The 41,200-nt window shown below is 28.9% G+C and carries 41 protein-coding genes and 1 other annotated feature (1 of these 42 running past the window's edge); of the genes, 6 read left to right on the top strand and 35 right to left on the bottom strand.

Features of this window, described 5'->3' with window-relative positions; genetic code table 11:
* Nucleotides 1-214: 214 nt before the first annotated feature.
* From LQE93_RS13040 to yqeC, 8 genes are all read right to left on the bottom strand, one after another.
* Nucleotides 215-802 (bottom strand): nucleotidyltransferase family protein, encoded by a 588-nt coding sequence (locus LQE93_RS13040; RefSeq protein ID WP_231073964.1) that lies wholly within the window; start codon nt 800-802, stop codon nt 215-217.
* A complete protein-coding gene (locus LQE93_RS13035; RefSeq protein WP_231073962.1) occupies nt 792-3,074 on the bottom strand; it encodes a xanthine dehydrogenase family protein molybdopterin-binding subunit in 2,283 nt (760 codons plus the stop codon). The genes LQE93_RS13040 and LQE93_RS13035 overlap by 11 nt, the downstream gene beginning before the upstream one ends.
* 5 nt (nt 3,075-3,079) lie before the next feature.
* Complete coding sequence (locus tag LQE93_RS13030; RefSeq protein WP_055263481.1) at nt 3,080-3,535, bottom strand: (2Fe-2S)-binding protein; 456 nt, start codon at nt 3,533-3,535, stop codon at nt 3,080-3,082.
* Complete coding sequence (locus LQE93_RS13025; RefSeq protein ID WP_231073960.1) at nt 3,525-4,325, bottom strand: FAD binding domain-containing protein; 801 nt, start codon at nt 4,323-4,325, stop codon at nt 3,525-3,527. The genes LQE93_RS13030 and LQE93_RS13025 overlap by 11 nt, the downstream gene beginning before the upstream one ends.
* Before the next feature lie 166 nt (nt 4,326-4,491).
* Nucleotides 4,492-5,811 carry a uracil-xanthine permease family protein gene (locus LQE93_RS13020; RefSeq protein ID WP_231073959.1) on the bottom strand — a complete coding sequence of 440 codons (1,320 nt, stop codon included), beginning with the start codon at nt 5,809-5,811 and terminating at the stop codon, nt 4,492-4,494.
* Nucleotides 5,812-6,100: 289 nt separating this feature from the next.
* Nucleotides 6,101-7,135 (bottom strand): XdhC family protein, encoded by a 1,035-nt coding sequence (locus tag LQE93_RS13015; RefSeq protein WP_231073958.1) that lies wholly within the window; start codon nt 7,133-7,135, stop codon nt 6,101-6,103.
* A 20-nt stretch (nt 7,136-7,155) separates the two neighbouring features.
* Nucleotides 7,156-7,941, bottom strand: a complete 786-nt coding sequence (yqeB, locus tag LQE93_RS13010) for a selenium-dependent molybdenum cofactor biosynthesis protein YqeB (protein WP_231073956.1) — start codon at nt 7,939-7,941, stop codon at nt 7,156-7,158.
* Between the two features lie 16 nt (nt 7,942-7,957).
* On the bottom strand, nt 7,958-8,710 hold the full coding sequence (gene yqeC / locus LQE93_RS13005; RefSeq protein ID WP_231073955.1) for a selenium cofactor biosynthesis protein YqeC: 753 nt from the start codon (nt 8,708-8,710) through the stop codon (nt 7,958-7,960).
* Nucleotides 8,711-8,922: 212 nt separating this feature from the next.
* Between yqeC and LQE93_RS13000 the strand changes: the two genes are divergently transcribed.
* Nucleotides 8,923-9,567, top strand: coding sequence for an undecaprenyl diphosphate synthase family protein (locus LQE93_RS13000; RefSeq protein ID WP_055263468.1), 645 nt, complete (start codon nt 8,923-8,925; stop codon nt 9,565-9,567).
* 21 nt (nt 9,568-9,588) lie between these two features.
* Nucleotides 9,589-11,082, top strand: a complete 1,494-nt coding sequence (locus LQE93_RS12995) for a phytoene desaturase family protein (protein WP_231073953.1) — start codon at nt 9,589-9,591, stop codon at nt 11,080-11,082.
* A gap of 156 nt (nt 11,083-11,238) precedes the next feature.
* On the opposite strand, the gene gltA is transcribed toward LQE93_RS12995, so the two are convergent.
* The 4 genes from gltA to LQE93_RS12975 all read right to left on the bottom strand — a co-directional run bounded on the left by gltA (nt 11,239) and on the right by LQE93_RS12975 (nt 16,776).
* On the bottom strand, nt 11,239-12,633 hold the full coding sequence (gene gltA, locus LQE93_RS12990) for an NADPH-dependent glutamate synthase (protein WP_231073951.1): 1,395 nt from the start codon (nt 12,631-12,633) through the stop codon (nt 11,239-11,241).
* Nucleotides 12,630-13,523, bottom strand: coding sequence for a sulfide/dihydroorotate dehydrogenase-like FAD/NAD-binding protein (locus tag LQE93_RS12985; protein ID WP_231073950.1), 894 nt, complete (start codon nt 13,521-13,523; stop codon nt 12,630-12,632). Before LQE93_RS12985 ends, gltA begins: the two co-directional genes overlap by 4 nt.
* Nucleotides 13,524-13,542: 19 nt before the next feature.
* The gene (locus LQE93_RS12980; protein ID WP_231073948.1) at nt 13,543-14,709 is read right to left on the bottom strand and encodes an iron-containing alcohol dehydrogenase; all 1,167 of its coding nucleotides are present in this window, start codon (nt 14,707-14,709) and stop codon (nt 13,543-13,545) included.
* A gap of 189 nt (nt 14,710-14,898) precedes the next feature.
* The gene (locus tag LQE93_RS12975) at nt 14,899-16,776 is read right to left on the bottom strand and encodes a sigma-54-dependent Fis family transcriptional regulator (protein ID WP_231073946.1); all 1,878 of its coding nucleotides are present in this window, start codon (nt 16,774-16,776) and stop codon (nt 14,899-14,901) included.
* Nucleotides 16,777-16,944: 168 nt separating this feature from the next.
* On the opposite strand from LQE93_RS12975, the gene LQE93_RS12970 reads away from it, so the two are divergent.
* Nucleotides 16,945-17,124, top strand: a complete 180-nt coding sequence (locus tag LQE93_RS12970) for a (2Fe-2S)-binding protein (protein ID WP_055263452.1) — start codon at nt 16,945-16,947, stop codon at nt 17,122-17,124.
* A 50-nt stretch (nt 17,125-17,174) separates the two neighbouring features.
* Here LQE93_RS12970 and LQE93_RS12965 read toward each other — a convergent pair whose 3' ends face one another.
* Nucleotides 17,175-17,813, bottom strand: a complete 639-nt coding sequence (locus LQE93_RS12965; protein ID WP_055263450.1) for a nitroreductase family protein — start codon at nt 17,811-17,813, stop codon at nt 17,175-17,177.
* Between the two features lie 218 nt (nt 17,814-18,031).
* On the opposite strand from LQE93_RS12965, the gene LQE93_RS12960 reads away from it, so the two are divergent.
* On the top strand, nt 18,032-18,214 hold the full coding sequence (locus LQE93_RS12960) for a hypothetical protein (protein WP_055263448.1): 183 nt from the start codon (nt 18,032-18,034) through the stop codon (nt 18,212-18,214).
* A gap of 56 nt (nt 18,215-18,270) precedes the next feature.
* Here LQE93_RS12960 and LQE93_RS12955 read toward each other — a convergent pair whose 3' ends face one another.
* From LQE93_RS12955 to LQE93_RS12860, 20 genes are all read right to left on the bottom strand, one after another.
* Entirely contained in the window at nt 18,271-18,987 is a 717-nt protein-coding gene (locus tag LQE93_RS12955; protein WP_055263446.1) for an HAD family hydrolase, read from the bottom strand.
* Between the two features lie 56 nt (nt 18,988-19,043).
* Nucleotides 19,044-20,492, bottom strand: coding sequence for a sensor histidine kinase (locus LQE93_RS16900; protein WP_231073945.1), 1,449 nt, complete (start codon nt 20,490-20,492; stop codon nt 19,044-19,046).
* Nucleotides 20,493-20,574: 82 nt separating this feature from the next.
* The gene (locus tag LQE93_RS12945) at nt 20,575-21,549 is read right to left on the bottom strand and encodes a hypothetical protein (protein WP_231073943.1); all 975 of its coding nucleotides are present in this window, start codon (nt 21,547-21,549) and stop codon (nt 20,575-20,577) included.
* A 166-nt stretch (nt 21,550-21,715) separates the two neighbouring features.
* On the bottom strand, nt 21,716-22,270 hold the full coding sequence (locus LQE93_RS12940; protein WP_055263441.1) for a metal-dependent hydrolase: 555 nt from the start codon (nt 22,268-22,270) through the stop codon (nt 21,716-21,718).
* A 175-nt stretch (nt 22,271-22,445) separates the two neighbouring features.
* Nucleotides 22,446-23,237 (bottom strand): RnfABCDGE type electron transport complex subunit B, encoded by a 792-nt coding sequence (locus tag LQE93_RS12935; protein WP_231073942.1) that lies wholly within the window; start codon nt 23,235-23,237, stop codon nt 22,446-22,448.
* A gap of 22 nt (nt 23,238-23,259) precedes the next feature.
* Nucleotides 23,260-23,847 (bottom strand): electron transport complex protein RnfA, encoded by a 588-nt coding sequence (locus LQE93_RS12930; RefSeq protein WP_055263437.1) that lies wholly within the window; start codon nt 23,845-23,847, stop codon nt 23,260-23,262.
* Between the two features lie 3 nt (nt 23,848-23,850).
* Complete coding sequence (rsxE, locus tag LQE93_RS12925) at nt 23,851-24,525, bottom strand: electron transport complex subunit RsxE (RefSeq protein WP_055263435.1); 675 nt, start codon at nt 24,523-24,525, stop codon at nt 23,851-23,853.
* Nucleotides 24,525-25,550, bottom strand: a complete 1,026-nt coding sequence (locus tag LQE93_RS12920) for an FMN-binding protein (protein ID WP_186839082.1) — start codon at nt 25,548-25,550, stop codon at nt 24,525-24,527. The genes rsxE and LQE93_RS12920 overlap by 1 nt, the downstream gene beginning before the upstream one ends.
* Nucleotides 25,550-26,473 (bottom strand): RnfABCDGE type electron transport complex subunit D, encoded by a 924-nt coding sequence (locus LQE93_RS12915; protein WP_055263431.1) that lies wholly within the window; start codon nt 26,471-26,473, stop codon nt 25,550-25,552. The genes LQE93_RS12920 and LQE93_RS12915 overlap by 1 nt, the downstream gene beginning before the upstream one ends.
* A 35-nt stretch (nt 26,474-26,508) precedes the next feature.
* Entirely contained in the window at nt 26,509-27,825 is a 1,317-nt protein-coding gene (gene rsxC / locus LQE93_RS12910) for an electron transport complex subunit RsxC (RefSeq protein ID WP_148315728.1), read from the bottom strand.
* Between the two features lie 354 nt (nt 27,826-28,179).
* Nucleotides 28,180-29,403 carry a C39 family peptidase gene (locus LQE93_RS12905; protein ID WP_231073940.1) on the bottom strand — a complete coding sequence of 408 codons (1,224 nt, stop codon included), beginning with the start codon at nt 29,401-29,403 and terminating at the stop codon, nt 28,180-28,182.
* A gap of 193 nt (nt 29,404-29,596) precedes the next feature.
* Nucleotides 29,597-29,962: a hypothetical protein gene (locus LQE93_RS12900; protein WP_231073939.1), complete on the bottom strand. Its 366-nt coding sequence runs from the start codon at nt 29,960-29,962 to the stop codon at nt 29,597-29,599.
* A 202-nt stretch (nt 29,963-30,164) separates the two neighbouring features.
* On the bottom strand, nt 30,165-30,374 hold the full coding sequence (locus tag LQE93_RS12895; protein ID WP_231073937.1) for a hypothetical protein: 210 nt from the start codon (nt 30,372-30,374) through the stop codon (nt 30,165-30,167).
* 72 nt (nt 30,375-30,446) lie between these two features.
* Nucleotides 30,447-31,637 carry a pentapeptide repeat-containing protein gene (locus LQE93_RS12890; RefSeq protein WP_231073936.1) on the bottom strand — a complete coding sequence of 397 codons (1,191 nt, stop codon included), beginning with the start codon at nt 31,635-31,637 and terminating at the stop codon, nt 30,447-30,449.
* Nucleotides 31,638-31,738: 101 nt separating this feature from the next.
* Nucleotides 31,739-32,140 (bottom strand): hypothetical protein, encoded by a 402-nt coding sequence (locus LQE93_RS12885; protein WP_231073934.1) that lies wholly within the window; start codon nt 32,138-32,140, stop codon nt 31,739-31,741.
* A gap of 172 nt (nt 32,141-32,312) precedes the next feature.
* Complete coding sequence (gene hydA / locus LQE93_RS12880; protein ID WP_231073932.1) at nt 32,313-33,698, bottom strand: dihydropyrimidinase; 1,386 nt, start codon at nt 33,696-33,698, stop codon at nt 32,313-32,315.
* Nucleotides 33,699-33,847: 149 nt separating this feature from the next.
* On the bottom strand, nt 33,848-34,861 hold the full coding sequence (trpS, locus tag LQE93_RS12875) for a tryptophan--tRNA ligase (RefSeq protein WP_231073930.1): 1,014 nt from the start codon (nt 34,859-34,861) through the stop codon (nt 33,848-33,850).
* Nucleotides 34,862-34,971: 110 nt separating this feature from the next.
* Nucleotides 34,972-35,217: a binding site (T-box leader), on the bottom strand.
* 59 nt (nt 35,218-35,276) lie between these two features.
* Nucleotides 35,277-36,215 (bottom strand): L-lactate dehydrogenase, encoded by a 939-nt coding sequence (locus LQE93_RS12870; RefSeq protein ID WP_186839091.1) that lies wholly within the window; start codon nt 36,213-36,215, stop codon nt 35,277-35,279.
* Nucleotides 36,216-36,437: 222 nt separating this feature from the next.
* The gene (locus LQE93_RS12865) at nt 36,438-36,743 is read right to left on the bottom strand and encodes a PTS sugar transporter subunit IIB (RefSeq protein WP_055263413.1); all 306 of its coding nucleotides are present in this window, start codon (nt 36,741-36,743) and stop codon (nt 36,438-36,440) included.
* A 239-nt stretch (nt 36,744-36,982) separates the two neighbouring features.
* The gene (locus LQE93_RS12860; RefSeq protein ID WP_231073928.1) at nt 36,983-38,578 is read right to left on the bottom strand and encodes a hypothetical protein; all 1,596 of its coding nucleotides are present in this window, start codon (nt 38,576-38,578) and stop codon (nt 36,983-36,985) included.
* Nucleotides 38,579-38,862: 284 nt separating this feature from the next.
* On the opposite strand from LQE93_RS12860, the gene LQE93_RS12855 reads away from it, so the two are divergent.
* On the top strand, nt 38,863-39,276 hold the full coding sequence (locus LQE93_RS12855; protein ID WP_084758928.1) for a cytochrome b5 domain-containing protein: 414 nt from the start codon (nt 38,863-38,865) through the stop codon (nt 39,274-39,276).
* Between the two features lie 93 nt (nt 39,277-39,369).
* Nucleotides 39,370-39,516 (top strand): hypothetical protein, encoded by a 147-nt coding sequence (locus LQE93_RS12850; protein ID WP_172675728.1) that lies wholly within the window; start codon nt 39,370-39,372, stop codon nt 39,514-39,516.
* 68 nt (nt 39,517-39,584) lie between these two features.
* Here the strand turns inward: LQE93_RS12850 and ssnA are convergent, their stop codons facing one another.
* Nucleotides 39,585-40,919, bottom strand: coding sequence for a putative aminohydrolase SsnA (gene ssnA, locus LQE93_RS12845; RefSeq protein WP_231073927.1), 1,335 nt, complete (start codon nt 40,917-40,919; stop codon nt 39,585-39,587).
* A gap of 15 nt (nt 40,920-40,934) precedes the next feature.
* Nucleotides 40,935-41,200, bottom strand: the final stretch of a protein-coding gene (dpaL, locus tag LQE93_RS12840; protein ID WP_055263407.1) for a diaminopropionate ammonia-lyase. Its footprint extends 949 nt past the window's final position; the window shows 266 of its 1,215 coding nt (coding positions 950-1,215); its start codon lies beyond the right edge, outside the window — the gene reads right to left on this strand; the stop codon is at nt 40,935-40,937.

Below are 41,200 nucleotides of genomic sequence, written 5' to 3'. Positions count from 1 at the left end.
ACCTCCTATTTGTCGTGTCAAAAAACTTGTTCATTTAGAAATAATTTCATATAAATATATGAATAAAAAATAAAAAGACCGTCTACTGAAATGATTTTAAAAATCATTTCAGAGACAGCCCCTTCATATATACAAAAATAAATTTCTATTTTTAATTTGTTAATTATCTTCATGATTCGTTAATGATATCACCAAAATATTAATTTATCAATAATTAGGTGATTTTGTTTGTACTTTTTGAGTCTATATCATCTCTAGTATCAATATCCTTTAACTCTTCTTCATCTTCAATTTGAATTATCTTCAAATCATCTATATGTTTTTTTAGTATATGCTTACCACCAATATCACCTTTTAAACTTAATAGTTCTTCTAAATATTTTCTACTAAAAATATTAGGATTCCCTAATCTATCTTTAAACCCTATAGAGCATATTCCTTTACCCCCACTATTAAATTCCTCTATAAGTTTGTTTATACTTTTAGGCTTAATAAAAGGTTGATCGCAAACCATAAACATATATCCATCAGCACTCTTATCCCTACTTATTCCTAAAGCAATAGAATTAGATATCCCTAGTTCACTTTCAAAGTTTAAAACAACATCAAAACCTAAATCAATAGATTTTTGCTTTATATCTTCATATTGAGTAACCACAATAATTTGATTTAATCCTTTTATACTTTTTAGCTTCTCTAAAGTATACATATATAGTGGTTTGTCATGAAAGTTAGTTAATAATTTGTTTCCATTAAACCTCTTACTATTACCTGAAGCCAATAAAATTAAATTAATCTTCATTCTCCATCATTCCCATTGCTATTTTTTCAGCAGTAATTGGAAGTGTTCTTATATTAACTTTAGTAGCATTATAAACAGCATGTGCTAAAGCTGGAGATGGTGTATTTATTACTATTTCTCCAATAGATTTTGCCCCAAAAGGACCAGTTGGCTCATAACTGCTTTCAAACTCTACTCTTATATTTCCTACATCAAGTCTTGATGGAATTTTATATTGCATAAAAGAATCATTTCTCATTCTTCCTTTGAAATCATAAGATATATCTTCATATAAAGCCATTCCTATACCTTGAACTATTCCTCCCTCAGCTTGAATCTTAGCTAGATTTGGATTTATCATAGTACCGCAATCAACTACTGCTACATAATCTATTATATCAAGTTTACCAGTTAATTTATCAATTTCTATCTCAACTGCTCCAACCATAAATGGTGGTGGTGATGTCTTTGAATAATGTGATTCACTAGCACTGATTGTTTTACTACCTCCAACTAAACATCTATTAGCTAAATCTACTAAAGAAATTTCCTTATCATCTTCATATGAATGAATTGACTTTCCATCAAAATCTAAGTTTCCTATTGGACACTCTAGAATTTTAGAAGCTTCTTCTAAAATTCTAACTTTTAAAGTTTCACATGTTTTAATAACTGCTCCTCCAGTTACATATGTAGTACTTGATGCATACGACCCTGTATCATATGGACTTTGGTCAGTATCAACACCATGAACTACTATATTTTCAACTTCACAGTTTAAACAATCAGCAGCTATTTGAGCTAATATTGTATCACAACCTGTCCCCATATCTGATGCACCTATCATTAATGTATAGAATCCATCATCATTAAGCTTTATTTCTACTGCAGCCGTATCTATATTTGAAATACCAGACCCTTGCATAGCCATAGCTATACCAACTGACCTTATCTTACCATTTCCCATATCCCTAGCTGGATATTTATTATCCCAGTCTATCATATTCTTTGCTTTTTCTAAACATCTATCTAATGCACAACTATTAGCAATTTCTCCATAATAAGCTGGCATTACATCGCCTTCTTTAACCATATTAAGCTCTCTTAATTTAATAGGGTCTATATTTAGTTTTGCTGCTAATTCATTTACAGCAGATTCTAAAGCAAATATACCTTGAGTGGCTCCATATCCTCTATATGCTCCAGCTCCCATAGTGTTTGTATATACTACATCATAATTAAATTTATATGCTCTTGGAGTGCTATATAAAGGCATAGATTTATGAGCACTTAAGCCTACTGTTGTTGGTCCATGTTCTCCATAAGCTCCTGCATTAGATAAAGTATTAATCTCTATTGCTTTAATTATTCCATCTTTATTAGCGCCTAAACGTACAGTTATCTCCATTTCATGTCTTGGACTTCCATTTGTCATACTTTCTTTACGACTAAATATAAGCATTGCTGGTTTTCCAGTCTTCATAGTAACTATTGCTGGATAAACCTCACTAACTGCACTTTGCTTTGCTCCAAATCCACCCCCTATTCTAGGCTTTACAACTCTAACCTTTGATTTAGGTATTTCAAGCGCATTAGCAATTATACGTCTTACATGAAATGGAACTTGAGTTGCAGATGTTATATTTAATCTTCCATAAATATCGAGTTCAGTAAAAGTTCTAAAAGTCTCCATCATAGCTTGATTATTAGCTTTTGTATGATAAGTTTCTTCTATTATGATATCACAGTTTTTAAGTTCTTCTTCTAAATTACCATGTTCAAAGCCACCAGTTGAACAAAGATTCCTCTTGTTATCTGCCCCTACATCACATAGAGCTTTAAAATCTTTCTCTGGGTGAACTAATATATTGTTATCTTTAGCACTTCTGAAATCTAAAACAGCTTCTAAAACTTCATATTTAACTTTAATAAGCTTCATAGCCTTATTTACAGCTTTCTCATTTTCTCCTGCTACTATAGCAACAGGATCTCCAACACATCTTAATCTTCTATCTAATATTAATCTATCATATGGACTAGGTTCAGGATAGGATTGTCCTGCTGTAGTAAATCTAGATTTAGGCATATCTTCATATGTTAAAATACACTCAATTCCTGGCACCTTCATAGCTACTGTAGTATCTATGCTTTCTATTAGAGCATGAGCATGAGGGCTTCTAAGTAATTTAACAACTAGACAATTCTTTGGTGCTAAGTCTTCTGTATATACTGGTTTTCCTGTTAATAGTGACATAGAGTCGCTTTTTCTTATGCTTTTATTTACATATTTCATATTTACTACTCCTTAGTTAATCCTAAATAGTTTTTTATCGCTCTTAATTGTCCCATATACCCTGTACAACGGCATAGGTTTCCTGCTAAATACAATTTTATTTCTTCATCACTTGGATTTATTAATTCTTTCTTCATAGCTAAAACATTCATTACAAATCCTGGGCTACAAAAACCACATTGCTCTGCCCCTTGATCAGCCATAAATTGTGCAAATTCTTTTGCCTCTTCTTCTAATCCTTCAATTGTAGTAACTTTTAAACCATTTGCCCTCATAGCAAGAGTTGAACATGAAAGTACAGGTTTTCCCTCTAAATGAACTGTACACAGTCCACAGTTTGCTGTATCGCATCCTCTTTTTACACTTAAAAATCCTTTATTTCTAACAAAATCTATTAATAATGTATCTGGTTCAATATCATCCTCAAAAACTTTATTATTTATCCAAACCTTAATTTTCATATGAACCTCCAACTATTCCTTCTATTCCTCTTTTTATAAACGCTTTAGCAAGAAGTAATCTATATTCCTTACTTCCTCTCATATTACTTTCAAATTTAACTTCATCAATTACCTTGCTTATTACTTTTTCTATTTCTTCTTTAGTAGGTATTTCACTTAATAATTCACTAACCCCTGACACTTCCATAGCTCTCTGAGGTCTAGCCCCTAAAACTATTTTCCATTTACCTTCTAACTTAGATACTGCACAAGCTAATGTAGGTATATCTGTTGAACTATTTCTATGAGTCATGTATCTAACTTGTCTGTTATCTTTTCTAATTAATATTCTTACTAAAATATCATTATCATAAGGCATGTCCTTATATTCTGATAAAGGAATTATTCCACCTTTATATAATTCTACGTATGTATCTAAAGCTAATAATACTGTTAATATGTCTGAGAAACCAAATCTTGAATAAATACTTCCACCAATGGTTGCACAATTTCTAAATTGAACTCCTACTATGTATTTCAAACTTTCTTTTATAGATTCATCAAAATATCTATTAAGCTTATTGCTTACTTCCATATCTCTTAATGTGCACATACAACCAATTTTTATAAATTCATCATCTTCCTCTATTTTATTTAATCCTAATGCTGATAAATCTATAGCATTTTGAATATTTCTTTCACCCATTTTAAGCCAAGCTGTACCACCTAAGACTACATTATTCTTTTTCTGATTTAACTCATAAGCTTCCTCTAAACTTTGAACTACTATATAGTTTTTAATAGTAAACAAATCACAATTCCTCCTAAACTTGTATCTAAATTCACACTAGAATATTAATTTATAGAAATATTTTCTATAATGCTCTTTACATAATAAATTTGCATATCTCCTAGAAATATGCAAATTCTCATATCATAAAATTAATATCGCTCTTATTTTAAAAACAACATTTCTTCTAATTATTAATCATAACTTCATCTTCTTTTTTATCTTTAGGTAAGATTAAATTTAAAATAGTAGCAATAACAAATGTCATTATGATTCCATTTTGAGCAAAAATGTTTCCAACCCAAGTTGGCAAACCAGCTAAAGCTTCTGGAACATTTCCAAGTCCAACACCAATTCCAATAGCAAGTGCTACGATTAAACCATTTCTACCATTTAAATTTTCTCTAAATAATGATTGAAGACCACTTACAAAAATCATAGCAAACATTATAACAGCTGCTCCTCCAAGAACTGATTGAGGCATTACTGATAAAACTGCACTTAATTTTGGAAAAAACCCTGCTAAAATTAAGAATAATGCACCTATCATAATTACAAATCTATTGACTACTTTAGTAACAGCAACTAGTCCAACATTTTGACTAAAAGAAGTGTTTGGTGCTACACCAAATAATGCCGCTATAAAACTTGCAACACCATCAGCTATTACTCCACCTGATAATTCTTTATCTGTTGCTTCTCTTCCAAGTCCTCCAACAGCTATTGCAGAAATATCTCCTATTGTTTCAACTGCTGTTGCTATATACATAATTACCATTGATATAATTGCATCTAATCTAAATTCAAATCCCATAACAAAAGGTCTTGGCAAGCTAAACCATGCTGCTTCTTTAACTTGTGTAAAATCAATCATTCCCATAAATATAGCTACTATATATCCAATAATTATTCCTATTAAGATTGCAGAAGTTTTAATAAATCCTTTAGTATAATTTTGAACAATAATAATTACTAACATTACTATTGTTCCTACTAATAAGTGCTTAGGAGCTCCAAAGTCTGCTGCTCCAGCTCCACCAGCAAAATATTTAATTCCAACTGGAAGTAATGAAAGTCCAATAGAGATTACAACTAAACTAGTTACTATTGGTGGAAATAATTTTCTCAATGGCTTAATAAAGAATCCTAAAACAATCTCTAAAAGTGCTCCAACTAAAGATGCACCCATTATTGCTGCATATCCATAAGTTGCACCAATAACCTTTTCCGTTCCTATAAATCCAGAACTTGTTCCCATTACAACTGGTAATCCTGAACCTACTTTAAAGATTGGATATAATTGAATTAATGTTGCAACACCAGCTATAAACATAGAATTTTGAATTAACATACTTTTTGTATTTGCGTCTATATTTAATAACCCACAAACAATTATTAAAGGTGATACATTTCCTAAAAACATAGCTAGAACGTGTTGTATACCTAGTGGTACTGCTTTTTTTAACGACACCCTTCCATCTAATTCATAAACACTTCCATTTTTCATATAAATATCCCCCATTACTGAACATTAAGTTTATTTAAAACATTATTGTTCGTATTTTAAAGATATAGTATCATATTTTTCTTTATCTGTATATACTTTTTACCATACATTTAGTTAAATTGTCATATTAATGAAATATTTCAATTTTTATTTCTATACATTTTTACTTTTTCTGCGAAACACGAACATTAAACCTATAGCCCTCTATATAATGTGAAACATTTAAAAATTTTTATAAAAAAGCTATTTAATTACTCTAAAATAGATTAATTAAATAGCTCTAATACACTTATATATATTCAAAAACAACTTTTACTTTTCCACCACAAACCATCCCTAAAGTTGATGCATCTGAGTTTGATAGATTATACATTTCAACATCAGAACTTCTACTATCAATTAGTTCTAAACTTTTTAAATATACAGCATTTTCAACGCTGCCTCCTCCAACAGTCCCTTTAAAACTCTTATCTTCTTTAATAAGCATTTTAGTTCCTATCCCTCTTGGAGATGATCCTACTTTCTCTACTATTGTAGCCAATACCTTCGCTTGATTGTCTTCAATAATTTCTTTTAAAATTTCTTCAGAAATTTCTGTTTTCTGATTTATATTCTTCTCTTTAATAATTTCAGCTGCTATACTTACAGCTATTTCTGCTGGAGTTTGTCCACCTATTTTTAATCCAATCGGAGTATGAACCTTATCAATTAACTCTCTACTATAACCAGCTTCTAACAATGATTCAACAACAGTTGCTACTTTTGCTTTACTTCCTATCATCCCAACATAAGCATAGTCTTTATCAATAGCAAATTCTAAACATCTTCTATCATCCTTATGTCCTCTAGTCACAATAACAAAATAAGTATTTTTATTAAAAATATTTTCTTTTAGAACTTCTTCAAAATTTCCGCAAATAACTTCATCTGCAAGATTAAATCTATCACTATTAGCAAATTCTTTCCTGTCATCTATAACTGTTACCTTAAAATCTAAAAGTTTTCCTATATTACATAATGGTAAAGCTATATGCCCACCACCACAAATAACTAAGTTAGGTTTACTAGCCAAATATTCTATAAAAACTTCCTTCTTATCATAAGTAACACTACATGTATCTTTGTTAAGCTTAATATTCTTTAAAATATCTCCCCATACCTCTTCATAACGTTCATCTTCTATCACAATATTATCATCTGTTTTAAACAACTTTTTCCCAGCAATATTTTCCCCTTCATATTCCCCAGAAACAATTGTTATTAAATAAACATCTTTGCTCCTATTTAATACATTGTATAATTTCGTATAAAAGTCTTTTTTCATTCCTTCTCCCCCATTAACCCTTATTTATTTTTTAAAAACAATATTCCCTCTAAAACTCCACCACCAATAGATCGTGCTTTATCCGATATAGTAAAACAATGTTCTTTCTTACATCTTGGGTCTATATCTCCACTTTTCATACCTTCAAAAACCTCTATACCACCTTGTAGCATCCCTCTAACTATTCCACTTATGCTAGCATAAACTGGTGTTTTATCAATATAAGCAACAACTTGTCCCTCTTCAACATAATCTCCAATTTCAGAAACCGGATTAATTATTCCATCACTTGTTGCTCTAATAATTCTTCCCACAGTGTGTCCACCTATATTTCCTGGAACACCTGTATTCGGAATAGCCTTACCTTTTGTAATAACTCTTCCCAAATAATGCCCTCTTTTTGTTTCTATAACCAAATCGCAATCTACCCCAGCTTCAAATCCTGGTCCTAATGCAATTACTATAGGTGCATCATCTATAGATGTACCTGTATTTTTCTTAGCTACAATAGCATCAACGACAATATCTGGTTTAAGCACTTCAATAATATTTGCATCTTTATCAACTATTACCGAAATAATCCCATTATCTATGTTTTCCCTTATCATTTGAATATCTTTAACTAGAGTAGCTTTTACCCCTTCTACCTCTACTTTACAATCATAAACAGCTTGAGAAAAAGCCACTGTTCTTCTAACCGTAGTTGGCTCTTCTATCTCAGTCATAACTACATCAAATCCACATCTTTTTAATCTATGAGCTACACCAGTAGCTAAATCTCCAGCACCTTTTATTAATACAAGCATTTATAATTCTCCATCTCTATTCTAAGCAATATCTATACGATGTAATGATAACCTTTATACTTTTATTTTCAATTTTTTCCGCTATTCTAATAGCCTCTTTTAATAGCTTATTATTATCTACCTTATTGATTATTACTCTATATTCCATTTTCTCTTCATTTAAGGCTTTCATTGAACCATCTTTACTAGATAGTATATATGCAAAATCATTAATGTCAACTATATCCTCTTCCGATTTACTTAGAATCCTAGCCACTATATTAGGCCTATGACATGTCTCTTTTATTCTCTTACCTAATGCATCTATACCACAAACAGCAACAACCATATTGGTTATATCTAAAATTACAGGTTCATGACTATCTGGTGCTTTTAGTGGTAACATCTTAGCTCCATCAGCTTCAATAAGCAAAAAATCACATATTTCTCTAAGCTCATTAACTTTCTCTATAGGAATCGATATTATTTTATCTTCTTTTGACTTTAACCCTACCGTTATAAAGTTATTTTCATCTAACTTTTTTTTAATTTCATCTATATTATTATTTAAAATAACCTTATCTTTCGGCATTTGCATATGTGTAGTTGTTGTTACTATTACTCTTTTTCCTTTGCTTGATAATTCTTCTGCTAATTCATAAATAGATGTTGTTTTACCTCCACCACCAATAAATGAAATAACATACTTTTTATCTAAATCTACTTCTAAACCTTCGTATAAATATTCTTTATTTATATTTTTATCCTCTTCAAATTTCACTACTTTCATCAACTCTCACCACACTTTTATAACTAATATTAATACTACAATATTTAAGATATGTTTACTTTATACTATATATTAAATATAAAATCACTTCATTCTTATTTCAAGATATATTTTGCATCTATTGTATTATTTTAAAATTCAATTTATCAATAGAATATTTCTCCTTTCTAATGTACATAATTATAATTATCAAAACATATAGGAGAATATTTATGCGAATTCCAAATCATATAGGTATAATTCCTGACGGAAATAGACGTTGGGCAGAATCTAAAGGTTTTTCAAAAGAAAAAGGATATTCACTAGGAGGCATAACCCCTGGTCTATTATTATTTAAACTTTGTCAAAAAGCTGGAGTAAAAGAAATTACATACTACGGTTTTACAACTGACAATACAAAACGTCCATCTATTCAAAAGGCTGCTTTTATTAAAGCATGTGTAGATGCTGTTAAAATATTATCCAATGAAGATGCAGAATTATTAGTTGTCGGGAATACTGAATCTAAATCATTTCCAAAAGAACTTCTTCCTTATACAACAAGAAGAGTATTTGGTAAAGGTGGAATAAAAGTAAACTTTTTAGTCAACTATGGTTGGGAGTGGGATTTATATAGTTTAAAGTCCACTTCTAATAAAAGCAAAAGTATAATGCCAACAATTCACTCAAGCGAAATTTCTAGAATAGATTTAATTATTCGTTGGGGTGGTAGAAGAAGATTAAGTGGTTTCTTGCCAGTTCAATCTGTTTATTCAGACTTTTATGTAGTAAATGAATTTTGGCCTGATTTTAAACCTGAACATTTTTACAATGCTCTAGATTGGTATAATGATCAAGATATTACTTTAGGTGGATAATACATGTAAGGAGTTAGATCTATGAAAAAAGTATTTATTATTGGTGCTGGAATAGGTGGATTATCTGTTGCAGCAAGATTATTACAATATGGATTTGAAGTTGAAATTTTCGAAAAAAATAATACTATTGGAGGAAAAACTAACTTTATTGAATTTAAGGATTTTAAATTTGACTTAACTGCTTCAATAATGATGTTTCCTGAAAACTACATAGATCTTTTTAAATTTTGCAACGTAGACTACAAAAACTATTTTTCAATGATACCTTTGTATAATTTATATTCAGTTTTTTACTATGACAATAGTAAATATAACTTTAGTACTAATCTACCTAATTTAAATAAAACTATTTTAAATATAACAAATAATAATATTAAAGATACTTACGGTTATTCTAACTTTTTATCAAGTAACTATAAAAAATATTTATTAGCTGAAGATTCAATTTTAAATAGAAGTTTCTTAAAAACGTCTAATTTATTAACTTCTTTAACTTTGCCTAAAGCTTTAAATTTCAAAGCATTTACTTCTAGTTATGATGATGCTAAAAAATATATAAAGAATGAAAAACTACTAGATTATCTGATGTTCCAAAGTATGTATGTAGGTATTTCTCCTTATACTTCACCTTCAATATATAATATAATACCTACGATAACTCAATATTACGGTTTATATCATATTAAAGGAGGAATGTACTCCTATATTAAAGCTTTAGAACAACTTATAATCGATAAAGGTGGTATTATACATACATCTTCTCCAGTCCATAAAATATTATTTAAACATAATAAAGCCAATGGTATTGTAGTTAATGGACAAAATCGTTATAGCGATATAGTAGTTTGTAGTAGCGATTATTCTTATACTATTAAAAGTCTTATAAAAGATAAAGACATAAGGACTTTTATTAAACCAATAGACGATTTAGAATACTCTTGTTCAACCTTTATATTATATTTAGGCTTAAATAAAAAGTACCCAAATCTAAACATACACAATATATACATAAATAATAACTTCAAAAAAAATATAGAAGATACTTTTAATGGTTACCTTCCTAAAGATTTATCTATGTATATTTATTGCCCTAGCTCCGTAGATGATAGTATATGTCCGAAAAATTGCGAAGCTATTAACATTATAATCAGAGTCCCTAACACTTTAAGTAATAAAGTAACTTGGACATCTGAAACAATTTATTACTTAACTAAAAAGATTTTAAAAACTCTAAGTTCTATTAGTGGTCTTGAGGATATTACAGAACATATAGTATATATAAATCATTTAACTCCACTAGACTTTAAAAATAAATTTAACACTTACGGCGGTTGTGCTTTTGGTCTAAGTCATACATTAAAACAAAGTATAATTTTTAGACCTCAATGTCAAATTCCTAAGATTAAAAATTTATTTTTTACTGGTGCATCTATTCACCCTGGGAATGGAGTTGCTATGGTGTTAAAATCATCTAAAATATGTGCTACTAAAATAAATAAAATGTATATGCACTAAAGCTTTCCTAATTGCGCAAATACATTTCTACTCTTTAATGTTTTTATATGCAAATAAATTATATTTTTAAACTCAAATATCTTATTTTTCTTAAAAAATTAGACTTTAGAGAAAATTAATTTCTCTAAAGTCTAATGGTATTTATAAATTTATAAATTATATACTTTGTAAATATTCATCTATAGCTGTAGCTGCCTTTTTACCAGCACCCATAGCTAAAATTACTGTTGCTGCACCTGTTACTGCATCTCCCCCAGCATAAACACCCTCTTTTGATGTTAAACCAGTCTCTTCATCAGCAATTATACACTTCCACTTATTTATATCTAACCCTTTTGTAGTAGAAGCTATTAATGGATTTGGTGATGTTCCAAGTGACATAATTACTGTATCTACATCTAGAATAAACTCTGACCCCTCCACTACTACAGGTCTTCTTCTTCCAGAAGCATCAGGTTCACCAAGTTCCATTTTTACACACTTCATTCCTTTAACCCATCCATTTTCATCTGCAATAATTTCAGTTGGATTAGTTAATACATCAAAAATTACGCCTTCTTCCTTAGCATGATGAACTTCTTCTAATCTTGCTGGAAGTTCAGCTTCACTTCTTCTATACACTATATGGGTCTCTGCTCCTAATCTTAATGCTGTTCTTGCAGCATCCATAGCAACATTTCCGCCACCTACTACGGCAACTTTTTTACCTACTTTAACAGGTGTTTGATAATCATCTTTATAAGCCTTCATTAAATTTATCCTTGTTAAGAATTCATTTGCTGCGAAAACACCATTAGAATTTTCACCTGGTATTCCCATAAACTTAGGAAGTCCTGCACCAGATCCTATAAATACAGCATCGAATTTTTCTTCTTCCATAAGTTCATCAATAGTAACAGTTCTACCTATAACTACATCTGTTTCTATCTTAACTCCAAGCTTTTTAATATTGTCTATTTCAGCTTTAACTACTTCATCTTTTGGAAGTCTAAACTCAGGAATTCCATAAACTAAAACTCCTCCTGGTTCATGTAATGCTTCAAATACTGTTACATCATATCCTTTTTTAGCTAAATCTCCAGCACAAGTTAATCCTGCAGGTCCACTTCCAATTACAGCTACTTTCTTCCCTTTAGAAGGCTCTTTAAATGTTAAATCTACATTATTATTTCTAGACCAATCCGCAGTAAACTTTTCTAATTTACCTATAGCCACTGGTTCTCCTTTTATTCCTAAAACACATTTACCTTCACATTGAGTTTCCTGAGGACATACTCTTCCACATACTGCAGGTAAAGCACTATATTTTGCTATATCTTTAGCCGCAGCTTCAAAGTCCCCTTTTTTAACCTCTGCTATAAATCCTGGAATATCAATAGATACAGGACATCCTTCAACGCATTTAGGATTCTTACATCCTAAGCATCTATTAGCTTCTTTAATAGCTCTCTCTTCATCATATCCTAAACATACTTCATCGAAGTTTTTAGCTCTTACTTCTGGTGCTTGTTCTGTAACAGGAGTTCTTTTCATTCTATCTTTCATATTCATTGCTTATCACCTCCGCAACCACAACCAGCACGATGATGTGTGTCTCCTTCTTCCATCTTTAATATAGCTCTTCCTTCTTCAGTTTTATACATAGATTGTCTTCTCATTGATTCATCAAAATTAACTAAGTGTCCATCAAATTCAGGTCCATCAACACAAGCAAATTTCACTTCATTTCCAACAGTTACTCTACAAGCTCCACACATACCTGTTCCATCTACCATAATCGGATTTAAACTAACTGTTGTTGGAATATGCAATTCCTTAGTTAAAATAGACATAAACTTCATCATTATCATAGGCCCAATAACTACAGCATGATCATATTTCTTACCTTTATGATTAACTAAATCTAAAAGACAGTCAGTAACTCTTCCATTAAATCCATATGACCCATCATCTGTTGATATATATAGGTTACCTGCAACTTTTCTCATTTCATCTTCTAGTATTAAAAGTTCTTTATTTCTTGAACCTATTATCACATCAACATTAATACCATTTTCATGGAACCATTTAACCTGTGGATAAACTGGAGCTGCTCCAACTCCACCAGCTACAAAGATAAACTTTTTATTTCTTAATTCATTAATATCTTCATGAACAAATTCACTTGGCATCCCTAATGGGCCAACAAAATCTTGAACGCATTCACCAACTTCAAATTCTGCTAATTCTTTAGTTCCAGCTCCAACTGTTTGATAAACTATTGTAACTGTTCCTCTTTCTACATTATAATCTGCAATTGTTAAAGGAATTCTTTCTCCCTTTTCATCTGTCTTGACAATTACAAATTGTCCTGGTTTTGCTGATTTAGCAACTCTCCTTGCTTCTATCTCCATTAAATAAATATTATCTGTAAGAAGCCTTTTATCCACAATTTTAAACATTTTATCGTCTCCTTAACTTCTAGAACTCAACTTTATTCCCATAATAAGTACATTCAAATAATCTTGCCATTGTCTCAGCATCTATTTCTCTTGGATTTGATCCTGTACAAGCATCAGCTACAGCATTTTCAGAAATGAAAGCTAAATTAGCTTTGAAGTCTTCTTCTTTAACTCCATATTCCTTCATTGAATGTGGTATATTTAAATCATTATTAAACTTATTAATTCTTTCTATTAATGCATCTGTTAATTCAGCATTATTAGAACCTTCTAATCCAATTCTTCTTGCAATATCAGCATATCTATCTTCACAAACTGTTCTATTATATTGAATTACATATGGTAAGAAAATAGCATTAGCACAACCATGAGGGATATGGAATACTGCTCCTGTTTTATGTGCCATGGAGTGAACTATTCCTAATAAAGCATTTGAAAATGCCATACCTGCTAAACATTGAGCTTCATGCATTAAGTTTCTTGCCTCTTCATCTCCGTTATATGAATTTACTAAATGCTCGTCCACCATTTCAATAGCTTTTAATGCTAATGGATCTGAGAAGTTTGATCTTAATGATGCAGTATATGCTTCAATAGCATGAGTTAATGCATCCATTCCTGTGTGCGCTACAAGTTTAGCTGGCATTGTTTGTGCTAAATCTGGATCAACTATAGCTATATCAGGAGTTATGTTAAAATCAGCTAGAGGATATTTAATCTTAGCCTTATAATCTGTAATAACTGAGAATGCTGTAACTTCCGTTGCAGTTCCAGAAGTCGATGGTATCGCTATGAATTTAGCTTTTTTTCTTAATTCTGGTAATCCAAATGGAACTACAGCTTGTTCAAATGTAAACTCTGGGTATTCATAGAATATCCACATAGCTTTAGCAGCATCTATTGGAGAACCTCCACCCATTGCAACTATCCAATCTGGTTCGAAGTCTCTCATTGCTTCTGCACCCTTCATTACAGTTTCAACTGATGGGTCTGGTTCAACACCTTCAAATATTCTTACTTCCATTCCGGCTTCTTTTAAATAATTTTCTACTCTATCTAGGAAACCGAATCTCTTCATTGATCCGCCACCTACAACTACCATTGCTTTTTTACCCTTTATTGTTTTTAATGTTTCTAAAGATCCTTTTCCATGATATAAATCCCTTGGTAATGTAAATCTTGCCATATTTATCCCTCCATAAATTAAATAATTTATTTCTCTATTATTTATATAGCAATTACTGTGCCAAAATTACAAAAACCTTATTACCGTTATTTTTTTAACCATATTTTTATTTTTCAAACAAATTTACTGCTCAAAAATTTCACATTCCCCTATTTTTACTGTTTGCTTTTTGAACACTGTTCACTTTTATTACACTTTTAATTGATATTTTTTTATTTTATTGTATAAAGTATTTCTACTTACACCTAATGCATTGGCCGATTTATATATATTGCTTTTGTATTTTCTTAGAACTTTAATAATATGATTTTTTTCAATAAATTCTAAAGTAATTTCATCGCTGTTTATTTCTTCAACTTCTTTTATTTCACTCTTATATTTATTATCACAATTCACATCTAGTGAAAACGACATATCCCCATCTAAATTAACTATATTTTCAATAACATTTTCCAACTCTCTTATATTTCCTGGCCAACTATACTTAATTAAATCATTATATAATTTCTCACTTACCTCGGGCACAGATTTATTAAGCTTAAATGACTTCATTCTTAAAAAGTAATTTATTAACTCTTTAATATCTCCATTTCTCTCTCTAAGAGCAGGTAAATTTATAGGAATTACACAAAGTCTATAATATAAATCCTCTCTAAACTTTCCTAGTTCAATTTCCTTTTTGAGATTCTTATTAGTCGCTGCTATTATTCTTACATCAACATTTATCTCTTCAGTTCCACCTAACCTTGTGATTTTCCCTTCTTGTATTACCCTAAGTAAATTAACTTGATGTTCTAAAGGCATTTCTCCAATTTCATCTAAAAATAAAGTTCCTCCATTAGCCATTTCAAATTTACCTATCTTACCACCTTTTTTACCACCAGTAAAAGTTCCATCCTCATAGCCAAAAAGTTCACTTTCAACTAAATTAGAAGGAATAGCACCACAATTAATAGCTATAAACTTATTATTTTTTCTCATACTATAATTATGAATAGATTGAGCTAAAACTTCCTTCCCTGTCCCACTTTCACCTTCAATCAAAATTGTAGAAGGACTATTAGCAACTATTTTACAGTTAGTAATTACATTTTTCATAATAGAACTAGATCCTATAATATCTTCAAAGTCATAACGTGCAATCCCTTTAGCCGTTGATTCTTCCTCATCTTTTAACGTAATAACTAACCCAATTAACTTTTTACCATCTCTAACACCTTTAACGTTTAATAATGTTTTAAAGTTACTATTTTCACTAGTTTTTACTTCCCTCGTAATTGATTTTTCACCATTTTCTAATATTTCGTATATTTTGAACCAATCTGGTAATATGAAATCAATATCTCTATTAATAATATCTATTTTATTACTCTCTAATATCTTAGCTCCATGCTCATTAATATTTTTTATTTTTCCTGTAGAATCAACTATAATTACACCTTTATCAACATTTTTAATTATGCTATCCATATAATTATATGCTTCTTGAAGTATTTCTTGAGATTTAGCATTATGTATCTCATTTTCTATAGCCTTAACCCCAAAAATAACTAATCCCAAAGTATGAGAATGTTTTTTATCCCATTTTCCCGTTAAATTTAACGTTCCTATTATATCACCTTTAATATTGTGTATAGGAGCTGCAGAACAAGTTAAACCCTTGAACATATCTACATAATGCTCATCGGCAGTAACTTGAACTGGTCTATTTTCAGCAAGTGCTACTCCCATGGCATTAGTTCCTATATTTTTTTCATCCATAAATACTCCAATATCAAGATTAAGTTTTGCAAATTCACGGATTGCTCTTTCAGCGCCTTTAATATCTAATATACATCCATCTTTATCAGTCAATATTAATATGAAATCATTATCCTCTATAGTTTCACATACCATATTTATGTAAGGTAGCGATACTCTTATTAGCTCTTTATTTTTTTCTAATAAATCATAAATTTCATTCTTTTTAAGTTTCTTTTTAGAATTATTAGTTTTAGTTTGTACCCCAAATTCCTTTGATCTTTCATGAGATTTTTCTATTAAACTTTCTTTATTCACTAACTTCATCCCCTACCAAATAAATTTTTCTGCAAAACAGCTGCAACTCAAATCCCATAATTATTTATATTATACATTTTTTTCAAATTTATCTCCAGCAATTTATTATCTTTTTCTATAAATATTTGTATATCTCCCCCTTTGATGCTAATACTAAATCTATTAGGAGGTGTTATTATGAGTGATAAAATAATCTGTTTATGTAAAGGTATCTCTGAAGATACTATAATAGATGCCATAAAAAATGGTGCCGATACAATTGAGAAAGTTAAAGAAGCCACTGGTGCTACAACTGGACATTGTCATGGTTCAAGATGCAAAGGCCCAATAGAAGAGCTTATAGCTAAATATAAATAACAAAAAGCTCTAAAGCTTATACATATGCTTTAGAGCCTTACTTATAAATATTAATCTATAAATGTTACTACTTCGTCTAATGGTTTTCGTGGCGGAGCCTTTGGAGTTTCTTCTTCAGGAATTCCTAAAGATATCATTGCCATTAGCTCATATCCTTCTTTATTAAAATTAATTAACTCTTCAATCTCTCTTTTAGAATGAGCTGGTCCTGTCATATAACAAGCACCATACCCCATTGCAGTAGCTGCAAGTAGAAAATTCTCTACTGCTGCACCTATTCCTTGTACTTCAGAATGTGTTGATTTTAAAATTTCAATTACTTCTTCGTTAGCATTATTAGCTTTTAAAATATCCTCTTCTATCATCTTATATTCTTTTGAGTATACTATTACAACAACTGGTGCATCCTTAAAACAAATATAATAAGGAAGAGTATTCATCATAAGCTTCCTTTGCTTTTCTTCTTTAGCTATTTCGGCTAAATATATATGTTTATTAGTTACTATCTCTGCCATCTTATTTATAATATCTCTATTTTGCAAAACAACAAAATGCCATGTTTGCTGATTCTTCGGAGATGGTGCTTGTGTAGCTGCATCTAGAAGCTTTAAAATATCCTCTTTAGGAATTTCTCCTTCTTTGAACTTTCTTATACTTTTTCTTTTATAAATAAACTCTAAATTATCCATTAGTTTTCCTTTCATTATTCTTAAAGTATTTTTAATTATATTATTTAAACTATAAGCTTAAAAGTAATTTATTATATCTTTTCCATTATATCATAAAAGTAATTATTATTAATTATTAGCTCTCTATACTCCTATTTAATAAAAAACATTGAATATATATATAGCTTTATTTAAATACTATTCTTGAATACATATTTTTTATTTGGAGGAAATTACATATGAAAAAATTAATAATATTAGGTTTAATTACTCTTTCATTATTTGTTAGCTGTGGTAACAATACTACTCCTAATGATAATAAAGATAATAAAGCAACCGATACTACTGATTATGGTAAAGAAGCACCATCTACTAACAGTAATGAAACAGATTCAAATACAAATACAAACCAAACACATTAATTAAACAAAATAAGGAAGCTAATTAATATAGCTTCCTTGTTTATACTTAATAAGTATTATTTTATAGTTAATTGGGCTATTTTTTCAATATCTATATCCATAATACTATATTTACTAGATAATTCACCTTTAATTTCTGGTGAAAGATTTGAATGCAAATAAAGAGAATCTAAACCAACCTCATTTGCTCCACCAATATCACATATATAATCATTTCCTATCATTATACTCTCATTAATATTTAAATTATGTTTATCTAATAATAACCTATAAAATTTACTATCTGGCTTACAAACTTTATAATCAGCTGAAAAAAATATATCATCAAAATATTTTTCTATTCCTAGCATTTTCATTTCATAAAATGTAAATACTCTTTGTGCATTTGATAGTAAATATATTTTCTTACCTTTAGCCTTCAATAATTCTAAAAGCTCTATTACACCATCGTATAATCTAATATATTTTATCGATAACACTCTAAAGAATTGAGCTGTATCCTTTATTGTATCATTTGAAGGCGTTATTCCCTTATCTTCATACAATGAAAAAAATACTTTTTCTAAAGAAAAATCTGGATATTTTGTATCATTAATTAACTCTAGTTCTTTTTTAACCTTCTCGGAATACAAATCTTTAAGTTCTTTAGCTTTATATTTTGCTCCTTTTAATGAGTAAAATAGCGAAAGCTTGTCCCATAATTCGCTTTTATCTTCATCAGTATTTATATCAACTAATGTGCCATATAAATCAAAAATATAATTTTTATACATATAAATTCCCCTTTTATATAAGTAAATATTTTTTAGGTTTATTGTTTTTAAATTCATTAATTATATATATCAGAAAATTCAACTTTTATTTTTTCTATATTAGCATCTACAGCAGATTGAGGTAGAATATTTTCACTTTCTTCTACTCTCGCTATTGGAAGTTTTACTGTAAATGTACTCCCCTTATTTATTTCACTATCAATATTAATACTGCCCCCTTGAAGTTCAACTAATGATTTAACTAAAGAAAGACCTATTCCACTTCCTTCTTTTTTTCTATAAGTTGACTTATCAACTTGAGCAAACCTTTCAAATATCTTTTCTTTCATTTCTTTAGGTATCCCAATACCTGTATCTTTAACTGAAATCAATACTTCTTTCATTGTTGATTTTATATCAACAAAAATATCTCCACCTCTTTCAGTAAACTTTATAGCATTTGATAGTAAATTCAATATTATTCTCTCTATACTATCTGGATCACAAGCTATAACTAACTCCTCTACATCAGTATCAAAGGTTAATGACATCCCTTGTGATTCTATATAACATGCAGCTGATAAAGTTATATCTTCAACTATTTTAACTATATCAACATTTATTTCTTTAATTTTAAAACTTGCAGAATCTATTTTGGTTATATCAATTAAATTAGAAATTAATCTATGTAATCTATTAGTGTTTTGCTTACTCATTTGCATATATTTTATAAAGTTTTCATTTCTATAGTTATCATTCTTAGTTGTAACTTCTATCATTTGCTGAGCAGTATAAATAATATTTAAAGGCGTTTTCAATTCATGAGAAACATTTGCAAAGAATTCAGTCCTAATCTTTTCAGCTTCTTCTATCTTCTTATTCGCTTTTTTTACTTTGATATCTTTTATAAATTCACTTAAAAAATGTTTATACATTAAATTAGAAATTAAAATACTAAAGATTACTGTAAACACAATATTAACTATATTATCCATCATGCTCGTTGTATCTTTCGCAAATAATATTATATATGTCAACATCGTTAATGCCGGTATCACAGTTTTGATTATGCTAACAATCAACGGAATATAAATCAACGTTGCATAGCAAAACATAATTATTATATATGATGAAATTTGATTTGTACTTTGAAATAAATCCAAAGACATAAATATTCCCCACCAAATTACACAATCAGCAAATACTGCATATATAGCTTTATTAGTTTTATATGATAGCTTTTTTGATATAATTTTATAATATATTACCCATATTATCGAAACTATTATCATGCTTACATGCGCTAAGTAAAGGTAATAATAAGATAAATTATCTTTTGATATTGCTTTGTAATAGAATATATCTACTAGAATAAGAATAATATTTAAAAAAATTAATAATAAAAACGGAAGATTCATCTTATTCATATTAGTTTCTATTCTTAATCTTTCAAATTGATGATATTCATTAATATTCTCAAAATATGTTTCTGCCGAAATAAAACATTTTTTTCTTTTGGTAGTCACAAAATTTCCCCCTAATCAACATCTTATTACATATTATACCAAGTTTCTATTTTTGGGTCAATTTATATCATAAGTATAAATATTACAAATTTTCTTTCTTAATACAGTCTTCAGGGTTAATCTTTATCCTTTCCCATTCTCCTACTTCATTCTTTCTAAATTGTGCAATTTCTATATCATAATTATTAGTTAATATATAAAACTCAATTCTATATTCATTACCATCATTTCCTTTAAAATATATATTTTTCACATATCCATCGATAGTTATTTTATCTATTTCTTTAAGGAGATTACACCAATCTCCATATCTTATTAATACCGATAACTTCCCATCATAGTCCCATCGATGATAAGGTGCACACAAATACTCTTCAGGTATAATAGTCATATTAGAAATCTTATAAATACCATCTATTCTTTCTAAATCTATATATCCATAATAATAGATAAAAGCTCCTGCACCAAACTCAGTACCTTGAATAGTCTCAATCTCATAAAAATATTTTAAATCTTCTATATTCTCATCTATTGGAATCTCTTTCAATTTGATTAGATTTATATGAAGAGTATTTTTGAATGAATCTTCATATTTATTATAGCTAATATTGCTTTTATATTCTTTAGCTAGAAAATTATAGGCTATTGGATATGGCTCTTTTGCTCTACCTAGAGTTCCACAGCCTGTATATTTATCCTTTACTGGATTTGCTGCCTCTCTCAATACTGAAAAGTAATTTATTACTGTATACTCTGGTGAAATAAGATAATTTATAGGTATCTCTATACTATCTGCTTCCATTCCACTATATAGATTAATAAGATTATTAGTCTCATCATTACCATTTAATATATCTAAGTTTGATGGCCTAAAAAACTTTTCACTATCTTCAATCAATTCATTACTTACACTATTATCTTCATAATCTAAATAAAGTAAATTAGCTCCTAAAGCTATTTCTTCTTTATTCTTATTTATATTTATTGTTAATATAATTATAAAACTTAATATTATTAAATAAAAAATAATTATTCTCTTATTTACATATAGCTTCATTACATTTTCCTTTTTAAATATTAATCAAACATTTCTTATATTAAGTCTATTATTTTATGCATTATAATATAACAAATAATTTGTTATAACATCATATTTAATTCATTATTAAATAAAAAAAAGAGAAAACATCATCTTGATGCCTTCTCTCTTAAATTTAAAAGTTTTACCAACAGATAGTTATCTTATTTTTTGTGTTTCTGCAAGGTAACTTAAATTCAAAAAACTTTAATTTTTTCCCCTTTGGTGAAAATCTATCACATACTATATGTAAAATATATCCCATGGAAAAACCTAAAGTTAAATAAATATTACCAATTAAATATACACTAAAACAAAATAGTATTGTTCCAAACCATTTATGTGTAAACATCCTGTGAGGTGAAAGTTTCCCTAAAATAACTAATGCAAAAAATAATATATATGGAAAATATTCATCCCAATGTTTATTTAAAAACGAAATAATATTATCTATACTTAACGCCATCCCTAACATATAACCTATAACTAAAGCTATTATCAATATAACAATAAATTTATTAAAAAACTGTCTCGCTTTTGAATTATGTGAATCTATATCTGGCATATATGATCCAATAAATCCACCTAAAATTAATGGGACTAAATATATCACACTACTTATAGTATTAGTTAATAAAAAACCGATACCCATAGTAGCTGTAGCTGTAGTTCCAACTATCATATGTTCTTTTCCTTTCATTTAAACTTCTCCATCCTTAGTAAAATATATTACTATTCTACTACATTTGTCTAATATGAGAAAGTATGTTCTGAATAATATTTTTTATATCTTTCAAGAAATTTAAAATTATCTTTCGTATAAGCTATTTTTAAGCAAAAAAAGAGTACCTACATAAGTAAGTACCCTTTCATTATTAATCTAAGTGAATACATTTTACTGGACAAACTTCAACACAAGCCTTACAGTTTGTACATTTTGAATGATCGATTGATGCAACATTATTTGTAACAGTAATTGCTCCAAATTCACATGTCTTTTGACATTTCATACATCCAATACATCCATTTGTACATGCTTTTCTTGTGATTCCACCTTTGTCTTTGTTGTTACAAAGAACTTTAACTTCTTTGCTTATTGGTCTTAAAGCTATTATAGACTTAGGACAAGTCTTTATACAAGCTCCACAAGCTGTACATTTTTCTGGATCAACCTTAGCTACTCCATCAACTATATGTATAGCATCAAATTCACATGAAACTGTACAATCTCCGAAACCTAAACATCCAAATGCACATGAACCTTTACCTGAGAATAAAAGGTTATTTGCTGCACAAGTTTGAGTTCCTTTATATTCATATTTAGCATTAGTAGCTGAAGGAACACCGTTACATTTAACGAAAGCAACTTCTCTTTCTGCTACTTCTGCTTCTGTTCCTAATATTTCACCAATTTGAGCTGTAGCTGCAGCTCCACCTGGTTTACAAAGTGTTATTTTTTCATTTTTTTCTATTAATGCTACTGCATATTCATCGCAACCAGCATATCCACAAGCTCCACAGTTAGCTCCTGGTAAGCATTCTCTTACCTTACCAACTCTTTCATCTACTTCAACAGCTAACTTCTTAGATGCTATTGATAATAGAAGTCCTGCAATTAATCCTAGTACTATAAATATTGCAATAGGTACTAAATAAGCTTCTAACATACTTTTTATACCTCACTTTATCTTATTTAAATAGACCGTCAACTACTCCTGAGAATCCAACGAATGAAACTGCTAATATAGCTGCAGCTATTAATGTTATTGGTAATCCCTTAAATGCTTTTGGAATATCTGTATTTTCCATCTTTTGTCTTACTCCTGAGAATAAGATTAATGCTAATGTAAATCCAAGACCAGCTCCTAAAGCATTAACAATTGATTGTAAGAAGTTATATCCGTTATCTATGTTTAAAACAGTAACTCCAAGTACAGCACAGTTAGTAGTTATTAATGGTAAATAAACACCTAATGCCTTGTATAGTGGTGGCATAAACTTCTTTAAAACTATTTCAAGTAATTGAACGAATGTTGCTATTACTAGGATAAATGCAACAGTTTTTAAATATCCTAATTCATATTTATTTAATATTTGATATATTGGGAAAGTAACTGCTGAAGCCATAACCATTACGAAAGTAACAGCTGCACTCATACCTAAAGCTGAGTCAATCTTCTTAGATACTCCTAAGAAAGGACAAATTCCCATGAACTTAGCTAAAACAAAGTTATCAACTAAAATAGCGCTAACTAATATAATCATCATTTCTTTCATCGATTAGCACCCTCCTTCTGAACCATGGCAAGCATCCTTACCTGGACATGCAGAACATCCTGCTTTTTTCTTTGATATACTGTAATTTGTAAGCTTATTAACTAATGCTATTAAGCATCCAAATACGAAGAATCCACCAGCTGGAGTAACAAATATACCCATTGGTTCGATTATATCTTTAGTTAAAGTGATACCCATCCAAGTACCTGAACCTAATATTTCTCTTATAGAACCTATAGCAAATAATGCTAAAGTAAATCCTATCCCCATTCCTATAGCATCTAAAATAGAAGCAAATACTTTATTTTTACAAGCAAACATTTCTGCTCTTGCAAGAATAATACAGTTAACTGTTATAAGTGATAAGAATACACCTAAAGACTTATAAAGTGATGGAAGGTAACTTTGCATTAAGAAACCTACAACTGTAACGAAACCTGCAATAATAACGATAAAGCTTGGAAGTCTAACTTCCTTAGGAATAAAGTTTTTAAGTAATGATATAACGATGTTTGAACCTATTAAAACGAAAGTTGTTGCTAGTCCCATTCCTAGACCATTCATAGCCATAGAAGTTACTGCAAGTGTTGGACACGTACCTAATAATAATACAAGTACTGGATTTTCCTTGATTATACCTTTAGTTAGAATTGATAAGTTACTTACTTTTTCCTTCATTATGCATCCACTCCTTTCACTGCTTCTATTGCAGCTCTAACTGCTTCATTTAATCCATTTGATGAGAAACTAGCTCCTGATACTACTATATCTTCTGCTAATTCAGCCTTTCCAACGAATTGACTTAAGAACTCTGCATCTGCAACTTGAGTTCCTAAACCTGGTGTATCATTTATTCCTAAAACTTTCACACCAGTAATGTTCTTATCAGCATCGAATCCAACTACTACGTTAATAGTATCTTCGAAACCTTCACCTGTTGCATCTATAACATATCCAGCTCCGTTTACAGCCTTAAGCGCAAATTTCACGTTGCTTCCTTCTACTGTAATTTCTTCGAAGCTATCTCCTTCAGCTAATACTTCTGGAGCTGCATTCATTACATCATCAATAGTAACTGCACTTGCAGATTTAAACTCTTCAGCTGGAGCTGCTGGTTTTTCTTCTGCTACTGGCTTGTCTTCAGATGGTGCAGCTGATGCACTTCCACCTTCTAATTGTCCACCTGATTTTATTATGTTAAATGCATCAAATGCATTTGTTATTGCTTCATTTAATCCCTTAGATGAGAATGTAGCTCCTGATACAGCATCACTACCATCTACTGAAGTCTTTCCTATAAATGTTGCTAAGAAATCAGCATCCTCAGTTACTTTTGTTCCGATACCTGGTGTTTCAGACATTTCATATACTTTAACTCCAGTAATCTTACCATCGTTATCTAATCCAACTAAAACACTCATATCTCCACCGTAACCTTTTCCGATGGCATTTATTACGTAACCTGCATCATTAGATGTTCCTATAACAGCTGGAACAGTTGCACTTGAACCTACACCTGCATCATCAAATCCTTCTCCACCTGGTAAAACATCTACTGCCATTGCTAACATTTCATCACTTATAGCTGGTCCAGCTACACCTACACCTGTTAAGTTGTAAGTTAAAACTAATACAGCTGATACTACTAAAGTTATTAATCCAAGAACTAGCGTTGGTCTTAATATTGAACTTTGTTTGCTCATTATCTCTTACCTCCTAACGCTTTTAATCTAGTTGCCTTATCAATATATGGAACTAAAATGTTCATAAGTAATATAGCAAAAGATACACCTTCTGGATATGAACCAAATACTCTGATAAGAACTGTGATAAATCCACAACCTATACCGAATATTAATTTACCCATATTAGTAACTGGTGATGTTGAATAATCAGTTGCCATAAATATTGCCCCTAAGAATAATCCTCCACCTAAAATTTGAGCTAAAGGATTTACTCCTAAAACAGCAGTGAAAACAAATACTGTTCCGATAAATGCTACTGGAATTATTGGGTTTATAACTTTTCTATATACTAAGTATATTCCACCAATTAATAATGCTAACGCACTAGTTTCACCTAATGATCCACCTGTAGTTCCTAAGAACATGTTTAAAAGGTTTGGTGTTTCACCTGCAGCTATTTGAGCCATTGGTGTTGCACCTGAAACTGCATCTGCTACAGCAGCAATTTTTGGAGCTGCCCAGTTAGTCATTTGTGTTCCAAATGAAACTAAAAGTACTATTCTAGCTGTTATAGCTGGATTAGCAAAGTTTTGTCCAATTCCACCAAATAATTGTTTAACTATAACTATTGCTACAAATGAACCTATAACGCACATCCATAGTGGCATAGTTGATGGTAAGTTAAACGCTAAAATTATACCTGTTACAACAGCACTTAAATCGCTGATTGTATTCTTTTTATTCATTATTCTTCTACTTAAATATTCAAAACCAACACATGAAGCTACACATACAGCTGTAACTAATCCTGCTCTTAATCCAAATATAATATTTGAAGCTATTAAAGCTGGTATTAAAGCTATTATTACATCTCTCATTATTGTAGATGTAGTTGTGCTACTTTTAACGTGTGGTGATGATGTTACTATTAGTTTTTCCAAAACAAATCACCCTTCAAATTAAATTTTATATGATATTATTTTTGCATAGCTTGTCTTACAAACATTTTAGCTAATTGATTCTTTTGAGCTAAATTACGTTTTGCTGGACAAACATATGAACAACATCCACAGTTCATACATAAGTTAACATCGTGAGCTACTAAGCTTTCTGCATTTCTTGCATCATATGCCTTTTCTAATGCAGCAGGCATTAAGTTTAATGGACATGCATATACACATTTTCCACATCTGATACAATCAGTTTCTTCTGCTGGAGTAGCATCCTTTTCATTTAAAGCGATAATTGCATTGTTATTTTTAACTATTGGTTGTTCTAAATCTGGTACTGCTATTCCCATCATTGGTCCACCCATTAATATTTTCTTGCAATCTGCTTTTAATCCACCACAGAATTCAAATACGTCCTTTATAGGAGTTCCTAATGGTACTATTACGTTCATTCCTTTATTTGCTCCAGTACCATCAACTGTTAATCTCTTAGAAACTAATGGCATACCTGTTTTTAAGTACTTAGCTATAAAGCTTACAGTTGTTACATTAAGTACAATTACACCTGCATCTGCTGGTAATTGTCCATCATTAACTATTCTACCTGTAGTTGAGTAGATTATTACTTTTTCTGCTCCTTGAGGATATTGAGCTTTAAGTTCTACAACATCAATTCCTTCATGTTTTTCACTTAATTCGCCTAATAATTTAATTGAAGCTGGTTTATTGCTTTCAATTCCTATGTAAGCATTTTTAATATTAAGCCACTTCTTAACTACATTGATACCTTCAATGATATCTTCTGGGCTTTCCATACATTCTCTGTAGTCAGATGTTATATATGGTTCACATTCTGCCGCATTGATAACTAATGTATCAATTTGGTCTAAATTTTTAGGATTTAACTTGATGTGAGTTGGGAATCCAGCTCCCCCTAATCCTACTACTCCTGATTCCTTAACAGCAGCAATAAATTCTTCTCTAGAATTTACTACTGGAACCTTAACTTCTTCACTGATAGCTTGTTCACCATCAGACTCAATTACTACAGCTTTTGAAACCATTCCTAGTGCATTTCTGAATTCAGTAACTTGTTTAACTTTTCCTGATACAGATGCATGTATAGGAGCACTAAATGGAGCATTGCTCTCTCCTATCTTTTGTCCAACCTTTACTAAGTCACCCATCTTTACTAATGGCTCACATGGCGCACCAATGTGCATGCTCATCGGTATTGTTACAGTGCTTGGTACAGGCATAGAAACAGTTTTTTCTTCTGCAGTATTTTTTAAATGTTTTACAAAAATACCACGTAGACTTTTTGTACTTTTAATCCTTCCCACTAAAATCACCTTTTCCTGTAATTTCTTTTTTTGAATTAAATATTGTTAAAAACATATCTAATTTCAACTTGCAATAAATACAACCTTCCAGAGAGGTAAAATACTTCCAAAAGCTCATATTTATTAGCTTTAGTAAAAAATTTATTACTATATATTGTTTAATAACTCTTATATTATAGCATAAAAATTTAAACTTTCAATTTACTTGTTATAAAAAACACATTTTTTTAAAATTTTTTAAATGAAAGTTTTATTTAATTTGTAATTTTTTCTAAACACCTCTTTCATATTTCAACATAAAAATACATACCAGATTACATTTTCATAATATGGTATGTATTTATCCATTTTTAACTATACTTTTTTATTTATTACATACATAGCATTGTTAGATTTACTCCAAGCTAATAAAAACTCTTCTAATTTATATTTTCTTCTTACACTCTCATTATTTTTTCCAGCTGGATCATTTACTACTACATAAGTTTGACCATCACTATCCGATGTTATTCCACAAACTACTATTAAATGCCCTGATGTTGTTACTGGTGAATTTTCTATATATGGATAGTCCTTATTATTTTCATCATTAGTATATTTAACACTAACTATTACTGGATATCCTTTTAAAATTTCTCTTTGTAATGCTTCTAATGATCCATATTCAATATAAGATTCATATCCAAGACTTCCTGCAAAAGCAACATTAAAAGTCCAATTTCCAAATCCTTTATACATATAGTCATAACAATTCCAGGCGACATCCTCAACCATTAAATTTTCTCCCATCCCATTTAACACCATAGTTAAACTTGTAGGACTACATATCCTAGATGCTATAGACTCTTCTCTTTCATACTGAGAGAAACACGGTGTTTCTATAGTATTTTCACAATATATTTCATCAACTTCTTTTGAAAAAACCTCTTTAGCTCCTACTGTATCTATGAACGTTGCAGTTATTTGACTAATAGTAGGCGTGTTATTTGAATCTGCACTATATAGTTTAACTTTTATTTGAAGCTTTTTAGCTACATTATTACTTTTATCATTTAACACAAACACATCAGTATCAACTTTTGCTATTTCACATTTAGAATTAGCCGAACTACTATTTATTGTTGAACCCCATATTCCCCACGAAAGATACTCTGACCATTTTCCTATTGCTTTATTTCTTTCTACTACATAAGCCCTTGCCAAAACTTCAATATAAGTATTCTCTGGAGTTTTACTATTCCATGATAGTATTAAATTGGTAAAATCTTCTGTATCTATTTCTTCTGATATATATGTTCCTAACTCACTATAAGTATCACCTTCTTTTAAAAGAGTTAGTACATCCTCTCCCTCTTCTTTACTAATCTCTATATCTTGTAGCTCTCCTTTATTAAATGTATCCTCTCCTTTTAACTTAATTAACCTTTTTGATTTCAACTCATCATTATTTTTACTTTTCGTACTCACAAACTCTTCTCCTTTAAAATTACTATTCTTTACAAACATAAAATACTTAAAACTTACTATAATAACTATAATACATAAAGCACCATAAACTATTGACCACTTTTTTCTCATTAATATATTATTCCTCTCAAACTCAACTCACTTCTTGCTCCATATCATTAAATTTATCATAAAGTATAACTATTATCATAAAGTATAACTATATTAATAGCAGAATGTATTTCTTTTTTATTCATAAAAAATACACCTCTAAAATTTAGCCGTAAATACTTAAACTAAAAAGGTGTATTATAATTCTATTTTCTTACATTCTATAAGTCATCATATCATCTATCTCTGTAACTCTTACTGAGTCTAAGCTTTCAATAATATCCATTATTTCACTAATTTCTTCTTTGTATATTTTAGCTATATTTCTTTTAATATAATTATATATTATATATTTTAATTCTTTATTAACATCTAAACTTAACTCTATCTCTATAGTAGATATATCTTCATTCTCAAAAGCATCTTCAATCTTATTAAAAAACAAATTATATTTTATTAATCTGTCTTTGTCTATATCTAAAAAATACTTTACAAACTCATGGTTAATCATAGAATCTCCTATAACTTCTAAAAATGTATTTACCTCTTTCCTTGACAATAATAATTTATTTATAATCATAATATCCTCCATCTAATAATTACTTAAACTGTTAAAACTATTTATAAAATTACAAATTTAAATATCACTTTCCTTAGATTATATTAAGTAATTCTACAAATTATACCTATACATATTAATATTAAAATAATAAAAAAGTTGTTGATAACTCTCTTAAATAAGATCTTTACCAACAACTTCTTAATCTGTTATTCGTGTTTTATTATTCTTTTATTTCTTCTTTTTCTTCATCTTTATCCACTTTATCATCTTCTGAAGTTTCTAAACTACTATCAACTTCAGAATCTTCAATGTTATTACATGAGAATTTTTCAAAAGAAACTATCTTTTTTACTGGTGCAAGTAAAAAACCTACTGCTGCTCCTGCTAAGAAAGAAACTGCTCCAATTAAAACTTTTTCCTTGTTATCCACTTTTCTACCTCTATATATAAAATACTTCATACTTCTATACTATTCAAAACCTTAATTTATTTTACAAAAATTTTATCTTACTATTTTTCTAGTTACTGTACCTACTCCTATTCCTATTATTATTAATCCAACTAACATTTCTACATTTCCTAGAAATTCTGAAACCCTAACTGGTTCTATGCTACTAGATCCAACTCCTGAGAACATACCACAACTAAGGGTAATTGCTTTATGTATATTTAATAGATGGTAAGTTAAATCATTACTGTATATTTTATAATTTAAATAACTTATTATATTATCATCTATTTTTATTCCAAATATTAAATATAAAATTGCAAAAATTAATATAGTTGCTAATGCAAAGATAATTGAATATATAGGTCTTTCTCCATAACCACAAATTGACCAATATAAAAATGAGTTTATTCTTGGAAAAATTTTTAAAGTCTTTCTTTGCGTCAACTTACACAAATAATAGTACTCACCAAAGTTATTATTCAGATTATTTTCCTTAAATTTATCTCCTATTGTTTCATAGGTCATATATACCCCTTCATATTCATTTCTGTCTTTTTCTCTAAGCTTTATTTTATCAAAAAATGTTTTTTCATCTAACTTACTCTTTATTTTATCAGTAAAATCTAAATCTATAATATATGTACTCATTATTTTTGCTCCAGATAGATCACAATCTTCTATTCTAATACGTTTTAATTCTGAGTCTATTATAATCAAACTAGTCATATCACTTAATAAAAAGTAAGTATTACTAATAAAACAACTACTAAATATACAGTAAGCTATCGTGCTTCCATCAAACTTAGCATATATTTCACAATTACTAAATTCACATGAAAAATTATCTCTTCTATTTAATGAAGGTTTCTTTTCACTTTCCTCCTTATAGAAGCTACAGTTTTTAAATATAACTCCTCCACTTTCAAATTTGCAATTTTTAAATATACACCCTATAAAATTACAATTTTCAAATTTTATATTACCAAAAGTGCAATTTTCAAATATAGTACAAACTATATCTTTATCATTGATTTTCTCATAATCTTCTTCATCTTTAATTCTTCCTATTCCAAAATGTTTATCTTCAAATTTTTTATAGCTATATTCATTATCAGGAATATAAATTTTGGGCAAATCTTTTGTTTCAATTAGTTTATTAAATATTTCTTCATTATTCTTTCTTCTTTTTTTTAACTGTTCTCTTGTTACTTGTCTTTCCTCTTTAAAATTTACATATGACACTATACATTCAACCCCTTATATAGCTATTATGTTATTTATACAAGTACTTTATTCTTCTAAGTAAAACTAAAAGTACTTGCGCTTACACAAGTACTTTTTCCTTAATTAACTTCATTTGAATTATTTGAATTATTTGTATCATTTTTATTACTACTATCTTCTATACTTTTGTCATCTATATTATTATTTGTATCTTTAGGCTGAATATTAGTTACTGAATATATTTTATCTATTATAATATCATATCCACCACATAACATAACTGTTACTATTAATGAATTAATAAAAACACCATAATAATATATTACTGTTTGCGTTGCTGTCTTTGTTACAAGTCCCATTATTATAATATGACTTATAGCTAGAAGAAAAGTATAAAATCTAGTTCTAATCTTTTTAATTATAGGTAAATTCTTTGTAACAAAAACGATTAACTCTACAACAAAAAGTGTTCCTGTAAAACTTGCTAAAAAGTCTGTAGTAACGAAATTATTTATTTCCATAAATTACTCCATTTAAATCTTTATAATTATTATATTTTAAAAATATTATTGTGTTCTTAAGTTAAATTATTATATTTTATTAAATATTTAAAGTTATATCTAAGTAGTATAATTAAACTTTACTTTTCTTATATGATGATGGTAGTAATATTATGATTTATTTATATTTAAACTAAATTAAATTTACTTTATCTCTTTTAATAAACTTTCCTCTACCTTTTTTACCAATAAATTTTCCTTTATCATATATAATTTCACCATTACTTATAGTCATTATTGGATATCCCTTTACTTTAATTCCTTCATAAGCAGTATAATCCACATTTGAGTGTAAATTATTTGCACTAAGCACCTCTTCTCTATTAGGATCTATTATTACTAAGTCACCATCACTTCCAACTTGAATAGTACCTTTCTTAGGATATAATCCAAAAATCTTTGCTGGATTTGTTGCACAAACCTCTACAAATTTATTTATACTAATCTTCTCTTTCATTACACCTTCTGAAAATATTAATGGTATCCTCTCCTCAACACCAGGAGCTCCATTTGGACATTTAGTAAAATCATCTTTACCTAACTGCTTGTCTTTTGAAAATGAAAAAGGACAGTGATCTGTAGCTATAGTTTGAATATACCCTTCATTTATTCCCCTCCATAACTCATTACAATTATAACTTTTCCTAAGAGGAGGACTCATTATATATTTTAAACCTTCATTATTATCTAATTCATATTTCTCTTCATTCAATATTAAATATTGAGGGCATGTTTCTGCATAAACCTTTTCCCCTCTTTCTCTTGCCATCTTAATATAATCTAGCCCTAACTTAGTAGATAAATGTACCACATATAGAGGTGCATCTCCAGCTATTTTTGCAATATTTATCATTCTATTAACAGCTTCCCCCTCTGCCTCTTCAGGTCTACTCAAACAATGGTACTTTGGAGACTTTAATCCTTCTTTAGTAAATTTCTCTCTTAAATATTTTATACTTCCATGATTCTCACAATGTACAGTAGTAATACTGTCTAACTCATTTAATCTTTTAAATATTTTTACCATATCTTCATCTTCAATTTTATAGTCATATGTTAAATAAGCTTTAAAACTACTTATTCCTTCATCTTCAACTATGCTCTTCATCTCTTCTAGTATATTTTCATCTATATGTTGTATTACTCCATGAAAACTATAATCGATTACAGCATTATTATCAGCATATTTATGATATACATCTACTTGATGCTTCAAATTACAATTCTTAGGTCCAAATCCCATATGATCAACTATAGTTGTTGTTCCTCCACAAGCTGCTGCTATAGTCCCTGTATAAAAATCATCATTAGCTCTTGCTATACCTACATCAAGGTTAAAATGAGTATGTACATCTACTCCTCCTGGAATTATATACATACCTTTTGCATCTACTATCTTATCAGCATCTTTTAAAAGTTCTAATCCTATTTCACTTATTCTACCTTTTTCTATATAAATATCTCCATTATAAATATCACTAGCTGTTACTATAATTCCATTTTTAATCAATAAAGACATAATCATCAACCTCACTTTATATACTCTCTCACAATAATTTACGATATTATTCCATGAAGCTTATATAAAAAAAGACTGAATTTTATCAGTCTTTCTAAATAATAAACTCTTTACCCTATAGCATTTATATTTTCTTCTTTATACATTTATTACTTAAAATATTCAATTCCTATTGCTTCTCTTACTTCTTTTGTTGTTTTACTTGCTACTTCTCTAGCTTTAATGCTTCCTTCTCTTAATATCTTATATACATAATCTAAATCTTTCTCATATTCACTTCTTCTTTTTCTTATTGGCTCTAATTCTGCCTGTAGCACTTCATTTAAATAACGCTTTACTTTTACATCTCCTAAGCCACCTTGTTTGTACTGCTCTTTCATACTACAAACTTCCTCTTTATCTTTACCAAAAGCATCTAAATAAGTAAATACAGTGTTTCCTTCAACTTTACCTGGATCTGATACTTTGATATGGTTAGGATCTGTATACATGCTCATAATTTTTTTCTTAACCACATCAGCTTCATCTGATATATAAATAGCATTCCCTAATGACTTACTCATTTTTGCTTTACCATCAATTCCTGGTAATCTTCCTAAAGTATCTTCAGGAACCATTGCCTTAGGCTCCACTAATATATCTCCATATATAGAATTAAAGGTTCTAACTATTTCTCTAGTTTGCTCAATCATAGGCAATTGATCTTCTCCAACTGGCACTAAATTAGCTTTGAATGCTGTTATATCAGCAGCTTGACTTACAGGATATATAAAAAATCCAGCAGGTATACTGTTTTTAAAATTTCTTAATTTAATTTCCTCTTTTACTGTAGGATTTCTATTTAATCTAGCTACCGTAACAAGATTTAGATAATGCATAGTTAATTCATTTAACTCTTGTATTTGTGATTGTACAAATATAGTAGCTTTACTTGGTTCTATTCCAACTGCTAAATAATCTAAAGCAACTTCTATTAAGCTATTTCTTATCTTTTCAGGATTTCTTGCATTATCTGTTAATGCTTGCTGATCAGCTATCATAATAAAACTTTCATACTTTCCAGTGTTCTGTAATTTAACCCTGTTTTTTAATGAACCTATATAATGTCCTAAATGTAATTTGCCAGTTGGTCTATCCCCTGTTAAAATAATTTCTTTATTCATACTTTTTAACACCTCCAATAATTAAACTCAATTTGTAATCAAAGTAATACTCTGAATACTATTTTCTAATTTCTATACCATAAAAAAACAAAAACTCCATCCTATAAATATTATAGGACGGAGTTAATCCGCGGTACCACCTAAATTGTATAATTTAAAATTATACCTCTTAAATTCAAGTACTAACATACTTTACCTGCTATAAGGTGCATGTCACCATATCACATACTCTTATAAAAATTTCTGCTAATTCCTCTAAGGTCCATTCACTAAATTTTTTCTTGCTAAGATTTCACCATCCTTAACTCTCTTAATTGAATCTAAATTTAGTTACTTCTCCTTTTCATAGGATTAATATAATTCATTTACATATATTGTATAATGCTTTTATCATATATTCAATATTTTTATAATTTTATTTTCCATTTATTCTATCAATATATTCTCTCATTATTCTTGCAGATGAAGTAAACTTTTCTTTTTCTTCATCTGAAAAATCTACTTTAAGCACTTTTTCTACTCCATTTTTTCCTACAATTGTTGGAACACTTAAATAAGTGTCACTTACACCACAATAATCATTAAGAAGCGTTGATACTGTTAAAATAGTTTTTTCATCCCTTAAAAGAGCCTCCACTATTCTAACTAAAGCAACAGCAACTGCAAATGCTGTAGCTCCTTTACGATTTATTACTTCATAAGCACAATTCTTAACATCCTCTGCTATAACTTTTTCTGTTTCACAATCCCATTCTATTGAATTTTGTTCTGAAAAGCTTTTAACAGGAATAGTTCCAACTCTTAATGATGACCAAGGAACAAATTCACTATCTCCATGCTCACCCATTACAAAACCATCAATTGTTCTTCCATCTATCTCAAAATATTTTCCAAGTAAACTTCTAAGTCTAGCTGTATCTAAAACTGTTCCTGATCCTATAACTCTTTCTTTTGGGAATCCTGATAACTTATATGTCATATAAGCTAAAATATCTACTGGATTTGATACTACTAGTAATATTGCATTAGGACTTGCCTTAGCTATCTTAGGAATAAAATCTTTAAATATACCATAGTTTTTATCTACTAAATCTAATCTTGTTTCTCCTGGTTTTTGATTTAATCCAGCAGTTATAATAACAACATCAGAATCTTTAGTATCTTCTATTGTTCCTAAAGTAACATTACATGGTTTGCATAATGAACTTCCATGCATTAAATCCATTACTTCTCCTAAAGCCTTTTCTTGATTTATGTCATTTATCACTATTTCCCTTGCTATACCTTTTTGCAATAATGCAAAAGCTGTTGTTGCTCCAATTGATCCTGCTCCTATAATTGATATTTTACTCATAGCTTTCACCCCTTGATTTTATATTGTTAATAAGTGCTATTGTTTAATAATTGTTATTTTAGTATATTATACCATATATTTTTTGTAATAAAAAATAAATTCATTCATATTATTAACTTTATTAAATCTAATATTCATACTATTAAATAACTTTTATATTATTAACCTCTTTAAAAAAAATAAAGCCAAGAGATATCTTATTAATCTCATGGCTTTTATTCTTTATTTCTTTGCTATATTAAGAGCTAGATCTATTACTTTATCAGCATTTCTCATTCCATATGTTATATGATCTATAATTTGTACCGGTATTTCTTTAGGCTCTGCCATTTCTCTTACCTTTCTTATGTAGTGCTTAACTTGCGGTCCAAGTAAAATTACACTAGCTCCATCTATCTCTTTAACTATATCCGTATATCCAACTCCTGTAATATCTAAATCAAGATTTTTTTCAATAGATATTTTATTCATCTTATTTACTAAGTCTCCTGTAGACATACCGTTTAAACAAACAAGAACTATCTTCATCTTACTTCTTTCTCCTCCCACCTTAAAATATTATACGAATTCAAAATATCTTTCGTTTCCATATCCCTCTCCTTTGATAACCTTTTCATTAATGGTGTTATTATAATTCTTTAAATTTATACTTCCACCTATAATATACTTATTTACATATCTCTAAATATATTCATCAATTTTATTTACATATTAAAAACCTCAAGCAATTCCACAACTTGAGGTTTTAGAATTTTTTAAAACTATCTTTACTCACACCTTGTTATAAGACTATATGAATCTTGTCTAATACTTATATCATTTATCTTTTTAATTGATATTTTTATTTTCCCTCCTACAACAGTATTAATATCTAAAAACTTATCAGTTTCTTTCTTTTCCTTTTCGATTTCTTTTTCCCAAATAAAAATTTTCTTATTTAATATTGCAGAGGATATTCTAACGATATTAACTTTATTCTCAATCTCTTTTTGTTCTACTTTAAGTCTTTTATATTCATTCCACATAATCTCCATAGAATCTTCCTCATTATCATTAAATAAACTTCTATAATCTTCCGCAATATCTAACTCAACTTTTTTCTTAGGATATTTTTCTACCTTCCATTCAAAAACTTTAGCTAAATATATTTGAAAATCACTTGATACATTATTTTTTTCTACTCCAATGGGATGATACAAACCTTTTTCATCAACTCTGTATTTTTTAATTATCTCTGATGTACCATCCACTATATATTTATTTTTATTAACTTTATCATTTTTATATCTATCTTTAATTATATTAGATATTATTCCCTGTCTTATCTTCAGCTCCTCTATTTTCCAAAGATATTCTGCTATACATTCTGCATCTAACAATCTCAACATTTTATTATTTGTTATATCTAACTTAGTTAAGTCCAGTGTAATAATTTCTTCCCCAAATACATTATTTATTGATTTAATTAATTTTCTTTTTTTATATTTTGCTTTAAGTTTATTGGAAAGCTTACACCACATAACTCCCATATTCAATTTACCATTTAGCACCAACGTATACTCTCTAAATATATAAGAATCTAACTTTAATTTATTTTCTTTATTTTTTACTTCTCCGTCTATTTTAACCTTAGCGAAGATATTTAATTTCTTACTTCCTATAACTATATCTTTTATCTCTCCATAACCAATTTTAGGTCTTATAAAAATGTAATTATCTTCTATCATATAGTTTTTTTGAGTTGTTCTTTTATAATCATAGCTATAATCCCAAAGTAATTTTGATTCTTTATCTTCCATTATTTCATTTAGTATTTGAATCAAACATTCACCCTCTTCATTTTTTGAATTTGCTTTTATCTTTAACTTTCCCTCTTTAAATCTATTGCTTCTTTCATCAATACATAACGTTAATATATTCATTACTTTTATTTTTTCTTCAATATTAAAGTCTTTTTCTAATAAATTATATATATAAATATCACCCATTTGAGCTACTATTTCTTGTCCACTTTCTATATTTTCATTTTTAATATAATATAATGCTAAAGAGTATAAAAAATCTTCTTTTATTGCTTCATCGATTTTATTTTTCTTTATAGCTTTAAACTTTTCTTCATTTATAATTAAATCATCTTCAAAAACAACTATTTCACATTTATCATAGGATATACTTCTATGTCCTCTCATTCTTCTAGATTCTTTTGTAATAAAATAATCATTACTTTCAATACTATAATCTTCACCTTTATCTGAAACTTTTTTTATTAAATAAAAATTACACATCTTATTTTCATATTCAGATATTTGAAGCTTTTCCCCTCCTAAATATTCCACTTCTAAAGACTCTTTACTTTTTAACATATTTTTCTCCTAAATATATCACTATGTAATAGTATATTTAGGAAAATAAAAACTTATGAACTCTAGTTCTAATATAAAATGTTTTTATAACAAAAATCTAGCTAAGTAATATTTAGCTAGAATAATATACTTTTTATTTACCACCCTACACCTAGATTATCAACTAATATCTAATAAATATTTTTATTAACAAGTTTAGAATAAATATCTTCCACTGAACAAATAATACTTATATCAAAGAATTATTTGTTTCAAAAATATATAAACTAAAAGGAGTAATCAATATGAAAAAACATTTCTCAAAATCTATTAACTTTTTATTAATAACTTTACTAGTAGTAGGGCTTTTTGTTGGTTGTGGTAATAAAACTACTAATGATACTACAAACAATAAACCGCAAACAGAAAACTCTACTAACAATACTACTAACAATTCTACTACAGATAATAAGGAATCAAGCAATTCAGGAAATGAAAAGACCTTTACTCTTGATGAACTATCTAAATACGACGGTACAAATGGTCAGCCTGCATATATAGCTGTTGATGGTGTTGTTTATGATGTAACTAGTAATTTTCCAAATGGTGAACATCATGGCTGTAAAGCTGGTACAGATTCAACTGAATCAATCAAAAAGATTTCTCATGGTTCTGCAATATTAAGTAACTCACCTGTAGTTGGAAAATTAGCACAATAGTAAAAGCTCGGCAATTAGCCGAGTTTTTTTTGCTAATACCGTTAATTGACTATATAATATTTATAAAATATTATATTAAGGAGGTTATCTTAAATGAATTCTAAGAACAATGAAGAAGTTATATGTCCAATTTGTGGAGAAATAATGGATAAATATCCTTATGCATATGATAATAATCAGTATGGTAAACTTTATTACAAATGTGATGTATGCGGCCATAAAGAAGTAAAAATTATATAGCTTATCATAATAAAAAAGTGCCTAGATAATCTATCTAAGCACTTCTTATTTTTAACTACTTTCTTTTATTAACTATTCAATCTATCCCAAAGCTTAGCTGATACCTCTCTTGATTTAGTTAATATTTCTTCTTCATCAACAGTTAATATTTTTCTATCTTTCATTACTACCTTACCATTAATTATTGTTGTATCTACTGACCTACCTGTCATTCCAAAGAATATATGTCCAAATAAATTATTTTCATTCATAACTGTAAGCGGATTATAATCTACTACTATTAAGTCAGCGTAAGCACCTTCTTTTAAAATTCCAACTTCATTTTTAAAGTACTTTGAAGCAATTTTACTATTATTCTTAAAGGCCATAGTTCCAGTTTCCATAAAACCTATATTTGGATTACAAAGATTGGCTTTATGAATTATATTTTCAACCTTAATAGATTCAAAAATATCACTTGTATAACCATCTGTTCCTAAGCCTACTGTTAATCCTTTTTCAAAAAATCTAATAACAGGTGCACATCCCACTGCATTTCCCATATTAGATTCTGGGTTATTAATTACAGTAGTATTAGTTTCTTTTAGAATATCCATCTCTCTATCATTTACATGAATACAATGAACTGCTAATGTCTTTTCACCTAAAATTCCATAATCATTTAGCCTTTCTACAACTCTCTTACCACTTCTATTTAAACTATCATATACATCTTCAATACCTTCTGCTACATGTACATGATACCCTACATCAAGTCCCTCCATAGCATCAACGCATTTTAAAAGGCTTTCATGACTTAAAGTAAAGGATGCATGCATTCCAAACATACCTTTTACCATATCATCAGTTCTACTATTGGCATATTTTGTAAAATCTATATTCTCCTTTATTCCAGCTTCTAATATATCTTTACCATCTCTATCAGATACTTCATAACAGAAACTTCCTCTTACCCCTAAATCTTCAGCAGCTTTTGCTAAAGTAAAAAGACTTCCTTCTACTGACATAGGACTTGCATGATGGTCGAAAACAGTTGTTACTCCATCTTTGATACACTCAATTAAAGTAGTATATGCACTATACTTGTTATCCTCTTCTGTAAGCTTTTTATCTATTTTCCACCAAACATTTTTTAATATATCTGTAAAAGACTTAGCTGGAGGATTATTTAGGTTTAATCCTCTTGCAAAAGCACTATAAATATGATGATGAGTATTTATAAGTCCAGGCATTATAACCTTTCCAGAAACATCTATTACTTCAGCTTGTCCGTATTTAACCCTTAATTCTTTGGTCGTACCAATTTCCTTTATAATATTTCCATCTATTAGAACAGCTCCATTTTCTATAAAAGGATTGTTTTCATCATGAGTAATTACTCTTCCATTACATACTAATATCATAACTATCTCCTAACTTTATTCTTTTCCGTATTCGCCTTCCCAAACAATCTTCTTATACTTATCTGGGTCTGTATCTCCTTCTGTACTAAACAATAATATTTTTGAGTTTTCGTCTAACCCTAAAGTATCTTTTAATTCTTTGTATTCAGTATTAGTCATGATTTCATATATAAGCCCTAAAGTTACTGCTCCTGATTCTCCAGAAACTACTTTAGTATCACCTTTCATTGGATTACCAAGAATTCTCATTCCATTTGCTGCAACATAGTCAGGACAAGAAA

The organism is Clostridium sp. NSJ-145 (assembly GCF_021044725.1).
GTDB classification, from domain to species: Bacteria; Bacillota; Clostridia; order Clostridiales; family Clostridiaceae; genus Clostridium; species Clostridium disporicum_B.
Note: the sequence above shows the minus strand (reverse complement) of the source record. Positions and strands in the feature narration are given on the sequence as shown.

Coding starts and splice junctions, on each gene's coding strand:
- LQE93_RS13040 (WP_231073964.1), bottom strand. CDS start 802: ATGAAGATTAATTTAATTTTATTGGCTTCAGGTAATAGTAAGAGGTTT.
- LQE93_RS13035 (WP_231073962.1), bottom strand. CDS start 3,074: ATGAAATATGTAAATAAAAGCATAAGAAAAAGCGACTCTATGTCACTA.
- LQE93_RS13030 (WP_055263481.1), bottom strand. CDS start 3,535: ATGAAAATTAAGGTTTGGATAAATAATAAAGTTTTTGAGGATGATATT.
- LQE93_RS13020 (WP_231073959.1), bottom strand. CDS start 5,811: ATGAAAAATGGAAGTGTTTATGAATTAGATGGAAGGGTGTCGTTAAAA.
- LQE93_RS13015 (WP_231073958.1), bottom strand. CDS start 7,135: ATGAAAAAAGACTTTTATACGAAATTATACAATGTATTAAATAGGAGC.
- yqeB (WP_231073956.1), bottom strand. CDS start 7,941: ATGCTTGTATTAATAAAAGGTGCTGGAGATTTAGCTACTGGTGTAGCT.
- yqeC (WP_231073955.1), bottom strand. CDS start 8,710: ATGAAAGTAGTGAAATTTGAAGAGGATAAAAATATAAATAAAGAATAT.
- LQE93_RS13000 (WP_055263468.1), top strand. CDS start 8,923: ATGCGAATTCCAAATCATATAGGTATAATTCCTGACGGAAATAGACGT.
- LQE93_RS12995 (WP_231073953.1), top strand. CDS start 9,589: ATGAAAAAAGTATTTATTATTGGTGCTGGAATAGGTGGATTATCTGTT.
- gltA (WP_231073951.1), bottom strand. CDS start 12,633: ATGAATATGAAAGATAGAATGAAAAGAACTCCTGTTACAGAACAAGCA.
- LQE93_RS12985 (WP_231073950.1), bottom strand. CDS start 13,523: ATGTTTAAAATTGTGGATAAAAGGCTTCTTACAGATAATATTTATTTA.
- LQE93_RS12980 (WP_231073948.1), bottom strand. CDS start 14,709: ATGGCAAGATTTACATTACCAAGGGATTTATATCATGGAAAAGGATCT.
- LQE93_RS12975 (WP_231073946.1), bottom strand. CDS start 16,776: ATGAAGTTAGTGAATAAAGAAAGTTTAATAGAAAAATCTCATGAAAGA.
- LQE93_RS12970 (WP_055263452.1), top strand. CDS start 16,945: ATGAGTGATAAAATAATCTGTTTATGTAAAGGTATCTCTGAAGATACT.
- LQE93_RS12965 (WP_055263450.1), bottom strand. CDS start 17,813: ATGGATAATTTAGAGTTTATTTATAAAAGAAAAAGTATAAGAAAGTTC.
- LQE93_RS12960 (WP_055263448.1), top strand. CDS start 18,032: ATGAAAAAATTAATAATATTAGGTTTAATTACTCTTTCATTATTTGTT.
- LQE93_RS12955 (WP_055263446.1), bottom strand. CDS start 18,987: ATGTATAAAAATTATATTTTTGATTTATATGGCACATTAGTTGATATA.
- LQE93_RS12945 (WP_231073943.1), bottom strand. CDS start 21,549: ATGAAGCTATATGTAAATAAGAGAATAATTATTTTTTATTTAATAATA.
- LQE93_RS12940 (WP_055263441.1), bottom strand. CDS start 22,270: ATGAAAGGAAAAGAACATATGATAGTTGGAACTACAGCTACAGCTACT.
- LQE93_RS12935 (WP_231073942.1), bottom strand. CDS start 23,237: ATGTTAGAAGCTTATTTAGTACCTATTGCAATATTTATAGTACTAGGA.
- LQE93_RS12930 (WP_055263437.1), bottom strand. CDS start 23,847: ATGAAAGAAATGATGATTATATTAGTTAGCGCTATTTTAGTTGATAAC.
- rsxE (WP_055263435.1), bottom strand. CDS start 24,525: ATGAAGGAAAAAGTAAGTAACTTATCAATTCTAACTAAAGGTATAATC.
- LQE93_RS12920 (WP_186839082.1), bottom strand. CDS start 25,550: ATGAGCAAACAAAGTTCAATATTAAGACCAACGCTAGTTCTTGGATTA.
- LQE93_RS12905 (WP_231073940.1), bottom strand. CDS start 29,403: ATGAGAAAAAAGTGGTCAATAGTTTATGGTGCTTTATGTATTATAGTT.
- LQE93_RS12900 (WP_231073939.1), bottom strand. CDS start 29,962: ATGATTATAAATAAATTATTATTGTCAAGGAAAGAGGTAAATACATTT.
- LQE93_RS12885 (WP_231073934.1), bottom strand. CDS start 32,140: ATGGAAATAAATAATTTCGTTACTACAGACTTTTTAGCAAGTTTTACA.
- hydA (WP_231073932.1), bottom strand. CDS start 33,698: ATGTCTTTATTGATTAAAAATGGAATTATAGTAACAGCTAGTGATATT.
- trpS (WP_231073930.1), bottom strand. CDS start 34,861: ATGAATAAAGAAATTATTTTAACAGGGGATAGACCAACTGGCAAATTA.
- LQE93_RS12870 (WP_186839091.1), bottom strand. CDS start 36,215: ATGAGTAAAATATCAATTATAGGAGCAGGATCAATTGGAGCAACAACA.
- LQE93_RS12865 (WP_055263413.1), bottom strand. CDS start 36,743: ATGAAGATAGTTCTTGTTTGTTTAAACGGTATGTCTACAGGAGACTTA.
- LQE93_RS12860 (WP_231073928.1), bottom strand. CDS start 38,578: ATGTTAAAAAGTAAAGAGTCTTTAGAAGTGGAATATTTAGGAGGGGAA.
- LQE93_RS12855 (WP_084758928.1), top strand. CDS start 38,863: ATGAAAAAACATTTCTCAAAATCTATTAACTTTTTATTAATAACTTTA.
- LQE93_RS12850 (WP_172675728.1), top strand. CDS start 39,370: ATGAATTCTAAGAACAATGAAGAAGTTATATGTCCAATTTGTGGAGAA.
- ssnA (WP_231073927.1), bottom strand. CDS start 40,919: ATGATATTAGTATGTAATGGAAGAGTAATTACTCATGATGAAAACAAT.